The organism is Sphaerospermopsis sp. FACHB-1094 (assembly GCF_014696195.1).
In the GTDB taxonomy this organism is placed as follows: Bacteria; Cyanobacteriota; Cyanobacteriia; order Cyanobacteriales; family Nostocaceae; genus Sphaerospermopsis; species Sphaerospermopsis kisseleviana.
Window position 1 is genome coordinate 1 of record NZ_JACJPT010000022.1, and the last position, 57,671, is coordinate 57,671.

Annotated in this window: 54 protein-coding genes, 1 tRNA gene, 1 other RNA gene and 1 pseudogene (1 of these 57 running past the window's edge); 36 read left to right on the plus strand and 21 right to left on the minus strand. The window is 37.5% G+C overall.

What is annotated here, in order from left to right; all coding sequences use genetic code 11:
- Positions 1-184 precede the first annotated feature (184 nt).
- A non-coding RNA gene (gene ssrS, locus H6F47_RS09435) (6S RNA) lies at positions 185-368 on the plus strand.
- Between the two features lie 130 nt (positions 369-498).
- Here ssrS and rsmH read toward each other — a convergent pair.
- The 4 genes from rsmH to H6F47_RS09455 form a co-directional block, all read right to left on the minus strand.
- A complete protein-coding gene (gene rsmH, locus H6F47_RS09440; protein ID WP_190648845.1) occupies positions 499-1,410 on the minus strand; it encodes a 16S rRNA (cytosine(1402)-N(4))-methyltransferase RsmH in 912 nt (303 codons plus the stop codon).
- 71 nt (positions 1,411-1,481) lie between these two features.
- Complete coding sequence (locus tag H6F47_RS09445) at positions 1,482-1,712, minus strand: hypothetical protein (protein WP_137668893.1); 231 nt, start codon at positions 1,710-1,712, stop codon at positions 1,482-1,484.
- A gap of 246 nt (positions 1,713-1,958) precedes the next feature.
- Complete coding sequence (locus H6F47_RS09450; RefSeq protein ID WP_190648849.1) at positions 1,959-2,264, minus strand: DUF2887 domain-containing protein; 306 nt, start codon at positions 2,262-2,264, stop codon at positions 1,959-1,961.
- A 34-nt stretch (positions 2,265-2,298) separates the two neighbouring features.
- The gene (locus H6F47_RS09455) at positions 2,299-3,258 is read right to left on the minus strand and encodes a type ISP restriction/modification enzyme (RefSeq protein WP_190648852.1); all 960 of its coding nucleotides are present in this window, start codon (positions 3,256-3,258) and stop codon (positions 2,299-2,301) included.
- Positions 3,259-3,639: 381 nt separating this feature from the next.
- On the opposite strand from H6F47_RS09455, the gene H6F47_RS09460 reads away from it, so the two are divergent.
- From H6F47_RS09460 to H6F47_RS09470, 3 genes are all read left to right on the plus strand, one after another.
- Complete coding sequence (locus tag H6F47_RS09460; protein ID WP_137668891.1) at positions 3,640-4,824, plus strand: NAD(P)H-quinone oxidoreductase subunit H; 1,185 nt, start codon at positions 3,640-3,642, stop codon at positions 4,822-4,824.
- Between the two features lie 358 nt (positions 4,825-5,182).
- On the plus strand, positions 5,183-5,737 hold the full coding sequence (locus H6F47_RS09465; RefSeq protein ID WP_190648854.1) for a GAF domain-containing protein: 555 nt from the start codon (positions 5,183-5,185) through the stop codon (positions 5,735-5,737).
- A 24-nt stretch (positions 5,738-5,761) separates the two neighbouring features.
- Positions 5,762-7,015, plus strand: coding sequence for a class I SAM-dependent methyltransferase (locus H6F47_RS09470; RefSeq protein WP_190648858.1), 1,254 nt, complete (start codon positions 5,762-5,764; stop codon positions 7,013-7,015).
- Between the two features lie 265 nt (positions 7,016-7,280).
- Here H6F47_RS09470 and H6F47_RS09475 read toward each other — a convergent pair whose 3' ends face one another.
- Positions 7,281-7,424: a hypothetical protein gene (locus H6F47_RS09475; RefSeq protein ID WP_206755144.1), complete on the minus strand. Its 144-nt coding sequence runs from the start codon at positions 7,422-7,424 to the stop codon at positions 7,281-7,283.
- Between the two features lie 109 nt (positions 7,425-7,533).
- Here H6F47_RS09475 and H6F47_RS09480 point away from each other — a divergent pair, with 109 nt between their 5' ends.
- Positions 7,534-8,412, plus strand: a complete 879-nt coding sequence (locus H6F47_RS09480; protein WP_137668931.1) for an NAD(P)-dependent oxidoreductase — start codon at positions 7,534-7,536, stop codon at positions 8,410-8,412.
- A gap of 102 nt (positions 8,413-8,514) precedes the next feature.
- Here the strand turns inward: H6F47_RS09480 and H6F47_RS09485 are convergent, their stop codons facing one another.
- The gene (locus tag H6F47_RS09485; protein WP_096565217.1) at positions 8,515-9,027 is read right to left on the minus strand and encodes a single-stranded DNA-binding protein; all 513 of its coding nucleotides are present in this window, start codon (positions 9,025-9,027) and stop codon (positions 8,515-8,517) included.
- Between the two features lie 127 nt (positions 9,028-9,154).
- On the opposite strand from H6F47_RS09485, the gene H6F47_RS09490 reads away from it, so the two are divergent.
- Positions 9,155-9,319, plus strand: coding sequence for a pentapeptide repeat-containing protein (locus H6F47_RS09490; RefSeq protein WP_096565219.1), 165 nt, complete (start codon positions 9,155-9,157; stop codon positions 9,317-9,319).
- A gap of 144 nt (positions 9,320-9,463) precedes the next feature.
- Here H6F47_RS09490 and H6F47_RS09495 read toward each other — a convergent pair whose 3' ends face one another.
- Both H6F47_RS09495 and H6F47_RS09500 read right to left on the minus strand, forming a co-directional pair.
- Complete coding sequence (locus H6F47_RS09495; protein ID WP_190648864.1) at positions 9,464-10,804, minus strand: TldD/PmbA family protein; 1,341 nt, start codon at positions 10,802-10,804, stop codon at positions 9,464-9,466.
- Between the two features lie 108 nt (positions 10,805-10,912).
- Positions 10,913-12,385: a TldD/PmbA family protein gene (locus H6F47_RS09500; RefSeq protein ID WP_137668928.1), complete on the minus strand. Its 1,473-nt coding sequence runs from the start codon at positions 12,383-12,385 to the stop codon at positions 10,913-10,915.
- Between the two features lie 522 nt (positions 12,386-12,907).
- Here H6F47_RS09500 and H6F47_RS09505 point away from each other — a divergent pair.
- Positions 12,908-13,108 (plus strand): annotated as a pseudogene (locus H6F47_RS09505) (hypothetical protein); the annotation flags it as partial.
- Between the two features lie 196 nt (positions 13,109-13,304).
- On the opposite strand, the gene cimA reads toward H6F47_RS09505, so the two are convergent.
- Positions 13,305-14,963, minus strand: a complete 1,659-nt coding sequence (gene cimA, locus H6F47_RS09510) for a citramalate synthase (protein WP_190648902.1) — start codon at positions 14,961-14,963, stop codon at positions 13,305-13,307.
- A 137-nt stretch (positions 14,964-15,100) separates the two neighbouring features.
- On the opposite strand from cimA, the gene H6F47_RS09515 reads away from it, so the two are divergent.
- From H6F47_RS09515 to H6F47_RS09530, 4 genes are all read left to right on the plus strand, one after another.
- Positions 15,101-15,439 (plus strand): 2Fe-2S iron-sulfur cluster-binding protein, encoded by a 339-nt coding sequence (locus tag H6F47_RS09515; protein ID WP_190346390.1) that lies wholly within the window; start codon positions 15,101-15,103, stop codon positions 15,437-15,439.
- 17 nt (positions 15,440-15,456) lie between these two features.
- Complete coding sequence (locus H6F47_RS09520; protein WP_096565228.1) at positions 15,457-15,876, plus strand: hypothetical protein; 420 nt, start codon at positions 15,457-15,459, stop codon at positions 15,874-15,876.
- Positions 15,877-16,017: 141 nt separating this feature from the next.
- Complete coding sequence (gene thiO, locus H6F47_RS09525; RefSeq protein WP_190346389.1) at positions 16,018-18,018, plus strand: glycine oxidase ThiO; 2,001 nt, start codon at positions 16,018-16,020, stop codon at positions 18,016-18,018.
- Positions 18,019-18,461: 443 nt separating this feature from the next.
- Positions 18,462-20,423 (plus strand): bifunctional aldolase/short-chain dehydrogenase, encoded by a 1,962-nt coding sequence (locus H6F47_RS09530; protein ID WP_190648866.1) that lies wholly within the window; start codon positions 18,462-18,464, stop codon positions 20,421-20,423.
- A gap of 263 nt (positions 20,424-20,686) precedes the next feature.
- On the opposite strand, the gene H6F47_RS09535 is transcribed toward H6F47_RS09530, so the two are convergent.
- Entirely contained in the window at positions 20,687-22,045 is a 1,359-nt protein-coding gene (locus H6F47_RS09535) for an NAD(P)/FAD-dependent oxidoreductase (RefSeq protein ID WP_137667249.1), read from the minus strand.
- A gap of 268 nt (positions 22,046-22,313) precedes the next feature.
- Between H6F47_RS09535 and ilvC the strand changes: the two genes are divergently transcribed.
- On the plus strand, positions 22,314-23,309 hold the full coding sequence (ilvC, locus tag H6F47_RS09540) for a ketol-acid reductoisomerase (RefSeq protein WP_096565236.1): 996 nt from the start codon (positions 22,314-22,316) through the stop codon (positions 23,307-23,309).
- 179 nt (positions 23,310-23,488) lie between these two features.
- Positions 23,489-24,685: an MFS transporter gene (locus H6F47_RS09545; RefSeq protein WP_137667244.1), complete on the plus strand. Its 1,197-nt coding sequence runs from the start codon at positions 23,489-23,491 to the stop codon at positions 24,683-24,685.
- A gap of 226 nt (positions 24,686-24,911) precedes the next feature.
- Here H6F47_RS09545 and H6F47_RS09550 read toward each other — a convergent pair whose 3' ends face one another.
- A complete protein-coding gene (locus H6F47_RS09550) occupies positions 24,912-26,039 on the minus strand; it encodes an ATP-binding protein (protein ID WP_137667243.1) in 1,128 nt (375 codons plus the stop codon).
- Positions 26,040-26,220: 181 nt separating this feature from the next.
- Between H6F47_RS09550 and H6F47_RS09555 the strand changes: the two genes are divergently transcribed.
- From H6F47_RS09555 to H6F47_RS09585, 7 genes are all read left to right on the plus strand, one after another.
- The gene (locus H6F47_RS09555) at positions 26,221-26,583 is read left to right on the plus strand and encodes a cation:proton antiporter subunit C (RefSeq protein WP_096572539.1); all 363 of its coding nucleotides are present in this window, start codon (positions 26,221-26,223) and stop codon (positions 26,581-26,583) included.
- 56 nt (positions 26,584-26,639) lie between these two features.
- Positions 26,640-28,073 (plus strand): cation:proton antiporter, encoded by a 1,434-nt coding sequence (locus H6F47_RS09560; RefSeq protein WP_137667242.1) that lies wholly within the window; start codon positions 26,640-26,642, stop codon positions 28,071-28,073.
- A complete protein-coding gene (locus H6F47_RS09565) occupies positions 28,070-28,450 on the plus strand; it encodes a Na+/H+ antiporter subunit E (RefSeq protein WP_137667241.1) in 381 nt (126 codons plus the stop codon). Before H6F47_RS09560 ends, H6F47_RS09565 begins: the two co-directional genes overlap by 4 nt.
- Before the next feature lie 2 nt (positions 28,451-28,452).
- Positions 28,453-28,710 (plus strand): hypothetical protein, encoded by a 258-nt coding sequence (locus H6F47_RS09570; RefSeq protein ID WP_137667240.1) that lies wholly within the window; start codon positions 28,453-28,455, stop codon positions 28,708-28,710.
- A gap of 74 nt (positions 28,711-28,784) precedes the next feature.
- Positions 28,785-29,084, plus strand: a complete 300-nt coding sequence (locus tag H6F47_RS09575) for a monovalent cation/H(+) antiporter subunit G (RefSeq protein WP_137667239.1) — start codon at positions 28,785-28,787, stop codon at positions 29,082-29,084.
- The gene (locus tag H6F47_RS09580) at positions 29,077-29,619 is read left to right on the plus strand and encodes a DUF4040 domain-containing protein (RefSeq protein WP_137667238.1); all 543 of its coding nucleotides are present in this window, start codon (positions 29,077-29,079) and stop codon (positions 29,617-29,619) included. The genes H6F47_RS09575 and H6F47_RS09580 overlap by 8 nt, the downstream gene beginning before the upstream one ends.
- A 5-nt stretch (positions 29,620-29,624) precedes the next feature.
- The gene (locus H6F47_RS09585) at positions 29,625-30,308 is read left to right on the plus strand and encodes a Na(+)/H(+) antiporter subunit B (RefSeq protein WP_137667254.1); all 684 of its coding nucleotides are present in this window, start codon (positions 29,625-29,627) and stop codon (positions 30,306-30,308) included.
- Positions 30,309-30,397: 89 nt separating this feature from the next.
- Here H6F47_RS09585 and H6F47_RS09590 read toward each other — a convergent pair whose 3' ends face one another.
- On the minus strand, positions 30,398-31,072 hold the full coding sequence (locus H6F47_RS09590; RefSeq protein ID WP_190346383.1) for a LuxR C-terminal-related transcriptional regulator: 675 nt from the start codon (positions 31,070-31,072) through the stop codon (positions 30,398-30,400).
- Positions 31,073-31,176: 104 nt separating this feature from the next.
- Here H6F47_RS09590 and H6F47_RS09595 point away from each other — a divergent pair, with 104 nt between their 5' ends.
- Positions 31,177-31,821 carry a DUF3386 domain-containing protein gene (locus H6F47_RS09595; RefSeq protein ID WP_137667234.1) on the plus strand — a complete coding sequence of 215 codons (645 nt, stop codon included), beginning with the start codon at positions 31,177-31,179 and terminating at the stop codon, positions 31,819-31,821.
- A 199-nt stretch (positions 31,822-32,020) separates the two neighbouring features.
- Here H6F47_RS09595 and H6F47_RS09600 read toward each other — a convergent pair whose 3' ends face one another.
- From H6F47_RS09600 to H6F47_RS09610, 3 genes are read right to left on the minus strand one after another with little or no spacing between them, the layout of a single operon-like run.
- On the minus strand, positions 32,021-32,413 hold the full coding sequence (locus H6F47_RS09600; RefSeq protein WP_190346461.1) for a GFA family protein: 393 nt from the start codon (positions 32,411-32,413) through the stop codon (positions 32,021-32,023).
- Between the two features lie 48 nt (positions 32,414-32,461).
- Positions 32,462-33,349 (minus strand): alpha/beta hydrolase, encoded by an 888-nt coding sequence (locus H6F47_RS09605; RefSeq protein ID WP_137668902.1) that lies wholly within the window; start codon positions 33,347-33,349, stop codon positions 32,462-32,464.
- Positions 33,350-33,361: 12 nt separating this feature from the next.
- The gene (locus H6F47_RS09610) at positions 33,362-33,868 is read right to left on the minus strand and encodes a pyridoxamine 5'-phosphate oxidase family protein (RefSeq protein ID WP_096572541.1); all 507 of its coding nucleotides are present in this window, start codon (positions 33,866-33,868) and stop codon (positions 33,362-33,364) included.
- A 93-nt stretch (positions 33,869-33,961) separates the two neighbouring features.
- On the opposite strand from H6F47_RS09610, the gene H6F47_RS09615 reads away from it, so the two are divergent.
- The 3 genes from H6F47_RS09615 (at position 33,962) to H6F47_RS09625 (ending at position 36,777) form a co-directional block, all read left to right on the plus strand.
- Positions 33,962-35,473, plus strand: a complete 1,512-nt coding sequence (locus H6F47_RS09615; protein ID WP_190648869.1) for a CIA30 family protein — start codon at positions 33,962-33,964, stop codon at positions 35,471-35,473.
- Between the two features lie 148 nt (positions 35,474-35,621).
- Entirely contained in the window at positions 35,622-35,981 is a 360-nt protein-coding gene (locus H6F47_RS09620; RefSeq protein ID WP_190648872.1) for a hypothetical protein, read from the plus strand.
- Positions 35,982-36,168: 187 nt separating this feature from the next.
- A complete protein-coding gene (locus tag H6F47_RS09625; RefSeq protein ID WP_190648875.1) occupies positions 36,169-36,777 on the plus strand; it encodes a hypothetical protein in 609 nt (202 codons plus the stop codon).
- 141 nt (positions 36,778-36,918) lie between these two features.
- Here H6F47_RS09625 and H6F47_RS09630 read toward each other — a convergent pair.
- Positions 36,919-36,990, minus strand: a tRNA-Thr gene (locus H6F47_RS09630).
- A 37-nt stretch (positions 36,991-37,027) separates the two neighbouring features.
- Here H6F47_RS09630 and H6F47_RS09635 point away from each other — a divergent pair.
- On the plus strand, positions 37,028-37,291 hold the full coding sequence (locus H6F47_RS09635) for a DUF3493 domain-containing protein (protein WP_137668897.1): 264 nt from the start codon (positions 37,028-37,030) through the stop codon (positions 37,289-37,291).
- Positions 37,292-37,606: 315 nt separating this feature from the next.
- Here the strand turns inward: H6F47_RS09635 and H6F47_RS09640 are convergent, their stop codons facing one another.
- From H6F47_RS09640 to coaD, 3 genes are all read right to left on the minus strand, one after another.
- Positions 37,607-39,253, minus strand: a complete 1,647-nt coding sequence (locus tag H6F47_RS09640; RefSeq protein WP_190648878.1) for a DUF1565 domain-containing protein — start codon at positions 39,251-39,253, stop codon at positions 37,607-37,609.
- Between the two features lie 150 nt (positions 39,254-39,403).
- Positions 39,404-40,072: a DivIVA domain-containing protein gene (locus tag H6F47_RS09645; protein WP_190648881.1), complete on the minus strand. Its 669-nt coding sequence runs from the start codon at positions 40,070-40,072 to the stop codon at positions 39,404-39,406.
- A complete protein-coding gene (gene coaD / locus H6F47_RS09650) occupies positions 39,982-40,533 on the minus strand; it encodes a pantetheine-phosphate adenylyltransferase (protein ID WP_137668895.1) in 552 nt (183 codons plus the stop codon). The genes H6F47_RS09645 and coaD overlap by 91 nt, the downstream gene beginning before the upstream one ends.
- A gap of 237 nt (positions 40,534-40,770) precedes the next feature.
- Between coaD and lgt the strand changes: the two genes are divergently transcribed.
- The 5 genes from lgt (at position 40,771) to rlmN (ending at position 50,137) form a co-directional block, all read left to right on the plus strand.
- The gene (lgt, locus tag H6F47_RS09655; RefSeq protein ID WP_190648884.1) at positions 40,771-41,649 is read left to right on the plus strand and encodes a prolipoprotein diacylglyceryl transferase; all 879 of its coding nucleotides are present in this window, start codon (positions 40,771-40,773) and stop codon (positions 41,647-41,649) included.
- Between the two features lie 421 nt (positions 41,650-42,070).
- A complete protein-coding gene (gene cobM / locus H6F47_RS09660; protein WP_137667536.1) occupies positions 42,071-42,880 on the plus strand; it encodes a precorrin-4 C(11)-methyltransferase in 810 nt (269 codons plus the stop codon).
- Positions 42,881-43,027: 147 nt separating this feature from the next.
- A complete protein-coding gene (locus H6F47_RS09665; RefSeq protein WP_096565277.1) occupies positions 43,028-43,381 on the plus strand; it encodes a phenylpyruvate tautomerase MIF-related protein in 354 nt (117 codons plus the stop codon).
- A 184-nt stretch (positions 43,382-43,565) separates the two neighbouring features.
- The gene (locus tag H6F47_RS09670; protein ID WP_190648887.1) at positions 43,566-49,004 is read left to right on the plus strand and encodes an ATP-binding sensor histidine kinase; all 5,439 of its coding nucleotides are present in this window, start codon (positions 43,566-43,568) and stop codon (positions 49,002-49,004) included.
- Between the two features lie 47 nt (positions 49,005-49,051).
- Positions 49,052-50,137, plus strand: a complete 1,086-nt coding sequence (rlmN, locus tag H6F47_RS09675) for a 23S rRNA (adenine(2503)-C(2))-methyltransferase RlmN (protein WP_190648890.1) — start codon at positions 49,052-49,054, stop codon at positions 50,135-50,137.
- An 84-nt stretch (positions 50,138-50,221) separates the two neighbouring features.
- On the opposite strand, the gene H6F47_RS09680 is transcribed toward rlmN, so the two are convergent.
- Positions 50,222-50,401, minus strand: coding sequence for a replication restart DNA helicase PriA (locus H6F47_RS09680; protein ID WP_096565283.1), 180 nt, complete (start codon positions 50,399-50,401; stop codon positions 50,222-50,224).
- Between the two features lie 1,449 nt (positions 50,402-51,850).
- Here H6F47_RS09680 and H6F47_RS09685 point away from each other — a divergent pair.
- The 3 genes from H6F47_RS09685 to H6F47_RS28480 all read left to right on the plus strand — a co-directional run bounded on the left by H6F47_RS09685 (position 51,851) and on the right by H6F47_RS28480 (position 55,292).
- Entirely contained in the window at positions 51,851-53,773 is a 1,923-nt protein-coding gene (locus H6F47_RS09685) for a serine/threonine phosphatase (RefSeq protein WP_190346373.1), read from the plus strand.
- A 129-nt stretch (positions 53,774-53,902) separates the two neighbouring features.
- The gene (locus H6F47_RS09690; protein ID WP_096565287.1) at positions 53,903-55,141 is read left to right on the plus strand and encodes a protein kinase; all 1,239 of its coding nucleotides are present in this window, start codon (positions 53,903-53,905) and stop codon (positions 55,139-55,141) included.
- Positions 55,142-55,166: 25 nt separating this feature from the next.
- Positions 55,167-55,292, plus strand: coding sequence for a hypothetical protein (locus H6F47_RS28480; protein WP_277876949.1), 126 nt, complete (start codon positions 55,167-55,169; stop codon positions 55,290-55,292).
- On the opposite strand, the gene H6F47_RS09695 is transcribed toward H6F47_RS28480, so the two are convergent.
- A complete protein-coding gene (locus H6F47_RS09695) occupies positions 55,234-55,452 on the minus strand; it encodes a DUF4327 family protein (RefSeq protein WP_096565289.1) in 219 nt (72 codons plus the stop codon). The two genes, H6F47_RS28480 and H6F47_RS09695, sit on opposite strands and share 59 nt — an antisense overlap.
- Positions 55,453-55,744: 292 nt before the next feature.
- On the opposite strand from H6F47_RS09695, the gene H6F47_RS09700 reads away from it, so the two are divergent.
- From H6F47_RS09700 to H6F47_RS09710, 3 genes are all read left to right on the plus strand, one after another.
- The gene (locus tag H6F47_RS09700; protein ID WP_137667533.1) at positions 55,745-56,152 is read left to right on the plus strand and encodes a tetratricopeptide repeat protein; all 408 of its coding nucleotides are present in this window, start codon (positions 55,745-55,747) and stop codon (positions 56,150-56,152) included.
- A gap of 192 nt (positions 56,153-56,344) precedes the next feature.
- Positions 56,345-57,148: a Uma2 family endonuclease gene (locus H6F47_RS09705; RefSeq protein ID WP_242027375.1), complete on the plus strand. Its 804-nt coding sequence runs from the start codon at positions 56,345-56,347 to the stop codon at positions 57,146-57,148.
- A gap of 175 nt (positions 57,149-57,323) precedes the next feature.
- Positions 57,324-57,671, plus strand: partial view of a Uma2 family endonuclease gene (locus H6F47_RS09710; RefSeq protein WP_190648895.1) — the 5' portion only. 411 nt of this gene lie beyond the right edge of the window; 348 of the gene's 759 nt are visible here — the first part of the coding sequence; it begins with the start codon at positions 57,324-57,326; the stop codon falls past the right edge of the window.

The following is a 57,671-nucleotide window of genomic DNA, read 5'->3' on the forward strand; positions in this document are numbered from 1 at the left end:
GCGTCTGGCTAAGGCGTGAAAGTCTACTGAGGGATAACTGCTCCCATGCTCCCGTTGAAGTAGAAAGTAAAGTCTAGTTTTGTCTAGGTTTTATATAGCAGTAAAATAACCAACCATAACTGACAACTAAAAAATTTTTTCATTACCCTCTACACAAATCGGTTTTCACAGTTATAATGAATTAGTTACACTACGACGTTGGTGACTGCCCTCAAGTTTTTTGATCTATGTCTTTAACGAAAAGGGAACCAATTCGTTCTTGTGGCAGTAAACCGAGCTTGCACTCGGAAACTTTAAACAAGCAACACCCGTTCCCACCTGGTTTACCCAGGTCATAAACTTAGGTAAAACGGCGTTGTGGTGAACTTCAAAAGTTTTTAAAAACTAAAAACATTTCCGATCCCCAACTTATTCAAGAAGTCGGGGATCTTATTATTTATTATTATCATAACGGGCAAGATGCCCGTACCACAAGATTTTTACCACAAGATTTTTATTTTACTCACCTGCTGGGTTTTTTCTTTCTGCTATTCTCAACTTAGCAGAACGAGAACGCGGGTTATTTTTTATTTCCTCTTCTGTTGCAATAATTGGTTTTTTAGTTAAAACTCTTAATAGCTCTGAGTTTCTTAAACCGTGTTTGACTATTCTATCTTCTAAACTGTGAAAACTGATAATCGCACTTTTACCACCAGTAACCAGCGCGTGAGGTGCTTTTTCTATCAAAGTTTCCAATACTTTTAACTCATCATTAACCGCAATTCTTAAAGATTGAAAAACGCGAGTTGCAGGATGTATTCTTCCATGTCGATATTTAGGAGGAACAGAATAAAAAATTGCATCTGCTAATTCTGTAGTAGTTTGAAAAGGACGCTTTTCGATAATTCTCTTCGCTATTTTCCTAGAAAGTCTTTCTTCACCATATTTAAAAAATATATCCGCTAATTCTTGTTCATCCCATTCATTAATTATATCAGCAGCAGTTAAAGACTGTTGTTGATTCATTCGCATATCTAAATTAGCAGTATTTCTAAAACTAAAACCCCTTTCTGGGTTATCCAAATGATAGGAACTCACACCCAAATCTGCTAAAATGCCATCATAAGTATTTGCAGGAAATTGAAAATTAGCAAAATTGCTATGAATAAAATTCACCCTATTTCCAAACTCTGCTAAATTCTCCTGTGCAGCTTTTAAAGCATCCAAATCTTGATCAACTGCGGTAATTTTTGTGTTTTCAGCACTTTCTAATATTAACCGACTGTGGCCACCACCACCGACAGTTAAATCTAAATAATTTCCACCTGGTTGAATATTTAAACCTGTAATTACTTCCTGACTTAAAACAGGAATATGGGAAAATGTAAATTCATCTAAATCTATGGAGGTTTGTAAATCTGATGTATTCATTAATTTATTAAAGTGATGATTATTATTTGACGTAAAATCATTAATAATTAAACGCAGATAATTTAATTCTCCTAAGAAGCCAGTTTAGTGTTAATAAAACTAAAAATCCTTTCTAATTCTAATAAACCAGCTAACTCTGCTTTTTCATCAGAATTGAGCAAATTTTCTTTATTCTTTTCTAAAAGTTCTTCTAAACGAAGTTGTAATTCTTCAGTAAAAGAAAAAGGACGAAATTGATCTGCAAGATTCAGGTTTATTCCATTGGGTAGCCAAGATGAAGGATTTTTCATTAATTCTTGCATAAATTATGTCCCACCTTGATGTTTTTATTTCGCGTAGGCAGATTTGTTTTGATTGACAATCTCATTCTAACGTAAAACTACCGTATTTATCAATAATTTTATCAACATCTTCCATAATCTTAATAGTCTCCGACATGATAGTTAGTAGGGTGCGTTAGTGATAACGTAACGCACCAACTTGAGTTATAAAAATTTTCTGAATAAACCCATCAAATTGTATCACCACCTGATTTATTCATCCAATGTCTATTTATTATTTTGCTTTGTAATTGCTTGTTTTACCGCCTCGATATCTAACTCAAGTATACGCGCAATTTGTTCTAGATTTAGCCCCTCATTTAACAGTTTAGGAATAGTTTTTAACTTAGTTTCCAACTCTGTTTCTTCTTTTACTTCTTGATAAAATCGGGTTTGTTGCCATTCTGTTAATCCAAACATTGCTTCTAACTCCTGACGACTATAGGATGAGAATTTGTAAACTAACATTCTTTCTACTAATTCTAAAAGATTTCGACCCTTGGCCGCATCTGCTTTATTCACTTGGTTGATCAAAGTTTTTGCTCATATCTTGTTGTTATGTTAACTCTCATTCTAACGGAAAACCCCCATAATTTGCAATAATTTTATCAATATCTCCCATAATCTGAATAGTCTCCGATATAATAGAAATAATATTTTGATAATGAGTCAAATCATCAAAATTTAACTCTCTTCCCTTCCTATCTTTTAACCACTTTTGACAAACTTGATAACCACCTATATAAAAATTCCAGATTTGCGGAGGAACTTGATCAAAATACTGTTCAGAGTTTATCCAAACTTGTTGATGATTTTCATTATATTTAACCTGTTCCACAATATTAGAACCCGCAATAGGATAAGTGGAAATTTCCTTTCCTGTTACTTTCATTAAATGAAATTGTACTAATTTATCACCCTTTGCTACCAACTCCCAAAAAAGCGCAAGATTAGAAGTTAAAGGAAGACGGGGAAAATCAATCTTTAAAAATTCAGCGTAGCGTTGACGGTAAGTAGGAGAATGAAAAACAGCGTAAATATAATTAAAAATATCCTCTGGTCCAAAGGTTTGTTTTTGATTCCCTTTTCCATCAACAATAAATTCTAATCCTAATTTTTGGGAAAATTCTGTAATAAATTCTGGGGATAAATTTGGTTTACGATTCATCCCCATATCTTTTTCAGCTTGAGTTTCTGGATAGATATAAAGAGGGAAAACGAAACCATTATTTGAGGTTTTAGGAGACATACAAATTACTTCAACAATATTTTGAGTTATTTGTATATGTTGAAAAAATTCTCCTTTAGTCATGCGAGATGTGATAAAAGCTCTATTTTCTCCAGATATTAAATGACGCATAACCTGATTACGAGGCATACAATGAAAACCTCTGGATTTTCCCGTATAGTAAGTATATCTAATATCAAAAGGAAACTTCTTCAAAGCAGGACGATAACTATGCTCAGTAGCATTTTGAGATTGATAAACCTGACTAACTTCTTGAATATAAACCTGTAAATAATTCATAACAAAAACTCTTGCTTCTCTCTCTGCGACTCTGCGCCTCTGCGTGAGCCATAAAAATTAATTAGCCCAACGATAAAATAAATATATCTCAAACCCAGCAAAACCACCCAAACCTTAATAAAACTTAGATATAAACAACACCACCCGTCAAAAATTCCCCCCACCCCACAACCAAAGAGAAAATAAAAAAACCAGACTCACAATCCCTTGAATCGCCAGATCCCTATAATAATTGAAGAAGCAAGACAAAATAAAACATCAAGTACAACTCCAAACCTGCTATCCTGACAAGCTGAAAATTAGCAGATGCAGTAAATTGTATCTGGTTAGCATCTTGGCGGTTCAATACAAACTGTTGACAACGGGAGAACACCAAAATCTATGAGCAGAATAGAAACCCGCACTGAACCAATGGTGCTAAACATGGGTCCTCACCACCCTTCAATGCACGGGGTTCTGAGATTAATTATGACCTTAGACGGTGAAGATGTCGTTGACTGTGAACCAGTCATTGGTTATCTACACCGGGGGATGGAAAAAATAGCTGAAAACCGTTCCACCGTTATGTATGTTCCCTATGTTAGCCGTTGGGACTACGCAGCGGGGATGTTTAACGAAGCGGTGACAGTCAATGCACCAGAAAAATTAGCAGGTATTACAGTTCCCAAACGCGCTAGTTACATCCGTGTAATTATGCTGGAACTAAACCGCATCGCTAACCACCTATTATGGTTTGGTCCCTTCCTTGCAGACGTAGGCGCTCAAACTCCCTTCTTCTACCAGTTCCGGGAACGGGAAATGATTTATGACCTGTGGGAAGCGGCTACAGGTTATCGCATGGTAAATAACAACTATTTCCGTGTGGGTGGTGTAGCTGTTGATTTACCCTATGGTTGGGTAGATAAGTGTGAAGAGTTCTGTGACTACTTCCTCCCCAAAGTTGACGAATATGAACGCTTAGTTACCAATAACCCTATTTTCCGCCGTCGTATCGAAGGTATTGGGACTATTACCCGTGAAGAAGCAATTAACTGGGGTCTTTCTGGTCCAATGTTACGCGGTTCTGGGGTGAAGTGGGACTTGCGGAAGGTTGACCATTATGAATGTTACGACGATTTCGACTGGGATGTACAGTGGGAAACCACAGGTGATTGTCTCGCTCGTTACATGGTGCGGATGCGGGAAATGCGGGAATCTGTGAAAATCATCAAACAAGCTATCAAAGGTTTACCCGGTGGTCCCTATGAAAACCTGGAAGCTAAACGAATGATGGCTGGTCCAAAGTCAGAATGGGATGCGTTTGATTATCAGTATGTTGCTAAAAAAGTTGCTCCCACCTTCAAAATTCCCTCTGGTGAAATTTACTCCCGTGTAGAAAGCGGTAAAGGTGAACTGGGAATTTATTTGGTAGGTGATAATAATGTCTTCCCCTGGCGGTGGAAAATTCGCCCCGCAGACTTCAATAACCTGCAAATTCTCCCCTCTTTGTTACGTGGTGTGAAGGTAGCAGATGTTGTGGTTATTCTCGGTAGTATTGACGTAATTATGGGTTCTGTGGATAGATAAGCTTTCCCATTACGTCATAGATAGTTTGATATTTATTTTATATATAGAGGTGTGTTTTATTGCATCTCTATATTTTTTTATCTCTATTTTCTTATCTCTAAATATTAAGAAATTTAAAGTTTTACAAAAAAAAATAACTTAACATTTCAAATAATGAAAAAATGTTTTGTTTCTTAATAAATTTTCATTTTTCAACAAAAATATTTGTTAATTTTAATGTTTTGCAAAAAAATATCTAAGTAGGAGAATTTATGATTATAAAAATTCTTGAATTTGTAAATTAATTATTTTCTCTCAACTTGCTGATAAGCTACTATATAAATCAACACAATTTTTATGTAGTTTTTACCTGAAACCTGTGCAAATTCATTCTCAAGCTCAATTTGAAAGTATTCAAAATCAACATCAGCACCAACAACATATTGAAAAAGGTTTACAAACTCTACTGGATCGTCTGATAAAAAAGATTAATCGAGATAATTTAATCCGCAAAACCATACATCAAATTAGAGAAGCTTTACAGGTTGACCGCGTAGTTATTTATTACTTCTACGAGCAATGGCACGGTCAAGTAACATTTGAATCTTTAATTTCAAAAAAATTATCAATTTTAGGTTCAAAGGGAGCAGATAATTGCTTTAATAATGAATATGCGACCTTGTATTTAAATGGAAGAATAAGAGCGATCGCTGATATTGAATTAGAACCTATTCATCCTTGTCATCAAGATTTTCTGCGTAGTATCCAAGTACGTGCTAACTTAGTTGTACCAATTGTTATCCCTAGAGGTTTATGGGGTTTGCTGGTAGCTCATCAATGCCATAATTCTCGTTTATGGTCAAAAGCAGATATTGAAATTATGCAAAAAGGGGCGCAAACTTTAGCAACAAACTCTAAGATTTTAGAGAGTTAAAGAAAGTTAAATTTTTGATTTTTTATGGATTCTAACCCCGCATTATATCAAACTATAGCCAGTCACATTCTCACCAGTCCCCAAAAACGCATTACCTTTGCTGAGTACATGGACATGGTGTTATATCACCCAGACCAAGGCTATTATTCCAGTAATGCAGTTAACATAGGTTTTCAAGGTGGTGATTTTTTTACCTCATCAAGTTTATGTGATGATTTTGGTGAATTACTGGCTGTTCAATTTTACCAAATGTGGGAAAATTTAGATAGACCAAAATCTTTTGATCTGGTAGAAATGGGAGCAGGAATAGGTGTTTTAGCTTCCCAAATTCTCAATTATCTAAAAATTAATTATTCAGACTTTTTTGATGTCATAGAATATATTATTATTGAGAAATCACCCAGTTTAAGACAGGAACAACAACAAAAATTACAGGAATTTTCTGTGCGCTGGTTAAACTTAGAAGAAATCACACCTAACTCAATCATAGGTTGCTTTTTTTCTAATGAATTAATTGATGCTTTTCCTGTGCATCAGTTCACCATAGCAGAGGGAAAACTGCAAGAAATTTATGTAACTACATCCCAAGACCTAACCCCCCAACCGCCTTCCCTACAAGAGAAGGGGGATAACAATAATTTCCCTCATCTTGTAGGAGAGGGGTTAGGGAAAAAGTCAAATATTGAATTTATCGAAGTTGTTGGGGAAGCATCCACACCGCAGTTAGCAGAATATTTGCAGTTAGTGGGGATTGATATCAGCCAAAATGCTTATGAAGAAGGTTATCGCAGTGAAATTAATTTAGCCGCTTTGGACTGGTTGAGTATAGTGGCTGACTGCTTGCAGCGCGGGTATGTGCTAACAATTGATTATGGCTACCCTGCAAGTCGTTATTATCATCCCAGGCGATCGCAAGGAACTCTACAGTGCTACTACCAACATCGACATCATAATAACCCATACATCAACATCGGAAAACAAGATATCACCGCCCATGTTGACTTTACAGCTTTAGAAAAATGGGGAAAAAGATGCGGTTTAAATCAAGTGGGTTGGACACAACAAGGTTTATTTTTGATGGCTTTAGGTTTAGGAGAAAGAATAGCTGCCCTTTCCTATCAACAACAATCCATATCACAACTACTCAAACGCCGGGAAGCACTACACCAACTCATCTCCCCAGAAGGACTAGGTAACTTTGGGGTTCTCGTGCAAAGCAAAGGATTGACAGAAACAGAAACTAGGCGATCGCTCCAAGGACTAACTATACCAGAGTAGAGGGGATTGGTGATTCAATTTTGGATTTTGGATTTTGGATTTTGGATTGTTTTTCTTAACTCCAATCTAAAATCTAAAATCTAAAATTATCCTGACTCCTGACATTAAAACTATATTTGGTGAATCCTGATATCCGTCTTTCTTGGACTAGGATAACAGTGATTACTTCAAGTTAAAAACCTTGGCAAAGAAACAACTATGAATACTCATGATCTGATTGTCTTAGTAACCCTACTTAGCCCCGGCATCCTACTATCAGTTGTCATTATGGCAACTTTCGCAGCCGGAGGCTAATTTCTGGGGATTGGTGATTGGTGACTGGGGACTGGGGACTGGGGATTGGTGACTGGTGACTGGTGACTGGGGACTGGGGACTGGGGACTGGGAAGATAAATAACCCAATTACCAATTACCAATTACCAATTACCAATTACCAATTACCAATTACCAATTACCAATCACCAATTACCAATCACCAATTCCCTTTTTACTTACGATTTACCAAAGGAACGTGAAACATGAAGGTGGCATTTCTGGGAACTGGATTGATGGGACTACCGATGGCTCAAAGGTTATTAGCTGCCAATATAGAGCTAATTGCCTACAACCGCACCCCAGAAAAATTAGCACCATTACAAGCAGCAGGGGCAGCAATTGCCACAAAACCCCGTGAAGCAATTCGTTCTGCTGACTGTATAATTCTTATGCTATCTAACGCCGCAGCTATTTATCATGTCTTGCTCACAGATACTTCTTGGCATACTTTATCAGGACGCAGCATCATTCAAATGGGGACAACTACTCCCCAAGAAAGCCAAGAAATCAGAAATGCGGTAGTTGCGGCTGGTGGTGAATACATAGAAGCGCCTGTACTCGGTAGTATCCCAGAAGCGGAAACTGGCAAATTAATTGTCATGGTGGGTGGTGAAGAAGAACAATATCAACGCCATGTCAAATTACTATCAAATTTTGGACCCGATCCTGTATACATTGGACCTGTAGGATCAGCAGCATCCCTGACTTTAGCACTCAATCAACTCATTGCTTCCCTCACTACTAGCTTTGCCCTGAGTCTGGCTTTTGTCCAGTTGCAAGGCATTGATGTAGAATTATTTATGCGAGTCCTGCGGGACAGTAAACTTTATGCGCCTATCTTTGATCAAAATCTAAACCGGATGTTAGATGGCAATTATTCCAAAGCCAACTTACCCACCAAACAATTGATCAAAGAAATAGATTTATTTATCTCTGAAGCTAAATCCCTTGGTTTGAATCTCAGCAGTATTGAGGGTGTAAAACACATCTTACAGTCAGCAATGAAAATGTCCTATCCAGAAGATGATTATTCTTCTGTTTTCCCCGCTATTCGAGAATGGGGTGAAGCCAGCGGAGAGTAGGGGACAGGTGACAGGTGACAGGTGACAGGTGACAGGGTTAAGATGAATAACCCAATTACCAATTACCAATTACCAATTACCAATTACCAATCACCAATCACCTTAAAATGGAATGTCGTCTGGATCGGGTTCTGCTTCTGTCGTGGGTTGATAGGATGGAGGTTGAGAACTTACAGGTTGATAGGTAGGCTCTGGGGTGGTTGGTTGGGGTGCGGGATTTGTAAATGTTGTAGTTGGAGTTTGTGCAGGTCTGCTTGATTGATGATTGACAATCTCTAGGGGACGTTGTGCTGCTGGTTGATCCGTTGGTACACCTTTGCTTAAAGCATGAATCCGTTGTACTGTCAACTCAGCACGTTTTTCTTTAAATCCTTCGGGACGCTCAAAAGTATTCATCCCTAAGCGTCCTTCGATGATCACGCGATCGCCTGGATGATAATTTTGATGAATGTCTTTGGCTAAGTTACCCCAACTTACCACTTTTAACGGATGTGAGGGATCATCTGGCCGCAACCCCGCTACATGAACTATCATTTCTGTGATTTCCAAACCGTCGGGTGTGTGTCGCAGTTGGGGAGCATCATAAATTTCTGCCATTAAAATACAACTGTTCATAGTATTTCCTCCTATTAACTCAAACTTTACAATATTCGGGAAATTAATGATCTCAATTTAGCTTAACAGCCAAATTACACATAGCAGAAGTCAGGAGTCAGGAAAACCCTCTTTTAATGGGAGTTTCATGAATGCCTTATGCCAGACTGGGCTAACGATTGAGGCCAGAACAGACTTGAGAGGTGCTAATTTAAGTAAGGCAAATTTGTTCAAAGCAGAAATGAGTAGCACAAATATCATGGGTGCAAATTTGCGTGAAGCTGTAATGCCTGATGGCACAGTTCAATATTAGGTGACTGGTGACTGGTGACTGGTGACTGGGGAAGAAAATTTTAGATTTTAGATTTTAGATTTTAGATTTTAGATTGGAGATCACAAAAACAATCCAAAATCCAAAATCCAAAATCCAAAATAAAAAACTCCTGCCTCCTGAATATTACTCCCCAGTAATAGAAAGTTCACTTACCCAAACTCTAGGACAAACTCCCCCTGGTGTTAATTCCGCTTCCTTCTCTACATAAACAATAGATTTTAACAACTCCAGAAAATCACCTGCTACCGTTGCTGACTCTATACTAATTTTTTCACCTTTATTCACTAACCAACCATCAAAAGGCAAAGAAAACGAACCTTGTAAAGCTTTAACACCTGCATGGAGAGCTTGTAAATCATCAATTAAAATCACATTTTCCGCAGTTTCTAAACTTAATTCTTTTTCTGGTGTACCAGCGCCAAAAACATGATAAAAATTGGGACCAATGCTCACCTTTGCACCAATACTAGCATTACCTGTAGGTTGGGCATTTAACCGTTTTGCAGTTCCCGCACTATGTAAAAAGCTGGTTAACACACCTTTTTCTATTAACTTTACTTGACGGGTTGGTGTACCTTCACCATCAAAACTTTCTGCACCCACATTGGCAGGATGTAAAGCATCATCATAAACTGAAAGTAAAGGTGAAGCAATTTCTTTACCGATATCTTCAGTTGTGGATAAACTTTGATTATCCAGAATATTTTGGGCATTAAATAAATTAGAAAATGCACCCAATAAACTCAAGAAAGCTTCCGCAGAAAAAACCACTTGATATTTACCAGTTTTGATTTTTTCATAATGCAAATGACTGATAGTTTTATCTGCTGTTTCTTTGATACAACCAGCAATATCTAAATCAGCTAAATTCTCCTTAACTCGATATGCTCCTGCACTGCGGGGTTTTTTCCCTTCTTCCTCGGTTTTACTATACAGATAAACTGAAGCCAAAGAATGAGATTCCGTTCTTAAAGCACCATCACTATTAAGATAAAAACGGTCAATATCTCTTTGTGCTAAACCATTATAAGGCACTCCTGTAATGGCAGGATGAGCAGCTAAAAGTTCTTTTTCTGCTACTAATAGTTTTTCAATTAGTTCAGAAACAGGTGCTTGGGGTGCTTTGTCTTTAGGAGTGTATTCAATGGGAATTGTTGCTTGTGGACTAAAATCAGGAACGTTTTCTTTCACTCCAAAAAAACTTGCTTCGTAGGCAGTTTGTAAAGCTAATTCTAATCCTTTGGGATCTACATCTGTGGTACTGGTGACACCCATTGTATTTTCTTCATTCCAAACTCGAACTGTGACACCAGAACGGTTGGAAGCTTTTACTTGTTTGGGTTCTCCTTGGTCAACTTGCACGCTGGTATCGTCTACAGTTGAACCGTAAATGTCAAATTTTTTAATGCCTAGTTTTTGGGCGTTTTCTTGGGCGTATTTAGCGATTTCTTGAATGTTAGACATGATGCAATTTTGGATTTTAGATTTTGGATTTTTGAACGCAGATGAACGCAGATAAACGCAGATGATATGGTTTATCTGTTTTCATCGAAATGACTTTTATTTGTTGTTTTATCTGCCGCCGACGGTGATGGAATCAACTTTAATATGTGGTTGTCCTACTGTGGTGTAAATGCTGCCACTAACAGAACCACAAAAACCAGGTGCTAGTTCTAAATCTTTAGAACATAAGGAAATTTTGTTCATGATTTCTTTTGCTTCACCGATGAGGGTAGCACCTTTTAATGGTTTGGTAATTTTGCCATTTTCTATTAAATAAGCTTCGTCAACGCTAAAGTTAAATTGACCGGTTGCGCCTACACTTCCACCACCCATTTTTTTACAGTAAATACCTTTATCAATGGAAGCAAATAAATCTTCGTTGCTGTATTCGCCGGTATCAATATATGTGTTTCTCATGCGACTTGCAGCAGCAAATGTGTAATTTTGACGGCGACCACTGCCTGTTCTGGGGTGTCCAGTTCTTACTGAACCGGTTCTGTCAGCTAGGAAGTTTTTGAGAACGCCTTTTTCTATTAATAATGTTCTTTGGGCGGGCATTCCTTCGTCATCCATATCAATTGTGCCGAAGGCGTTGTCTGAGCGTCCTTCATCCCAGGCTGTTAAACTTTCATGGGCGATTTTTTCGCCTTTTTTATCTGCAAATGGTGTGGTTTTGCGTTCTATTTGGGTGGTTTCTAATAGGTGTCCGCAAGCTTCATGGAATATTACTCCCCCAAAATGATTGGCCATGATAATGGGGTAATTTCCTGATTCTACGTAATCTGCATATAGCATTTTACCCGCAGATTCGGCAATTTGTTCGGAAGCTTGTTGATAATCCCAGGTTTTCAGGAAGTTGGGGTCACTGGTGTTTCCTGAACGTTCACCGATGGAAGCACGGTTGGCACCATCAGCGCACAGAAGATTAAAGCCGACTGACTGGGTGAGGCGAATATCACGGGCAAATGTGCCATCACTGGCAGCAATTAATACTTCTTGCCAGTCACGGAAGTAAGTAGCGCGGCGAGACTGAACGTGGGTAGCTTTTTTGTTGAGTTGGGTAGTACCATCAAGAAGGATTTCTCCCATTTCGCGGATGGAACTGCATAAGGGGAGCCAGCCATCTTTACCGCGTTTGGTGGCGTAGTCTCTCAATAATTCTAGGTTGATTTCGGGGATGAAAGCAGTTGGTCCTGGCAGTTGTAATCCCAGGATGGAAAGACCTTTTTCTAAGGCTGCTTTTAGTCCAGCAAATGTCAGGTTATTGGTGCTAACGTAACAGTCGGCTTTGCCTCGAAATACTCTCACTCCTGCACCACTGGCTAAACTGGGTGAGATGCTGGTGATGGTATCGTCTTCTGCTAAACAACTAATGTAGTTACGACGTTCTAAGAAAAATTCTACAAAATCTGCACCAGCAGCGCGTCCTAGTCCCAAAAGGGTGGCCAGGGGCGCTTCCCAGGTGTCGTCGAAGCGTTCTGTTGTTGATGAATACTGTAAACTGGGGAGTTGATTGGAAAGAAGTAGGGTATTTGTAAGCATGAATGGCCTCGTCTGCTGGCTTTTTGACTGAAAATATCCTGGTGTGTTTAGTCTAACAAATCCATCAAAGTCACTGTGGGCATTTAGGCTGTAGAGGTTTCCTCACTTTATTATCTTGGTTTTTTTTCTCACGCAGAGGCGCAGAGTCGCAGAGAGGTATAAGTAAGAGGTATAAGTAATTTGTATGGGATTTGGGAAAAAAAAGATTTCTATCAATAAGGGTGGGTGTTTTCTCAAGATTATTGAGAATGATGTCAATAATTTAACGAGTTTTGGTAATTTCAGCTAGGGGGTTGACAGTTGTTCTGAGTTTTGCTATATTTTTATTATATCTAGAAATCTGTCCGCGCCATATATAACAGGTTTTAGATAACAGGTTTTGAAGTGTTGAAGTTAAGATTCGCAGGATTTAAGAATTTGCATACTGGAATTTTCTGTAATTTTCTATAGTTTGATGAGAATTTGGTAAGATGAGAGAATAAATTAGGATTTTGGTTTTTTGATGGTTTGAGGTTAGAAGCGATGACTCAGGAATTGATAGACCTCAGAAATAATATTTTACAAGGACGTTACGCAGAAGCTTTAGAAATTGTAGATGAATTGGCAGGAATGAGTAAACAAGCTATTCTGCGAAATATCCAATCTTATTTAAAAATTTTATTGATTCATTTGATTAAAAATCAAGTGGAACAGAGATTAACTGCATCTTGGGTTGCTTCTATTACGGTAAATTTTTGGCATTGTCAAGTCTTAAAACAAAAAAAATCACAAAAATCCTGAAAATGGGGATTTTGAGATTTCATGCAGTGGGAAAAAGAGCGATCGCCAAATTATAAATCATCAAAATTACTGTAAATTCTGTGAATCCTGTAATCCTGGATATCCTGATTTTGACCATTTGATCACATTTATATCACTGCTAAATTTTCAATGCTTTTTCTGCTTGGAAATGCAGCAACAACCCATATTCCAAACCTTCTACTACAGCTTGATAAGAAGCTTCTAAAATATTAGCAGAAACTCCGATAGTTGTCCAGCGTTGTTGACCATTTCCCGACTCAACCAAAGCGCGTGTTTTTGCAGATGTTCCTCTATTTCCGTTGAGTATTCTTACCTTATAATCAGTCAATTCAAAATCGGCAATTTGTGGATAAAAATTCATCAAAGCTTTGCGTAAAGCAGCATCCAAAGCTGCAACAGGACCATTACCTTCTGCTGCTTCCAGAATATTTTGACCATTCACAGCTACTTTAATTGTAGCTAAAGAATTGGTGCTTTTTTTCCCTTCCACCAAATCACAATTAACATGAAAACCTTGAACTTCAAAAAACTCCTGTCTTAGTCCTAAAGCTGTATACATTAATAGAGCAAAACTAGCTTCCGCAGCTTCAAATTGATAACCTTCACTTTCCAAGTCTTTCATGCGTTGAAGAATGTGTTTAGTTTGGGGATCGTTTTTATCTAATTCTATTCCCAAAGTTCGAGCTTTAGCTAAAACATTGCTTAAACCAGACTGTTCAGAAATGACAATGCGACGACGATTTCCTACCTGTTCAGGTGTAATATGTTCATAAGTTAAAGGATTACGTTCCACCGCAGAAACATGAATCCCTCCTTTGTGAGCAAAAGCTGAACGTCCTACATAGGGTGCATGATCATCAGGTGCGAGATTGACAACTTCACTAACAAAACGACTGGTTTCTGTAAGTTGATGTAGCTGGTGTTCACTGATACAGCTATAACCAAGTTTTAGCTGTAAATTAGGAATCAGAGAACACAGGTTAGCATTACCGCAGCGTTCACCATAACCATTTATAGTCCCTTGTACCATTTTTGCACCTGCCATCACTGCTGCTATAGCATTAGCAACTGCCATTTCCGAATCATTATGAGTATGTATTCCTATGTGGGGGATTGGTGATTGGTGATTGGTGATTGGTGATTGGGTAAGAGTTTTTTCTGTATTTCCTATTTCCCTGACGACAACTGAGACAATTTGAGAAACTTCATGGGGTAAAGTTCCGCCATTGGTATCACATAAAACTAACCATTCCGCCCCTGCTTTTGCTGCTGTTTTGATTGTTTGTAAAGCATAATGAGGATTTTGCTTATAACCATCAAACCAATGTTCAGCATCATAAATTATACGCCGTCCTTGAGAGATTAAATACTCAATCGTGTCGCGGATCATGGCTAAATTTTCATCCAGACTGGTCTTGAGTCCTTCTATAACGTGCAAATCCCAAGATTTTCCAAAAATTGTCACCCAGCGTGTACCAGCCGCCAAAATCGCTTGTAACATGGGTTCATCACTGGCTTGGGTATGAGGACGACGGGTGGAACAGAAGGGAACTATTTCCGCTTGTTTGAGGGGGTTTTCTTGGAGTTGCCAGAAAAACTGGACATCTTTAGGATTCGCCCCTGGCCAACCACCTTCAATAAATGGTATACCTAGTTGATCTAGTCTGTGGGCAATGCGTAATTTATCTTCTATAGACACTGATAAACCTTCCCGTTGAGTACCATCACGGAGAGTAGTGTCATATAACGAAATTTGAGGAGAGGTAGTTTTGCTCATAAGTTGTGATTGGTGATTGGTGATTGGTAATTGGTAATTGGTGATTGGTAATTGGTGATTGGTAATTGGTAAATTTATTTCTGTCACCTGTCACCTGTCACCTGTCACCTGCTGTAATTTAGTTTGGTAATTTAAATATGCCGAAAGTTGTAGCTCAAGGTAAATTAATTGAGTGTGAAAACAAAGCCAATTTAAGAAAAGTGCTGCTAAAAAATGGTGTTGACCTCCATAACGGTGGTTCTCAGGTAATAAACTGTCGGGGTATTGGCAGTTGTGGTACTTGTGCGGTTAAGGTAGAAGGCGAAGTGTCCGCAGCAAATTGGCGTGATCGAACGCGGCGATCGCTTCCTCCCCATTCTCTTACATCTGATTTGCGTTTAGCTTGTCAAACTCAGGTTTTAGGAGATGTGAAAGTTACAAAATTTGATGGTTTTTGGGGTCAAGGTTCTCAGATAGTTTGGACACCAGAAGGTTAAAAAGGAGACAAAACAAGATGGGTAGATGGACTCCCTTAATTTTAATGGCTGGAGGCGTGGCAATTTTACTAGGTACGTTACTTGGTATTAATTTTCCGATGGGTGGACAACAAACTGCTAATGTTCCTCCTGGAAGGAGAGAGTCTAGTGTCTTGCCAGCCAATATTAATGTTAATAGCACTGCCAGTAGGGATGATTCAACCGCTGCTAACAGAAATAACACTGAAACCTCCAACACTAACAGAAATGATTTTTCTGATGATACTCGCCGCACCAGTGTAGCTCAAAGTAATGCCAATACTACGCCTACAGGTTCTGGTGATAGTACACAAGGCTCAAATAATACTGATACTGATACTTCTACTTCTGCAACAGATACTAGCTCAAATTCAGGTACTATCGATCAAGATAAACAACCTATTCGCGCTTTATGGTAATGGGGATTGGTGATTGGTGACTGGGGACTGGGGACTGGGGACTGGGTAAAAACAACTATCAACTATCAACTATCACCAATCACCAATTAATAATCCTGATAGGTTATTAGTTATGTACTAATGACTAATAACTATTGACTGATGACTAGCGACGTTTTAATTATTGGTGGTGGCATTATCGGGTTGGCTTGCGCTGTTGAGTTAAAGTTGCGGGATGCAAATGTTACTGTCGTTTGCCGTGATTTTACTGCCGCAGCCAGCCATGCAGCCGCAGGAATGTTAGCCCCTGATGCGGAAAATATCGCCGATGCTGCTATGCTTGATTTGTGTCGGCGATCGCTCTCTTTATATCCTGACTGGATTAGTAAATTAGAAGAGTTAACAGCCAAAAAAGATTTAAACAATACAGGTTATTGGCCTTGTGGCATCCTCGCCCCAGTATATCAGGAGGCAGGGGAGAAAAAGGAATTTATTCCCAATCACCAATCACCAGCTTATTGGTTAGATAAAGCAGCTATTCATGAATATCAACCGGGGTTAGGCGCTGATGTGGTTGGTGGTTGGTGGTATCCTGAAAATGGCCAGGTTGATAATCAAACTTTGGTGAAGGTGTTGCGGACTGCGGCTGAGTCTTTGGGTGTATCATTCAAAGATGGTGTGACAGTTGAGGCGATCGCCCAGCAACAAGGGCAAGTTATCGGTATCCAAACTAACATAGGTTTTCTTAGGGCTGACCATTATCTTTTAGCTGCTGGTGCTTGGTCTAATCAATTATTACCTTTAACAGTGCATCCCCGCAAAGGTCAAATGTTGCGGTTGCGAGTACCGGAATTTGTGACAGAATTACCTTTAACAAGGGTTTTATTTGGTAAAAATATTTACATTGTTCCCCGTCGTAACCGTTCTATTGTTTTAGGTGCTACCAGTGAAAATGTCGGTTTTACTCCCGATAACACACCAGCAGGTATTCAAAGTTTACTGGAAGCTGCAACCCGTCTTTATCCCCAATTAGCAGATTATCCCATCCAAGAAATGTGGTGGGGTTTTCGTCCTGCTACTTCCGATGAATTACCGATTTTAGGCGAAAGTCATTGTAGCAATTTAACTTTGGCTACTGGTCATTATCGCAATGGAATTTTACTTGCACCAGTCACAGCAAATTTAATTGCAGATGTGATTTTGTCACAAACAACCGATCCGCTTTTAACTCATTTCCATTATTCCCGCTTTCAAAATACACCCGTTCCCACTCAGTCATCTACTACAACATCCATGCTTACCCATCCTGCTAATTTCACTAACGGACATAGTAAAAATTTATCTATTCAACCTGCGGAATTTAACTTACAAGATTCAGGTTTAGTTATTGCTGGCAAAACCTTTCAATCTCGCTTGATGACAGGAACAGGAAAGTATCGCAGTATTGAAGAAATGCAGAAAAGTGTTGCTGCTAGTGGTTGTCAAATTGTTACCGTTGCTGTCAGAAGGGTACAAACTAACGCCCCTGGACATGAAGGTTTGGCAGAAGCTTTAGATTGGGGTAAAATTTGGATGTTGCCTAATACTGCTGGTTGTCAAACTGCGGAAGAAGCGATCCGGGTGGCACGGTTAGGACGGGAAATGGCGAAGTTATTAGGACAGGAAGATAATAATTTTGTCAAGTTAGAAGTTATACCTGATGCTAAATATTTGTTGCCTGATCCCATTGGTACTTTGCACGCGGCGGAACAGTTGGTAAAAGAAGGTTTTGCGGTATTGCCTTATATTAATGCTGATCCCATGTTAGCAAAGCGATTAGAAGAAGTTGGTTGTGCCACTGTGATGCCTTTAGCTGCGCCTATTGGTTCAGGACAAGGGTTGAAAACTACCGCCAATATTCAGATTATTATTGAAAATGCCAAAGTGCCGGTGGTGGTAGATGCGGGTATTGGTGCGCCTTCAGAAGCTGCACAAGCGATGGAATTGGGTGCGGATGCGTTGTTAATTAATAGTGCGATCGCCCTAGCTGAGAATGCACCTACAATGGCTTATGCAATGGGTTTAGCAACTGTAGCCGGTCGCATAGCTTATTTAGCGGGAAGAATGCCAATTAAAAACTATGCTAGTGCGAGTTCACCTTTAACGGGAACTATTACTGCTTAAGTTGGTATTACTCCCTTCCCGGTGTAAGATTAACTATCTTCTTCTCTTCTTCCTTCGTCTCCTTCGTGTCTTCGTGGTTCATTTAATCGGTATTCTTGTGGTAGGAAGGGAGTAGATATTTGGAGATGTAGAGACGTTGCATAAAACGTCTTTACAAAGCTTTCATATCAATCCCAAATGATGGCAGAATATTAGCCATTAGTTTCTAATTTCATCCGAACTTGAATCATTTTAGAGGCGCGATCCAGTAGGGGCGAAGCATTCGGGTGATAACTCATCGCTGAAACCATTGATATTTTGTCAGAATGCTTCGCCCTGATGATTAATGCAATAAATCGATCTTCTAGAATAATTTTTTCTATACAACCTCATCTAAAAATAGTATAATATTAAGTGATTTATTGATATCAAACCCCTGAAAAAATAGCCAACAAAAATCAATTATGAAAAATCTCTGGAATGATCAAGAAGCAGCCCAATATCAAGGAGAATTAGAACTGCGAGTATATACATCTCGTCTCTTAGGAAAAAATCCTGCTTTAGTTTTACATGGAGGAGGAAATACTTCTGTCAAAATCAAAGAAAAAAACCTAGTAGGAGAAATAGAAGAAATCCTTTATGTAAAAGGTAGTGGTTGGGACTTAGCAACCATAGAAAAAGAAGGTTTTGCTCCCGTGAGAATGTCTCATTTATTAAAATTAGCTAAACTACCAGCTTTATCTGATCCTGAGATGGTAAATGAGCTAAAAACTCAAATGACCATTGCTACAGCCCCTTCGCCTTCAGTGGAAACAATTCTCCACGCTATCTTACCCTACAAATATGTAGATCATACCCATGCAGATGCCATTGTCACTATTACCAACACTCCCAACGGTTGCCAAAGAATTAAAGAAATTTATGGTGATAAAGTTGTCATAATTCCCTATATTATGCCAGGGTTTGATTTAGCCAGAATTTGTGGCGAAAAATTCCCACTAGAAGCAGGAGAAAACACCATCGGCATGGTTTTGATGAATCATGGTATTTTCTCCTTTGGAAACACTGCTCAAGAGTCTTATGAAAGAATGATTTCACTGGTAAGTGAAGCCGAAGAATATTTACAGAAAAATCAAGCCTATTCTCCTGCTCCCAGTGGTGTGATTGCAGAAAAATCTTTAGCTCCTACTTTAGCAAAATTACGTCATAGACTATCAACAAAAGCAGGTTTTCCGGTGATTTTATCCAGTCATCGAGAATCTAAATATATTGCTTTTGCTAGACGAGAAGATATTGCTGTTATTTCTCAACAAGGTCCGGCTACACCAGATCATGTAATTCGTACTAAACGCCTGCCTTTAATTGGTCAAGATATCGAAGCTTATAGTCAAGCTTATCAAGACTATTTTAAAACCTATTCCAGTCCTGAACATACCATATTAGATACCATTCCCAGAGTAATCCTTGATCCAGAATTAGGACTATGTACAATTGGCAAGGATATTAAAGCAGCAAATATTGTTGCCGACATCTATGATCATACCATTGATATCATCGAAACTGCCACCAATTTAGACCAATATAAAGCTTTATCAGCCAAAGATATTTTTCAAGTAGAATATTGGGATTTGGAGCAAGCAAAATTAAAAAAATCAGGAAAAGAACCCCCTTTTACTGGAGAAATTGCCTTAGTTACAGGAGCAGCTTCTGGAATTGGTAAAGCCTGTGTAGAATCTCTTCTAAAAAGAGGGGCTGCGGTTGTGGGTTTAGATATTAATTCTCAGATTGAAACCCTTTATAAACGTCCTAATTTTTTAGGAATCACCTGTGATGTAACCGATGAAAATGCAATTACTCAAACTCTAGAAACAGCTATTGGTAAATTTGGCGGTTTAGACATCTTAATTCTGAATGCTGGCATCTTTCCTCGTGGTTGTCATATTAAAGATTTATCAACCCAGGAATGGCGTAAGGTAATGGATATCAATTTGGATGCTAACTTAATTTTAATGAGAGAAAGTCATTCCTATTTAAAATTAGCACCTAAAGGCGGTAGAGTAGTCATAATTGGCTCGAAAAATGTCTATGCACCTGGAGTTGGTGCAGCAGCATATTCGGCTTCTAAAGCTGCGTTAAATCAATTAACAAGAGTTGCTGCTTTAGAATGGAGTCAAGATAAAATTCGCATTAATTCTGTACATCCAAATGCAGTTTTTGATACGGGAATTTGGACAGAAGAAGTATTAAATTCTCGTGCTGCTGCTTATGGTTTAACGGTAGAAGAATATAAAACTAATAATCTGCTGCAAGTTGAAATCACTAGCCATGACGTAGCCGAATTAGCTGCGGAAATGTGTGGTAGTTTATTCATGAAAACAACTGCTGCTAATATTCCCATTGATGGAGGGAATGAAAGAGTGATTTAGTGATTGAGGATTGATATCGGATTACCATAGTAGGAGGAGGAGACAGGAGGTAAAAATGTGGGCTGTATTTGATTTTTGCAGAAAATTAGATATTCTAGTTTGTCTCAAAACTTCCACCCTGTCTTCCATGCCCAAATTTGAAAGTCTAATTATTAGCAAAAGATACGGGCGTATGACAATAAGCCCGCATTCTTTTTTCAGCCAATGGGAGTTTGCATCTATGTTTAAATCAAAATGATGGGTTATTAACCCACTCTACAAAACTACACATTCAATGGTTGTCTAGTATTCACAGGCTGATAATGTCCATTACTTTCCACTGGTACAGGTTTGACCATCTCTTTCCCTGTAATTAATCTTGCGCCACGATTGCGGGTAAAATAATTCCAAACCCATTGAATCATGACTACTAATTTGTTATCAAATTCAATCAGGAAGTAGATGTGAATAAATAACCAGAAAAACCAAGCTAGGAAACCTTTAAGTTTTATAAACCCTAAGTCCACAACGGCGGCGTGTTGCCCAATCATTGCTAAACTGCCTCTATCCACATAGTTAAATTGGGGTAGGTTTTCACCTTTGATGCGTTTTTGTACGAGCTTGGCTACATATTCCCCTTCTTGCATGGCTACTGGCGCAACTCCAGGTAGGGGTTTTCCGTTTTGATGGGCAAAATTCGCTAAGTCTCCCACTACAAAAATATTAGAGTGTCCTTTAATACTGAGGTCTGGTTCAACTATCACACGACCAGCGCGATCGCATTCTGCCCCAGTCTTGTCCATTAACACTTTACCCATTGCGGAAGCTTTGACACCAGCCGCCCACAATACGGTTTTGGAAGCAATAGTTTTTACTTCGTCACCTTGCTTAATTGTAACAATATCATTTTCAATATTAGTTACCAGGGTTTTGGTTTGCACATCTACACCCAAAGCTTCTAAAGATGCTTGCGCTTCTTGGGATAATTCCGGTGCGAAGGGAGGGAGAACTCTGTCTAAACCTTCTAGCAATAAAACTTTAGTTTCTGAGGTGTCAATGTTGCGGAAGTCTTCTTTGAGGGTTTGGGTGGCTAATTCGGCGATCGCCCCCGCTAATTCTACCCCAGTTGGACCACCACCCACAATTACAAAAGTTAACAAAGCCCGACGTTTAGCAGGATCGCTTTCTTTTTCCGCTGCTTCAAACGCCATAAAAATCCGCCGACGCATTTCAATGGCATCTTCTACGGTTTTTAAACCCGGTGCAAACTCTTCCCAGTTATCCTTGCCAAAATAAGAGTGCTTCGCACCTGTAGCGACAATCAAAGTATCATAGGGTACGGTTTCACCACCCACTATCACCTTTTGTTCTATGGTGTCAATATCATTCACCTCACCCAGCAAAACAGTGGTATTTTTGCTCTTGCTGAGAACAGAACGCAAGGGAGAAGAAATATCTGCTGGAGACAAAGCACCAGTAGCTACTTGGTACAACAGAGGTTGAAACAGGTGAAAATTCCGTTTATCTATCAGCGTCACGTTGACATTAGCTTTAGCTAGTGCTTTAGCCGCATATAGTCCACCAAAGCCACCACCAACGATAACTACCTGATGAGGTGGTTTTCTATCATGTAAATCAACCATAAGAATTGTTTCCTTGTATTACTGATGCTGTAACTATTCTTAACATTTTTGTATCAAAGTTGTCACAAATTTTTCTGTCTATTTGGAACTTCTGACAAAAAAGGGAAAGTAGTGGAGGTGACTGGGGACTGGGGACTGGGGACTGGGGACTGGGGACTGGGTAAGATTATTTTCCCAATCACCAATCACCAATCACCAGTCACCAATCTGCGGTACAATCATAAATCTGCCAATTTCTTAACAACCTTTGTGAACAGGAGATGCTTCTATGGCGCGTATGTATTATGATGAAGATGCTAATTTAGACCTTTTAGCGGGAAAAACCGTTGCTATTATTGGTTACGGTTCTCAAGGTCACGCCCACGCGCTAAATTTAAAAGATAGTGGTGTAAATGTAATTGTAGGTCTATATCCTGGCAGTAAGTCAATTGCAAAAGCTGAAGCGGCTGGTTTAACAGTAAAAAACGTTGCTGATGCTGCTAAAGCTGCTGACTTGATCATGATTTTATTACCTGATGAAGTTCAGAAAACTATTTACACAAATGAAATAGCACCTAATTTAGAAGCAGGAAATATCTTAGCGTTTGCACACGGTTTTAATATCCACTTTGGGCAAGTTGTACCCCCTGCGGATGTTGATGTAATCATGGTTGCACCTAAAGGACCTGGCCATTTAGTACGTCGTACTTATGAGCAAGGACAAGGAGTACCAGCGTTATTTGCAGTATATCAAGATGCTACAGGTAAAGCACGCGATCGCGCAATGGCTTATGCTAAAGGTATTGGTGGTACACGCGCAGGTGTTTTAGAAACCACATTCCGCGAAGAAACCGAAACCGACTTATTTGGTGAACAAGCTGTATTGTGTGGTGGTTTAAGTGCTTTAATTAAAGCCGGTTTTGAAACCTTAATTGAAGCAGGTTATCAACCAGAATTAGCATATTTTGAATGTCTGCATGAAGTTAAACTCATCGTTGACTTAGTAGTTGAAGGTGGTTTGGCAACCATGCGCGATAGTATTTCTAATACTGCGGAATATGGTGACTATACCCGTGGTCCCCGCGTTGTTACTGCTCAAACCAAAGCAGAAATGAAGAAGATTTTAAGTGAAATTCAATCTGGACAATTTGCGCGGGAATTTGTATTAGAAAACCAAGCAGGTAAACCCGGTTTCACCGCTATGCGTCGTCAAGAAGCTGAACATCCTATTGAGGAAGTTGGTAAAGATTTACGCGCTATGTTTAGCTGGTTGAAGAAAGCTTAATTCTTGGTAGTTAAAGAGGTAATTGGTGGTTTTTTAATTACCAATAACCTCTGACAACTATTTTTTTATTAAATAAACTACATTATAAAAATCAAATTATAAAAAATTTAAAAGACAATTATTTTTTTGAGTTTTTCTATGTTTAAATAATTGAGGTAATAATTAGCAGTTATCGAAATATGCACCAAAAATCAGCCGCATTAAAGTTTGTGATTTTACTTGGTTTTGTAAGTCTTTGTGCTGATGCAACCTATGAAGGAGCGCGGAGTATTACAGGAGCTTATTTAGAAGTTCTAGGCGCGAATGGAACTATAGTTGGTTTAGTTGCAGGTTTCGGGGAATTAATAGGTTATGGTTTCCGTTTAGTGATTGGTTATCTTAGTGATAAAACAGGTAAATATTGGGGAATTACAACTTTAGGTTTCATTTTAAATACCGCCGTTGTCCCATTTTTAGCCCTAGCTGGAAGATGGGAAGTAGCTGCCGGTTTAATGATGGCTGAACGCACAGGTAAAGCAGTTCGTACGCCTCCAAGAGATGCCTTACTTTCGCATGGTGTAAGTCAAATTGGTAGCGGTTTTGGCTTTGGTTTGCATGAAGCAATGGATCAAACTGGAGCAGTTTTAGGACCCTTAGCTGTAGCCGCAATGGTTTATTTTTTGGGAGAATATCGCCAAGGTTTTAAAGTTTTAGTTATCCCGGCAATTTTAGGATTAATTGTATTATTAATACTCCAGAAATTATATCCTACCCCCAGTGATTTTGAAGAAGAAAAAATACTTGATCAAGGTGATAAATTACCGCGAATATTTTGGATTTACTTGGGTGCTGTAGCCGTTATTGCGGCTGGTTATGCAGATTTTCCTTTGATTGCTTTTCATTTCCAAAAAGGAGAAATAGCCACTGGGCAAACCATTCCTTTATTTTATGCTTGGGCAATGGGAGTTGATGCTGTAGCTGCTCTGATATTTGGATATTTGTTTGATCGTATCGGGATTTCTATGCTGATTGTTGCAGCTTTATTTTCCTCCCTATTTGCACCTTTAGTATTTTTTGGAGATATGCGGTTTGCCCTTTTAGGAATGGCATTTTGGGGTATTGGAATGGGAGCGCAAGAATCAATTCTCAAAGCAGCAATAGCAAAAATTGTCCCTAAAAATAAACGCGCAACAGCTTACGGAATTTTTAGTACAGGCTATGGTTTAGCTTGGTTTTTAGGTAGTGCTTTCATGGGAATTTTGTATGATCACTCTATTACTTTCTTAGTGGTTTTTTCTTCCCTAACTCAACTTTTAGCAATTCCTTTCTTTACCTGGGTACAATTAAAAGCTAACAATTTTTCTGCTCCTTCTCCAGAAGTTCAGGTAGGTGAATAAATAAAGCTGAATTTCTTTCTTGTTTTCTTTTTCTTGTTCCCAGTCTCAGACTGGGAATACAATTTAAGAGTCTCTGACTCTAGTTAAATAAACAAGGTAGAACCTTGTTAAATTCATTCCCATACAGAGTATGGGTACGAGAAAAAATGGGAGCATACTTATTATTTACTCAGTCTCTCTCCTGATACTAGCTGATTACTGATTACTGATAGCTGAATGCTAACAATTAACTCAACCGTTTTCTTAACCACAAAGCTAACAAAGGTAAAGCTAAACGATAACCTTGTTCAGCACTGTAAATTAAACCTTTGTGTTGTAACCCAGTTAAAGCACCTTGCAAACTTCCACCTCTAGAAAGTCCATGTTTTTGGATATATTCTTTACTCTGTGGTTTATCTGTCGGATCAACTGCTAAACATTCTAAAAGATGTATTTGACTTGCAGGTAATAACATCAATAAAGATTCATAAGTTATAGATAAATCTTTGAGCATTCCTTCAATTACTTGCTGTACTTTTTGCTCAGTAATTAAACCTTGATCATGTTCTAAACTTGATAACCTGCGAATTAATACCATCGCATCACCAATGTTTCCCTGCACCGCATCTAAAAATACTTGTAATCCTTGGGAATGGGGATCAAATTTGAGATTTTCTGTATGTAAAATCTCTCGCGCCCACAATGCTAAAACATCTTTAGATAAAGGTGCTAATTCCATTGTTTCTATAGAATAAATACTATCATCTTGATGATGGCTAGTTTCTGCAATTGTCGCCAATAAAACGTAACTTACATGAGGATGGTTTTTAACTTCTTGTCTAAATGTTGATTCCCATAAACCATTGCGATCCCAAGAACGAATATGGGGAAAACTTTGTAAAATCAATACTACTCTCTGGTTTAAATCATTAGCCATTATTTGTAATAATTCAATTAGGCTAGTAAATGCTTGCCAGAGTTGTTTTTGATTTAAAGAATGTAATAATTTAAGTTTACTTTCACTATTAAAAATAAAAAACTCACTCTCTTTTTTTTCCACCCAAGATTTAATTTTCTTTGCTTGCCAATTTTGACTAATTGCTTCTAGTAATAATTGCAAAAATCTTTCACCATCTGTAGCACGAATACAGTCTATTTCTAAGACTACCGCACCCACTTCCTGCGCTGCAACTTTAACTAAAGTTCTTCTACCGCTTCCAGGTACTCCTGTAATTAATAAATCTTCATCTTTTGCAAGTATGTCTATAATACGCTGAAATTCTTTAGAGCGTCCAATTAATTGTAATGAAGTGGATAAATCAAAATTCACGGGTTTGTTTGCGGGTTGTATGTTTGGTGTTATTAAAGAAAACATAAATCATTAGGTGTTGTTATGATTATTATAATAATTATTTAGTGTTCTGCTGTAATTAGCACCTACTTTTAGTGCTATTAATAATGTAACACTTTCAGAAACAAAAATTTCCGATTTCAAACAGCAACTTTTCCCTCAATCCAATAATACACATTTATATATTATTAAATAGGTGATGTCTATGATAGAAGCGTTTGTACTGATAACAATACTATTCGGGTTTTTTGGAATTATTCTCAAGAAAAACCTGGTAATGAAGATAGTTTCAATGGATGTCATGAGTACGGGGGTGATTGCTTTTTATGTATTTATTGCCTCAAAAACGGGTTTATTTACTCCCATTATTTCCAACGTCAAAAAAGCTGGATATGCTGATCCTGTTCCCCAAGCAGTGATATTAACAGCGATAGTAATTGGGTTTTCAATTCAAGCTTTAATGTTAGTAGGTGTAATGAAATTAGCTAAAGACAATCCCACTTTAGAAAGTAGTGAAATCGAGAAAAATAATACACCGCAGATCATCAAATATGAACATAAAAATTAAATTAACTCAAATTAACTCAAATTAAATCTAAATTTAAAACCATGAATAACATAACCATGAATACGATCACAATTGCTTGGGTAGGTATCCCGTTTTTTCTGGGATTTATGATTTTTTTAGTTCCCCAACTTAACAGACATTTGACTTTTTTGGGAACATTAGTTACTGCTGCTTATGGTGTGCAGTTGTTGATAGAAAAGCCAGAAATTAAGCTCAATTTACTTGATAGTTTTGGTGTGACTTTAGAAGCAGATCAGTTAAGTGGTTATTTTATTTTAACTAATGCTTTAGTGACTGCTGCGGTAGCTTTATATTGTTGGCAAAGTGATAAAAATGCTTTTTTCTATGCCCAAACTTTGCTAGTGCATGGTAGTTTAAATGCTGCCTTTATCTGTGCAGATTTTATTAGCTTATATGTAGCTTTAGAAGTTAGTGGTATTGCAGCTTTTTTATTGGTAGCATATCCCCGGAGCGATCGCTCAATTTGGGTAGGTTTACGCTATCTATTTGTCAGCAATATCTCAATGTTATTTTATCTAGTTGGTGCTGTCTTAGTTTATCAAAATAATCTCTCTTTTAGTTTTGCAGGTTTAAAAAATGCCCCACCGGAAGCAGTAGCATTAATCTTTTTAGGAATGTTAGTCAAAGCTGGGATTTTTGTTTCTGGGTTATGGCTACCTTTAACCCATTCTGAATCAGAAACTCCTGTTTCTGCGCTGCTTTCAGGTGTAGTAGTTAAAGCTAGTGTTTTACCTTTATTAAGATGTGCTGCGGTTTCTCCAGAACTTAATAATATCGTCGTTATTTTGGGCGTGGGGACAGCTTTTATGGGTTTATCCTACGCCATCTTTGAAAAAGATACCAAGCGTCTGTTAGCATTTAGCACTATTTCCCAGTTAGGTTGGATACTGGCTGCACCAGCGGTAGGTGGTTTTTATGCCCTAACTCATGGACTGGCAAAATCATCTTTATTTTTGACTGCTGGTTCCTTACCCAGTCGCAATTTTAAAGAACTGGGAAATAAACCTATTAATACTAACATTTGGATTGTTTTAGTTATCGCTAGTTTATCAATTTCTGGTTTTCCTTTGTTGTCAGGTTTTGAAGCTAAGGTGTTAACCATGAAAAATTTAGCATCTTGGCAGTTTATAGCCATGAATATTGCCGCAGTTGGCACAGCAATAGCTTTTTCTAAATTCATCTTTTTATCCCATAATAAAGACGATGAACAAACAGCAAAACCCGGTTTTTGGTTAGCAGTCATATTCTTACTTACTGGTTTAGTTGTGGGCAATATTGCCTATCTGAAAGCTTATAACATTGCCGATATTATCAAAGCAATTATCAGCATTGCTATTGGCTGGTTAGCATATCATCTGATTTTCAAGAAATTAGCAATATATGTACCCCGTGTACTTGAAGAATTTGAACATTTAGTAGGTGTGATGAGTTTAACTATAATCTTCTTGTTTTGGATGGTCTTATCATGATTGGACATTTGATATTAAGATTAACCATTTGGTTTTTATTAACGGCTGATTTTAGTACAACTAACATTATTATTGGGGTAATTATTGCCCTAATTTTACCCAGAGGTTACACATCACGGGCAAAATTAACCGAATGGGTAAAGGTTTTAGGGGAAGTAGTGGTAGCGGTTCTTGTGGCTTTTAAAGAAGCGTTTGAAATTATCATTAATCCCCATCATCATGAGGAAATTATCAGGGAAAAAGTGAAACATAAACATTCTTCATTGTTGGTGTTTATGGATATATTTTTGATTACTTTTACCCCGAAAACTATTGTTTTAAACCATGATGAAGAGGGATTTTACGAAGTTCATCATATTAAACCAGGAAGGAAATAATTATGAATTTAGAAATAGTCTTGTTAGGGATGATAGCAGCTTTATTAATTCCTATTTATGAAGCGTGGAAAACAGAGAATACTTGGCAGTTAATGTTGGCTTTGGGGAGTATTTCTAGTAAAGTATCTATCATGATTTTAGTGATTTCTGTGGCAAGAGATGATTGGATGATCGGGGTAGTAGGAGCGATTATGTTGAGTGTGGGAAATGCTGGATTTATGTTATTAGCACAGATTTTAAGAAGGTTAAATGAAGCATGAATAGTAATTAGTTATCAGCTTTCAGTAATCAGATTTCACGAGTTTTAATAAAAGAGGAAAATGAGGAAAGTTAAATGCAAAATTTTGTGAGTATTATCAGTTATACCTGTATAGGTATAGGGTTATTTTTCTGGTTTTGGGGTACTTCTCATTTAGTTAGCAATAAATCAGTATTATTCAAATTACATGGACTTTCTGTGGCTGATACTTTGGGATCAATGCTGATGATTGTGGGAATTTTAATGAAAATACCTAGTAAATGGCCATTGTTAGTTTTAGGTATTATTTCCTTGGCGATTTGGAATACAATGTTGGGTTATGTAATCGCCTATTGTTCAACTCATGATACAACTATAGAGGCAGAAAATGAATGATTCTTATTTATATATAATTATTGCTTTGTTACCTTTAACTGCGGGTTTATTGATAACTCAAGTTAACCCTTATCATGCGTTAATTTTGCGTGGTGTTTTAGGTGCGATCGCGGCGTTAGTAGATGCGGTTTTAGGTGCAGCAGATGTAGCTTTAACAGAAGCATTAATGGGAACAATGTTATCTGTTGCTTTATATGCGATCGCTGTTCGTTCTTCTTTAGTTTTACGTTTGGGGGTCATTGAAAATGAATCAATCTCAGAAAATCTGATCAGTGATTTTCGTAGCATTTTTAATAAACATTATATGCGGTTGGAACTTGTACCTTACAACAGCTACCAATGTTTACAAACAGCATTACAGGAAAAGGAAGTCCATGCTACCTGTGCGCCAGTATTAGCGAGTGATGAATGTGAGCAAAATTATCAAACAGAAATCCGAGTAAAACGGATTTATCAAATTGTTGAAAGTGAACTGTCATCACCTAACACAGTTATCAATTATGTTGATTTTGCAGCATCTGAGGAGAAACATTAATGAAAATGAAATGGCTTTATATTTTAGCAGGAATAGCATTATTTATCAAAATGTTATTGATGCCTGATATCACATCTAATTTAGGGAATATTTCCCAAGTGATTTCAGATATGTCTATTACAGAAAAAGTAGTGAATGAAAGTGGTGTTGTGAATGCGGTATCAGGAATCATATTTAGAAATCGCCTTTATGATACAATTTTTGAAGTAATTGTCTTTACCATTGCCATTTTAGGATGCAATTATTTATTAGCCAATGAAAATCCATCTTGTACAATTTATCAATTTAAAGATCGATCATCAGTTATTTTAGCTCGGTTAGGGGCGACAATTGCAGCGTTAGTAGGAATAGAATTAGCAATTAGAGGACATTTGAGTCCTGGAGGTGGTTTTGCTGCGGGTGTAGCGGGTGGAACAGCAATAGGTTTAATTGCAATTACTTCATCCTATCAATGGATGCAGGATATCTATAAACGCTATCATGCAGCTATTTGGGAGAAGGTGTCAGTATTGGTTTTTATTGTTTTATCTGTGATCACTTTATCAGGATTAGAGTTACCACACGGGGAGTTAGGAACACTTTTTAGTGGGGGAATTTTGCCGATATTAAATATTATTGTGGCGGTGAAAGTGGCATTAGGTTCTTGGGCGGCGGTGTTGATTTTTATTCGTTATCGGGGTTTGTTGTAATTTGGTGATTGGTGATTGGTGATTGGGTAATAATTACAAATTACGAATTGCGAATTACGAATTACGAATTACGAATTACAAATTACGAATTACGAATTACGAATTACAAAATGCTCTTGCAATTTTGCCACCATTTCTGCCCGTGCAGAAACCCCCAATTTCTTAAACATTCTTTTCAATGCTTGTTTCACAGTATTTTGGGTAATCCAAAGTTTAGCCGCAATTTCTCCATTTGTTAAACCTTGGGCGACTAAAGCCGCAATTTCTAATTCCCTAGCTGTGAGGGGACATTCAACAGCAGGTTTAGCGGTTTTCAACTTAGCCCTAATAGTAGCAATTTTGGCTGATAAATGAATACATAAAGCACTTAAATCAGCCAAGTCATTATTATTAAAAGGAGGACTACCGGGGTCACGGGCAAAATTGATAGTTCCCACTAAGCGACCATCACAAACTATCGGTCCAGTCATCACGTGTTCATGACGGGTGCAAAAATTTTTCCAATCTTCTGGTGATAAAATTAATTGTTCATGGGTGGGTGCATGACGTTCTAAAACATAACTACCCACTGGGTTAGCTTCCAAGCAAACCGCAGGAATTTCTGGAATTTCTATTGATGTTAATAACTCGTTATCGAGAAAAGAAATACCCCAATGTTGCACGCCAAAATGCACGCCGATGGTATCCATCAGAGCTTGTTGTAATTCTTGCTCATTTTCAACATGGGCGATCGCTTCAAAAATGGCGTGGAGTGTTTTAGTCATAAGAGTACCCAGTTGGGGACTATGCGAACTGCAATAATTACCCCTATCCTAATATCATCAACGATAAAAAGCTATTATTCAATCGTAGCCAGAGGACAAGCATCATGACAGTTACTCAAATCTCTGCCCAAGAACTTTTCCGGGCTGCTTATGAAAACCGTTATACTTGGGATCAAAACTTCCCCGGTTACACCGCAGATATCACTTATAAATATGATGGTCAGGAGTTCACTGGCAAAATTCGTATTGACGGAAATCTCAAATGGGAAGTTACAGAAGTAGAAAACGAAGCAGCAAAAAAAGCAATTGATAGCCAAACTTGGGAAATTGCTGTTCACCGTGTGCGTCGCACTTTTGAACAAACCCACGGCGAAAATACTTTTATTTATGGCGAAACTGATGAAACCGGCGCTGTGGAAATTTTTGTAGGCGGAAAATCAGCCGGTGATAAATATAAAGTTCGCAATGATGTAGTTACCCTTGTTCATCGTCATATTCATGGAGTTGTTGTGACTATTAACACTTTCAGCGTTCACGAAACCGGGGCAGGATATCTATCTCACACATACAATTCTGTATATCATGACCCCAAAACTGGAGTTCAAAAAGGTGGTCGGAGCGAGTTCACAGACGAATATGAAAAAGTAGGCAATTACTACGTTCTTTCTCGTCGGGAAATTCGCACTGAAACCGAAGGAAATATCTCAATTCAAGAGTTTATTTTCGGTAATCTTGAATTGTTAGGTTAGGGTTTTTTGAATATTTAGATAAATCACAATTTATCTGATTCATCTCGTTCCCAGTCTCAGACTGGGAATGCTATTATATAGGTTCTACCTATATAAATAGAAGACAGAGTCTTCTTTAATTCATTCCTATACAGAGTATAGAAACAAGTAAACGCAGATAAAGAAGGATAAAGAAGGATAAAGAAGGATAAATTTAAAATCAATTAATCAACTTGTGAATATTATCCTCCCAATTTGCACCATCAAAAGGAACAATTTCAAAATTACCCATCACATCCCCATCTAAACATCGCACATTCACATCAATACAGTCAGGGTGACTACGGGGAATATAAAAAGAATGAATCCCACAAACGTTACAAAATTTATGTTTAGCAACACCCGTATTAAATTGATAAGTTGTTAAAACATCCTCACCTTGGAACAAAGTAAACTTATCTTTCTTCACAATTAAATGTAAAAATCCCTTTTTGCGACAAATTGAACAATTACAATCATCAACTTTGTGTTGATCAACCACTACCTGAAAACGTACTGCACCACAGTGACAACCACCTTCATAAGTGACAGTTTTATTAATATTTGTCCTCATCATTTATCACCCCCAAAAAATTGATTTTTATTTATTTTTTATCTGCGTTTAATCAAGATACTTATATAGCAACCCCACAAAAACCCCAGGAATTTCCAAATGTGGTAAAATCCCAGTATCAGCTATAGCTTGAAAATCCCTAATTGCACCTTTATTTAAACTTGCTAACCTCCTACCCAAATTAATATTAGTAAACTGCGCTTCCTCACCCCAGAAAAACACAGTTGGAACTTGCAACTGTTGAATATACAAACTCAAATCAAAATACAAATCACCCTTTAAAAATGCTAAAGCGGAATATTTAGCATTGGGTTTTTGTGCAGAAGTTAAATATGCTTCTACTATTTCTTGTGTTAATCTTTTCGGGTTAGCAAAGAGAAAACTTTGCAAAAAATTATTCACAGCAACTTCATTTTCTGCACCCAAACCATAAATTAAATTATCCAAAAAAGGTGTATTAATCACCGAAAGCGGCAATCTTCTTCCTGCACCTTGTCCAAAATCATCAAACCCCGAAGGTGAAACTAAATACAATGCTTTAAATATTTCCGGTTGAGAAATAGCAAGACGAATAATAAAAGCAGCAGTTAAAGAAGACGCAACCACCGTCACAGGTTGATGACAAGTTTGGTGAATAAATTCACTAATGGTAGTCAAATAATCTGGAATTTGATAATCTTTAACTGGATGATCTGACTCTCCCCAACCAATTAAATCAGGTGATAAAATACGATATTCATTAGCAAAAGCTGGATAAACTTTAGACCATTCAAAAGCAGATGCACCACCACCAAAATTATGTAAAAATAACAAAGGTGGTAATTTTTCAACTGCTTCTATATTGCAAGGTTCACTCATTTGGGTATAATAAACCATATTACCCAAAGATGTCTTAATGAATTTCTGACCAAAACCAGGAGGTTGAAATTTCAGCATATAATATATAAGTTATGAATTAGGAATATTATCTTTATTTAAATGTACAATTTGATTGAGATTATCACCACTAATATTATAAGCTGCTCCAAAACCAATCACAAAACGTCCTTGGGTGGGAGTGAGTTGAAAAATTCTAAAGTCAGCTAAACCACGTAATACTTCAATAATTTCTCCAAACCGTGCTTGAAATTGATCAACAATTTGATTCCATTGATCAGTTTCTCTTTCAATCAAAGTAGCTGTACAATCAAAATTCAAGCGACGACGGGCAAAAATATTAGGAGTTTTAGCTTCATCTTCAATAAATAAAACACTCACATAAGGATGAGATTGAATATTAGCAGTATGGGTGGATAAACCACTCACATAAATATAAATGTTTTTAAATTCATCCATGACAAAAGGAGTATAACTCGCGTTGGGGATTCCTTTTTCGTTTGCTGTACTAATCATAATACTGGCAAATTCTTGAGGAAATTGCTCATACTCTGCTTGGATTTTTGCCAATTGACTCATAACCCATAAATCCATAATTAGCTGTTAGTATATTATTATAATATAAAATTGCCGCAATTATCAAAAAACACTCCTAAACCATTAGCAATCACTATGACTGAAAACAATCGTCATCAATCTAAGTTATGTAGACTCATTCAAACCCTCACCTATTTTGAGGTATTCCCTGCACTGAACTGGGTACAAAATATATTTGCAAAAAATCGTTCTCAACCAATTCAAAATCAACCAAAAGGGGGTAATCTTATGGGTATAATTTTAGTAGCTGGTGCAACTGGTGGAGTTGGTAAACGAGTCGTACAAAGATTATTAGCGCAAGGTGAAAAAGTGCGTTGTTTAGTCAGAGATATTGATAAAGCGCGGTCAATTCTTGGTAATGAAGTTGACTTAGTGGTGGGAGATATTACCAAACCGGAAACTTTGAATGATTTGGTAATGAGTAATATTCAAGGTGTGGTTTGTTGTACAGCAGTGCGAGTTCAACCAGTGGAAGGAGACACACCTGATAGAGCAAAATATAACCAAGGTGTGAAATTTTATCAACCAGAAATAGTAGGAGAAACACCAGAAAATGTAGAATATAGAGGAGTAAAAAATTTAGTAGAAGCTGCTAGAAGATATTTACCAAACACGGGAGAAAAAACTATCTTTGATTTTACCCAATCATCAGAGGAATTAACAGCACAATTAAAAAATATTTGGGGTGCGTTAGATGATGTAGTTATGGGTGGTGTCAGTTCTAGCAATTTTAGCATTTTAGAAAAAACCGCTTTATTTGCTGGTAATGTTTCTACTGCAAACTCAGGAGGTTTTGCATCTGTAAGAACCAAAAATTTTGCACCCGCAATTAATTTATCAGGTTTTACCGGGGTGAGATTGAGAGTTAAAGGTGATGGACAACGGTATAAAATATTTTTGAGAACTGAAAATACTTGGGATGGAGTGGGTTACAGTTATTCCTTTGATACTGTAGCTAATACATGGATAGATGTTAATATCCCTTTTGTGAATTTAACACCTGTTTTTAGAGCAAAAACTGTTAAAGATTGTCCTAAAATTGATCAAAGTAAAATTTGTTCTTTTCAATTAATGTTGAGCAAATTTGAATATGACGGTGCGTTAAATCCTCAATTTAGTCCTGGTGGTTTTAAATTAGAATTAGAATCAATTAAAGCTTATGGTGGTGCAGGTTTATCACAATTTGTTTTAGTTAGTTCTGCGGGTGTAACTCGTCCGGGAAGACCAGGAATTAATTTAGAGGAAGAACCCCCAGCAGTGAGATTAAATGACCAATTAGGAGGGATTTTAACCTGGAAGTTAAAAGGAGAAGATAGTTTAAGAGAAAGCGGAATACCTTATACAATTATTCGACCTTGTGCCTTAACAGAAGAAGCAGGAGGAAAGGAATTAATATTTGAACAAGGTGATAATATTCGTGGTAAAATTAGTCGTAATGATGTAGCGGAAATTTGTGTTCAATCTTTAAAACAACCAAAAGCGAAGAATATTACCTTTGAAGTCAAAGAGGGAGAAAATAATGTTAACTCTATCAACTGGGAACAATTATTTTCTCAATTGCAGCGTGATGCAGTTAAGATAATCTAACTCTAGATTTATCTGCGTTATTCATTCCTGTCACTGAAAAATATCATAGATACCCAAATTTTAAAACCACATTTTAAAACCACATTTTAAAATACATTGGGTATCTGTGTCTTTCACATTCAAAATCAAAATTAATGCAATATTATAAATGTCAAAAAAATTGTTTTTTACAGCAATATCTGGAATTTTAGCCATTATTCTGTGGAGTAGTATTTTTTCTCATCTTGCAACATCACAACAAGTAGATTTTCGAGTTTATAACTTAGAATCTAACTTGAGACGTTTAGAATTGCGGTTGAACCAAATAGAATTATCATTGCGTCAAAATCCTCAAATTCCATCTTCGAGAATTTCTCAAAATCCAGTCAAACCGCAAATTGATCAACGGAATTTATCACAATCTGAAAGGGATAAAATGTTTGAGAGATTATCAACTTTAGTAGTGGAATTAAAGCAACAGGTTAATGATTTAGAGAAGCGGGTCATAACATTAGAGTATGGGAAGTAGTGAAAATGTCTGAATCCTCAAATCATCAAAATCCCGATACTAACAAAAATCCTGTACATCCTAAAATCCTGGATATCCTGATTCAGACAAAATATATTGACAAACACAACCATAATTAATTATCATTTGAATTGATATAACAACAAATATTTGACTCTCCTATCCGTTTTTATTCATAATTAAAACCATGCCTTACAGTGATTTTACACTTAAAAAAGTTCGCCAAGATTTAGCAATTACCATCCATGAAAGTGGAAGATTTTTCCCAGATGTTCCTCTTGTTGCACCTGATGATTTATTACGTCAAGAACTAGAAGAAGGTTTACCTTTGGTACTCGCAAGAGGTAGCGAAAAAGCCCGTTCTGAATGGATTATTAGCCCTGTATTAACAGCAGTGAGAAGATTATTAAATCGTCAAGTAAGCCTTTTTTCTGGAGAAGATTTTACTGTAGATCCCAACATGGGACTTAATGGTATTTGTGATTTTCTGATTAGTCAATCACCCACCCAATTAGAAATTCAAGCTCCAGTTATTATCATTATAGAAGCAAAAAAAGAAAATTTGAATGGTGGTTTAGGTCAGTGTATTGCAGAAATGGTAGCTGCTCAAAAATTTAATGCTGCTAATAATATAAATATTTCTACTATTTTTGGTTCTGTCACCAGTGGCACAGCTTGGAAATTTTTGAAATTAGAAGGTAATTCAGTCACTATTGATATTACCGAATATCCCTTACCACCAGTTGAGCCAATTTTAGGATTTTTGCTGTGGATGTTAAGTAGTCATGCAAAATAAATTCTCCATCTCTTGATTTATATATGTTTTACATTTATTCAGCATCCCCCAAGTATTAAATAAGCAAGTGTTAAAAATGCCCAGATTTTTTTTCAAATAGGCAAAATCCGGTCAATAAAAATATATAATTTCTAGAACCCAAGCCGATGATGGGATTTGAACCCACGGCCTGCTGATTACGAATCAGCTGCACTACCACTGTGCTACATCGGCATAAACCATCCAAAATTATAGCATAATTCTTAAAAAAATGGTAGACCCAAATCTCAAAAATCGCTTAAAAGCCGAAATGGCCTCACCCTATCGGGGTTTAAGGCAGTTTATTTATCTTGGCGTTGGTGCTTCTGGTTTTATCGGTGCATTTGTATTTTTCTTTCAACTACTTGCAGGTAAAAATCTTGATACCACCTTACCCAACTTTGCCCTACAAATAGGAATAGTTGCCCTGATGGTATTTCTGTGGAGATGGGAACAGCGACGCTCCAAAGAGTCAGGGGTCAGGAGAAGAAATTAGGAAGAAAAATTTTCGGCGAATATAAAAGGACTTTTTCAGCAACCCCTGTGTAGATGTGATTTCTAATCACCCAAGTTGGACTTTTCAAACATCCTCTGAGATATAGGACTCCTATTTGATTATTGAAAAAAACTCCGTACACCAAAATTCTCTAAAAGCCTTTTGCATGAGTGCCTGGTTGGTGAGCGAAGTCGAACTATTGCCTCTTGCCTGCCTACACAGATAAATTCAGAAATCAAACCGGATGACTATAGATCCCTGACTGCTTGGAAAAGTCAAGGATCTGGGTATTGGGTTTGATTGAATTTGTGAAAGTTACTGTGCTGTCACCAAATAAGCAGAAGAAATTGGCTGCGCCCTACCAATAGCCACAAGTGCCTGATATACAAAAGCAGCTATTTCCGCCCTAGTTGCCTGACGATTAGGATCAAGTTTTTGCACTGTCGGATAATTCACCACCAATTGTCTCACAGTAGCAGCGGCCACAGGTCCAATGGCATAATTAGGAATTTGAGCAGCATCCGTGTAAACGCTGACAATATTGTTATTGTTAGCAGTGAAATTCAACCCGTTGGCTAAAGCCACTAAAGCCTGAACTCTAGGAATTTGTTGCTGTGGTTTAAAAGTACCATCAGGATAACCAGCCACAAATGCACTCTTGTAAGCTTCTTGAATTGCATTATAAGCCCAAAAATTGCTTTGCACATCCTTAAACTGAACAGCTTGACGTTTAACAGCAGGTGTCAAAGCTTTAGTGATAATAGTCGCAAATTGGGCGCGAGTGACAGGTTCATTAGGTCTAAAAGTGCCATCGGGAAAACCTGCAATAATATTTTGGGCAGCTAAAGCTTCAATATAAGATTTTGCCCAATAACCTGTGGGAACATCTTTAAATGCTGTAGCACCTGTACTACCACCATTATCAGCAGGAGGAGTAACAGTTGCAGCTACAAAATCTACAGCGCCCACAATTCGCTTTTGATCAATATCATTGCCAACAGCAAGAATGCGGTTAGTTCTAGTGGCATTATTCAAATCGTGACGAGTGTTATTACGAATCAGATTACCCCCAGGACTGTCATTAGTACCAAGGTTGGGAAGAGCATTGATAGTGGCAACAATACCATCCCGCTTATTGTTCTGAATCACATTCCGACGTAGTATGGGTTTGGCAGATTCAGAGATAAACAGGCCATCTTGGTTTTGACGAATTTGGTTGCCTTCTACCAAAGGTGTAGAATTTCCACCAATAGCCAAACCAAAACCAGTATCTTCAAAGGAGTTATTTCTAATTTCACCTTGAGCAGAACGGGCAAAAGAAACCCCATTACCTCCATTTTTGAAAAAGATGTTATTTTCAATTTTGGGATTTCCTGTACCTGTAACAAAAACCCCTTCTCTGACACTGTTGGTAAAAGTATTGTTTTTAATAGTGGGATTGCTTGATTCTACCCAAACAGCAGTACCTCGTTGATTGGCATTAGTCACAGTTAAGCCAGCAATGGTGGTATTATTTTCTGCGAGGATTGTTATATCCTGTCTAGCAAAAGTACGACTGGTGTAAAACCCACCACCTGTAATTATTGTTCCTTGACCTTTGGCAGATTCATTACCCAGAAGCATTACTCCTGGTTTAAGTAATAAAGGGAAAGTTTCTCCTGTGTCTCTGGTATAGTTACCAGGAGCAAGTTGAATCACTGTGTTTGCTTGCGCCTGGGAAAGAGCAAAGGTAATAGTTTTGTAAGGTGTTGCTGCACTCACACCAGCACCGGCACGATCTTGACCAGTTACCGGATTAACATAAATGACTGTAGCACTGGCTGGAATTTGGGCAATCAAAGTTTGAGTAGAACCAGCGTTTACCTGACTGGGTAGCAATGTTGAACTACCAGCAATAACTAACAAAGCAGTCAAACTGCTGCCTAAAGATAAACGAGAAATGTGAAAACCCTTAGATTTCATATTTTTGATATACTTGCTTACGTTACTTTTAAGACAGTCTAAGGTAACAGCGTCGCACTGTAAAACCTATGCAAAAATATACTGGATGATCAACAGTGATTCTGGGTAAAGTTGGAAATCGGATACGATCTATATTGGGTATTGAACAAATTATTTTTTCTTAGGATAGGTCGAATTACGTTGCTTAGGTATTTCTCCTCGCAATTGTAATCTACCATTAGTAATAATTCGTAACATTTCCTGAAGATCCTGTTCGATATTTTCTAGAACATGATCGGCATATTGATCAGCACCATCTTCAATTTCTTGAGCTTGAGCGATCGCATTTTGGCGCATTTCCTCTAACTCTTGCATACAAGCACGTTTTTTGCGTTCAATTTCTGCCAGAGTATCTTGCATCATTGCGTCACACTCTTGCTGCACTTTGCGACGCAGTTGTTCAGTTTCCCTTTCTGCTTGTCTGATAATATCGCTATCAGACAAAATTTGCGCTCTTTTAGCCTGTGCTGCTTCTACCACCTGCTGTCCGTACTCCTCCGCTTCCAGCATGATTTCCTCCTTGTTTTGAAGGAGTTCTGCTGCTGCCTGAAACACTGACGGTAAAGAAACACGCACAAAATCAAGCTGTTCTAGAACCTTATCTTCATCTATCAGCGTGCGTCCAGTCAAAGGAATTTGCAAACCAGCAAGAATCATATCCTCTAAACGGTTAAGTTCTTGGAGAATATCTACACCTCCTTGTCCGTTGGGGTTTTCTTGAGGTGGGACATTTTTTCCGTTGTGGTTGGGTTCAGGTTTGGAGAGTTTTGGTTGTAGCATTGGTATATATCCAGGGCAATGTGTGGGGGAACAAGATGATCGACAGAGCCACCAAACTTTGCAATCTCTTTTACCACACTACTACTTAAAAAACTATACTCGTTTGAGGTGGCCAGAAAAACTGTTTCCATCTGAGTGGAAAGTGTTTTATTAGTGTGAGCCATTTGTAGCTCAATCTCAAAATCGGAAACTGCTCGTAAACCACGTAACAAAACTTGTGCTTGTCGCATTTGGGCATAGTTAACGGTAAGTCCATCAAAACTGTCTACCTCCACATTCGGTAAATGTTTTGTAGCCAGACGAATTTGTTCTATCCGTTGTTGCACCGGAAAAAGTGGTATTTTGTTAGGATTTCGCAATACAGCCACTATTACCTCGTCAAACAGCCGACTACCGCGCTGAATGATATCAAGGTGTCCCAATGTAATAGGGTCAAAGCTCCCCGGATAAATAGCAATCATTTATGTAAATTAAACAGCTTTAGGTAATTATAGCGACATACAGGGAATTGGGAATAGGGAATAGGGAATTGGGAATTGGGAATTGGGAATTGGGAATAGCTGATTAGAAAACATAAAAGTGATTACCCAGTCACCAGTCACCAGTCCCCAGTCACCAGTCCCCAGTCCCCAGTCCAGCTTATGATGTTGAGGTCGAGAAAATAGCAGTAGTCAATCAACTTTTTTAGGTAATTTTGCATGGCACTGGATTTTTCTGCTTTGCTCTTGGGATTTCAATTTACTTCTCCAGGACCAATTATATTTGAACTTGGTCCAGTGATTATTCGCTGGTATGGCTTGTTGATTGCCTCAGCCGTGTTAATTGGCGTTAGTCTTTCGCAATATCTGGCAAAGCGTCGTCATGTTAATCCTGAGTTAATTAGTGATTTGTCGATTTGGCTGGTAATTGGGGCTATTCCCGCAGCTAGGCTATATTATGTTTTATTTCAATGGTCAGAATATTCCCAGCATCCAGAGAGGATTATAGCCATTTGGCAGGGAGGTATTGCCATTCATGGAGCAATTATTGGTGGTGTCATAGCGGCATTAATCTTTGCCAAAGTCAAAAAGATATCTTTTTGGCAATTAGCAGATTTAGTAGCGCCTTCGCTGATTTTAGGGCAAGCGATTGGACGTTGGGGTAATTTCTTCAATTCTGAAGCTTTTGGCAGACCAACGGATTTACCCTGGAAGCTGTATATTCCCTTGGATCATCGTCCCCCCAACTTGGCTAATTTTGAATATTTCCATCCCACTTTTCTCTATGAATCTCTGTGGAATTTATTGGGTTTTGCCCTGCTGCTAACTTTATTTTTTCGCGCTTTATCTGGCAAACCACGCCTAAAGGTAGGCACATTATTTCTCGTTTACTGGGTAGCTTACAGCTTAGGACGATTTTGGATTGAAGGCTTACGCACAGATAGCTTGATGCTAGGTCTACTCAGGATTGCACAAATAGTTAGTTTAACGGGAATTTCTTTAGGTTTAGCTGGTTTAGCTTGGCTTTATTTATTCAAACGCCCTTTACCTGATGTTGTTTCTTCCTCTAAAGGTGATGGGGTGACTGGTGATTGGTGATTAGTGACTGGGGAAATGAAGAGGACAAGGAGCTTTCTAGCAGGGAGCAAGGGGAAAAATACCTCTCCCCTGCACCCCGCCCCCGCCCCCTCACAGGGGTAGGTTTTTTACATTGTCGTGAGGGCAAGACTTGGATGACTTGGAAGGACAGTGGACAAGGGAGGAAAACCGTACAAAATCAGATGCTCTTGGTAACCAAAAAAGTCCGTCAAAATACTGTTGTGCGTATCAAATCTTCCTTGTCTACCTTCCCTCCTTGTCTTCCTGGTCCTGCCCAAAAATAAAAAATGCCCCAGAGTTTTCTCTAGGGCTTAACCAGGGTGCATCTACCATATCTCTCTACTAGGCTAGGGGCGTTGATCCGGAAGGGTAGTCAAGAAATGCCAAAAAAATTTTTTTGGGAATAGTTGTGTAGGTTTCTATGAGTGAATGTACGAATGATATGAGTGATGCAAGTTTGATTCCTCCCTTAGAATCAGCAGTGTATATTGTGGGAGCCGGACCTGGAGATCCAGATTTATTAACGGTTAAGGCGCAAAAACTCCTCTCTAGGGCTGATGTAATTTTATTTGCTGATTCTTTAATTCCAGAACAGATTTTAGATATTTGTCGGCAAGATGCCGAGATTATTAAAACGGCGAATAAGACTTTAGAAGAGATTTTACCGATCATGGTGGAAGCGGTGCGATCGCATAAGTCTGTGGTGCGTCTTCATTCTGGTGATCCTAGTCTCTACAGTGCTATCCATGAGCAAATGCAGCTTTTGACGGAGGCGAATATTCCTTTTGAAGTTATCCCTGGTATTAGTGCTTTTCAAGCTGCGGCCGCTAAACTCAAGATAGAGTTAACAGTGCCTAATTTGGTACAAAGTATTATCCTCACCCGCATCAGTGGACGCACAGAAGTACCAGCCAGAGAGGAATTGGCTAGTTTGGCTGCACATCAAGCTAGTTTGTGTTTATACCTGAGTGCGCGTCATGTTGCCAATGCCCAAGCTCAACTCTTGGAACATTACCCACCACAAACCCAAGTCGCTATTTGCTTTCGTATCGGGTGGCCTGATGAAAAAATCCGGGTTGTTCCTCTTGACAAAATGGCAGAATGTACTCAACAAGAACAATTACTGCGAACTACACTTTATATCATTAGTCCTGCCCTCTTACCAGTAACAAGTCGTTCTCGTTTATACCATCCACAACATAATCATTTGTTTCGTTCATCTCATCACTGAATGCAGAAAACAAAGTAAAATTAGGAGAATCATTGCTACCTTCTCAGGATGGCAATTCTCAAATTTTAATGAAGATTTGAAAATTCATTAAGATTATTCCGGCAATTATTTGGTTTTTTTGTAATTTTAAATTTTGAATTGTTGATTATGCCATTAATCAAAGTCCAAACTTCTGTATCTGCTCCAGAAAAAGCTAAAATTGAGTCCATGCTCAAAGGTTTATCAGCGAAGTTAGCTAAACATACAGGTAAACCTGAATCTTATGTCATGACAGCTTTTGAACCTGAAGTACCCATGACTTTTGCGGGAACTACAGAGCCAGTTTGCTATATTGAAATTAAAAGTGTTGGCACAATGAAACCTGAACAAACTTTAGCTATGAGTCAGGAATTTTGCCAGGAAATTAACTTTTGCTTGGGTGTTCCTACAAATAGAATTTATATAGAATTTGCTGACGCTAAGGGTTTTATGTGGGGTTGGAATAGTACAACCTTTGGTTAATGTTTTTTAAGCATTCAGCTATCAGCTATCAGCTATCAGCTAATAAATTTCAGATTAAATAGACATCTGGGGACAAATAATCTAGAGATGTTCCATGAAGCGTCTCTACAAAAGTTGTCTAAAGCATTTAGTTGATGTCTAAATAAATAAACCTAACTATTCCCTATTTATCAAATAATGAGTTATGAGCAAGAGTAATATCTCTGCTATCACTATTCCTGGTTATCGCATCACAGAAGTCATTCATGTTAGCACTAGAACGACTGTATATCGTGGTGAGCAAGAAAAGACTCAAACTCCAGTCATCATCAAAACTTTAAACGCACAATATCCCCAATTGCACGAATTGATATCCTTAAAAAATCAGTTCACAATTACCCAAGAAATAGAACATCCGAATATTATCAAATCCTATGTTTTAGAAACTTATGGTAATAGTTATGCTCTGATTTTAGAAGATATTGACGGCATATCTCTTCATCAATATGCTAAGTGGCAACCATTAACATTAGATTGGTTTTTCCATATTTCTATTTCCATTGTTGAGGCGTTAGAATATCTATATCAAAATAAAATTATTCATAAAGATATCAAGCCCAAAAATATTATTATTAATCCACAAACAAAGAAAATTAAACTCATAGATTTTAGTATTTCTTGTCTTTTACCTAAAGAAGTTGCTGAAATTAAAAACCTAAATGTATTAGAAGGAACGCTTCCCTATATGTCACCAGAACAAACGGGAAGAATGAATCGCGGGATAGACTACCGGACGGATTTTTATTCTTTGGGTGTGACATTGTATGAATTACTCACAGGACAATTACCTTTTATGAGTAATAATCCTTTAGAGTTGGTGCATTGTCATCTGGCGAAAACTCCTGAACATCCCAGGGAAATTAATCCCCAAATTCCTGAGATTGTAGCAGATATCATTCTGAAATTAATGGCAAAAACACCAGAGGAAAGATATCAAACAGCCAGGGGAATTAGATATGATTTAGAAATCTGTCAACAAATGTTATTAAATCAAGGTGCAATTTCTCATTTTGATTTAGGACAAAGAGATATAGCCGACAGATTTATAATTTCTGATAAAATTTATGGTAGAGAAAATGAGATTATTACTTTATTGGATGCTTTTGAAAGAGTCAGTAATGGCAATAAAGAATTAATCTTAGTAGCTGGTTTTTCTGGTATTGGTAAAACTGCGGTTATTAATGAAATTCATAAACCTATTATCCGTCAAAAAGGTTATTTTATTTCTGGCAAATATGATCAATTTCAACGCAATATTCCTTTGTCGGCTTTAGTAAAAGCATTGCAGAGTTTATTACAGCAACTTTTAACCGAAAGTACCGACAAGTTACAAGAATGGAAAAATCATATTCTATCCGCACTGGGAGAACAAGGACAAGTTATCATTGATGTCATTCCCGAACTAGAAAATATGACTGGTAAGCAACCTGATGTCCCAGAACTTACAGGTAGTGCTGCTCAAAATCGCTTTAATTTTCTCTTTGGTAAATTTATTCAAATATTTGCCACAAAAGAACATCCATTAGTAATTTTTTTAGATGATTTACAATGGGCTGATGCAGCTTCTTTGAAGTTAATAGAATTATTAATTAGTGAAACAGATACTCAATATTTATTGTTAATTGGTGCATATCGAGATAATGAAGTCTATACTGGACATCCTTTAATAATCACCTTAGATAATATTAGCAAAGCAGATGTTATATTTAATCAAATAAACCTACAGCCTTTAGATAAATCACACTTAAATCAACTAATAGTAGATACTTTATATTGTCCAGAATCTGAAACAGAATCCCTCACTGAATTACTGTTAATCAAAACCCAAGGAAACCCATTTTTTACTAATCAATTTATGAAATCCATGTATGAGGATGGGTTGATTAGTTTTAATTTTAATCTTGGTTATTGGCAGTGTGATATTTATGCAGCTAAGGCTTTATATCAAAATGATGATATTGTAGAGTTTTTAGGAACGCAAATCAAAAAATTACCAGTTGATACACAAAACATCTTGAAAATTGCAGCTTGTATAGGTAATCAATTTGATTTATATACTTTATCTATCGTCTGTGAAAAATCACAATTAAAAATAGCTACAAATTTATGGAATGCTTTGAAACAAGGTTTGATTTTACCACAAGATGAAAGTTATAAATTTTATGTAGATAGTGCAGATAGTATAGATGTTATTTCCTTATCTGCTGCGGAATTAAAATTAAATAATTTGGAAAGACTGACAGTTAAATATAAGTTTCTCCATGACAGAGTACAACAAGCTGCTTATTTCTTGATTCCTGATGCGGAGAAACAAGCAACACACCTGAAAATCGGCAAATTAATTTTAAAAAATACTGATTCTGGGGAACTAGAAGAAAGAATATTTGAAATAGTCAACCAGCTTAATATTAGTGTTGAATTAATTACTAATGAATTAGATAAATATGAATTAGCTAAACTCAACTTAATTGCAGGGCAAAAAGCTAAGTTGTCTACAGCTTATGAAGCCGCTGTGATATATTTAAGAATGGGTTTAGAACTGTTAGCAATAGATAGTTGGCAAAATCAGTATGATTTGACTTTAAATCTTTATGTAGAAGCTGTCGAAGCCGAATTTTTAAACATTAATTTTGATCAAGCACAAACCTATATAAAAATAGTCAAAAACCATGCACATAGTTTACTTGATCAAGTGAAAGTATATGAAGCAGAAATGCAAATATATATGGCTCAGGTACAAATCCAATTAGCCATTGAAACAGGTTTAAATATTACCAATTTGTTGGGAGTTAACTTAGAAAAAGAACCACCAGAAAACTTAAATGTTGATGATTTAATCAATTTACCTGTGATGACTGCACCGGATAAAATTGCAGCGATGCGGATTTTAGCTAACATGACTGCTGCTAGTTATTTTGTTGATCCGGCATTATTTCCAGCAATTATTTTTACAATGATACATTTATCGGTTAAATATGGTAATTGTTCAAGTTCTGCTCATGGGTATGTGAATTATGGTGTAATATTATGTGGATTTTTCTTAGATATTGATACTGGATACCGCTATGGTAAATTGGCTTTGAATTTATTGGATAAATTGGATGCCAAAGAAATCAAATGTAGAGTTTTGGTAATGTGGAATGCTAATATTAATTTTTGGAAAAATCATGTTGATAAAACAATAGATAGTTTACTGGAATCTATAAATTGTGGTATAGAAGTGGGAGATTTAGAATATGCTGGTTATGCTTCCGCTATGTACAATATAAATATGATATTAAATGGAGAAAATTTAGCATCTATATTTCAGCATCTCGAAACATATATACATTTAATGTGTAATTTCAAGCAAGAGGGAACTGTTCCTGTTCACCAAGTCTGGAAACAGTTTGTGTTGAATTTTTTAGATAGCAATAATATTAAGAAATCGGATTTTAGTGGTAATTCATTTAATGAATCTGTATTATTACCACTTTTATTAGAGACCAACAGCTCTACAACATTGTTTTCTTTGTATTTAGCAAAAAGTATATTTTTTTATTTTTTTAGAAATACTGAAAAATCCCTTGAAAGTGCGGTTAAAGGACAGGAATATTTAAAGTATGTTGTTGGACAAATTACTGTAAGTTACCATAATTTATACTACTCTTTATCTCTTTTGGCTGAATATCCAAATCAATCTATAAGCGAACAAAAGACAAGTTTAAAAACTGTTTTAGCCAATCAAAAACAAATGCAATTTTGGGCTAATCATGCACCGCAAAACTATCAGCATAAGTATGATTTAGTGGCAGCAGAAATAGAAAGAGTTTTGGGTAATAATTGGCAAGCGATGGAACTTTATGATCAAGCAATTGCTGGAGCAAAGGAAAATAAATATATCCAAGAAGAAGCAATTGCGAATGAATTAGCTGCTCAATTTTATCTGGAATCTGGTAAAATAAAAATTGCTCAAACTTACTTAATAGATGCTTATTATTGTTATGTTAATTGGGGTGCTAAAGCTAAAGTAGAAGATTTAGAAATAACCTATCCTCAGCTACTTATTCCTATTCTCAAGCAAAAAGCAATAGACAGTGAAGAACCTAATTTGATTAGTAAGCTTATATCTGATTCTAGCAATAGCAGTGTATCAGCAATTTTAGATTTAGAAACAGTTACTAAAGCATCTCTAGCCATTTCTTCGGAAATTAAGATAGAAAAATTACTACATACTTTACTGGATGTAATTGTAGAAAATACAGGAGCAAAAAAAGCTGTTTTTATTTTACAGCAAGAAGGCAACTTATTTGTTGTACCACAATATCGAGAAAACCAAAAAGTTGAGTTAAACTTTACACAATTCAGTGAGCATCAAAACTTACCATTAAGCGTTATCAATTATGTTTTGAATACTCAAAAAGACATCTTGATTAATGATGCTACTAATGAAAAAACATTTGCTGTTGATCCTTATATTATTAAATATCAACCTAAATCTATTCTCTGCAATCCTATTTGCAATCAAGGTAAAGTTATCGGCATTATCTATTTAGAAAATGATTTAACAGTAGGTGCATTTACCCCGGAAAGACTGAAAGTATTAAAACTTTTATCTTCCCAAGCAGCTATTTCCTTAGAAAATGCCCAACTCTATGGTAAATTAGAAGAAAAAGTTGCCAATAGAACTCAGGAATTAAATGAAAAAAATCTGCACTTAGAAAAAACACTGCGGGAATTACAATTTACACAACTGCAATTAATTCAAACGGAAAAAATGTCTAGTTTAGGACAATTAGTTGCTGGTATTGCCCATGAAATTAATAATCCTGTAAATTTTATCTATGGTAATATCGATCATGCTCAAAACTATATTGAAGCTTTGATAAATTTGCTCAATCTTTATAAACAAGAGTATCCCCAACCTACATCTTTATTGCAACAAAAGATGGCAGAAATAGATTTAGATTTTTTGATTGTAGACTTACCAAAAATACTCAGTTCAATGTCTGTAGGTGCAGATCGTATCCGCAACATTGTTCTAGGATTACGTAATTTTTCCCGTTTAGATGAATCAGAAATGAAGTTTGTAGATATCCATGAGGGGATTGAAAGTACATTAATGCTGTTGCAACCCCGGTTTAAGGAAAAGTTAGGTTATGCACAAAATATAGTTACTAAAGATTATGGTAAGTTACCTTTAGTTATCTGTTACGCTTCGCAGCTAAATCAGGTGTTTATGAATATTATCAGTAATGCGATTGATGCTTTATATCAACATGAGCAGAGTTTATCAAAAGCGGAAAAAGAATTGTATTTTAGTCAAATTAAAATTAGTACAGCTATCATTAATAATGATTGGGTGAAAATTTCCATTAAAGATAATGCAATGGGAATTAATCCAGAAATTAAACAACGGATATTTGATCCTTTTTTCACAACTAAACCTGTTGGTGAAGGTACAGGTTTAGGTTTATCAATTAGTTATCAAATTATCGTAGACAAACATAGTGGGAGAATAGAGTGCTTGTCTGAACCGGGAATGGGTACAGAATTTATTATTCAAATTCCTATTAATTCGCGTCAGAAAAGCAACACAAGTTGAGAGCATGGGTGTAGGATAGAGATATAGAATCAAATTATGGTTTTTTTATGTCTGCTACACCCCTGGTATCTCTGGTAAATTCCACTAACTCTACAAACTCTACCACTGCAAACTCTGAACTTGTTTCCCCTCTTCTCGGTGCTTCGGTAGCTGAGTTAACCGCTTGGGTTCAAGAACAAGGACAACCTGGATACCGGGGGAAACAACTACATAATTGGATATATGATAAAGGTGTGCGTAATTTAGCAGATGTTTCTGTATTTCCTAAAAGTTGGCGAGAAAAAGTTATGGATATTCCTATAGGTCGTTCATCTCTACATTATCGTTCTGTTGCTGCTGATGATACGGTAAAATATCTGTTGAAATTAGCAGATGGAGAAATTATTGAAACTGTTGGTATTCCCAGTGATAAGCGGTTAACGGTTTGTGTTTCTACTCAAGTTGGTTGTCCAATGGCCTGTGATTTTTGTGCGACGGGGAAAGGAGGTTTTAAACGTAATCTGAGTCGTGCAGAAATTGTGGATCAAGTTTTAACTGTACAGGAAGATTTTCAGCAACGGGTGAGTAATGTGGTGTTTATGGGGATGGGTGAACCGTTGTTGAATACGGAAAATGTAATTTTGGCTTTGAAATCTTTAAATCAAGATGTGGGAATAGGAGCGCGATCGCTCACTGTTTCTACTGTAGGTATTCGCGATCGCATTCGTCAATTAGCCGAACACCATTTTCAAATTACCCTCGCTGTCAGTCTTCATGCACCAAACCAAACATTAAGAGAGCAAATTATTCCCAGTGCTAAACCCTACCCCATCGAAGACTTACTCGCAGAATGTCGAGAATATGTAGAAATAACCGGACGCAGAGTAACTTTTGAATATATCCTTTTAGCGGGAGTAAATGACTTACCAGAACACGCTTTAGAATTATCAAAACGTCTGCGCGGTTTTCAAAGTCATGTGAATTTAATTCCTTACAACCCTATCGAGGAAGTAGATTATAAAAGACCAAACCGCGATAGAATACAAGCTTTTGTTAATGTTCTCCAACAACAAAACATTGCTGTGAGTGTCAGATATTCTCGCGGTTTAGAAGCAGACGCAGCTTGTGGACAACTGAGAAGAAATAAAAGGTAATTGGTAATTCATAATTCATAATTCATAATTCATAATTATAAATTACTACCCAATCACCAATCACCAATCACCAATCACCAATCACTATTTTTTAGCATAAATACCTGGTGCATAAGCCTCAATAACCCTACCAGTGCGAGTGCAGCTAATCATCAGGTAATCACAGGTTGGGCATTGGGTTCTGGTGACTTGACTCTCAGCAATAAAGTGACGTTCAGCTGTACTGCCGCAATTTGGGCAATGAATTTTTTGTAAAACTTGCATTTTAAAACCCCTGGATTAAATAATGTTGGTAAAAATCCGTAACTCTAGCCAGTCAAGATTTATAGCCACAGAGGCGGCTCTTTTTTAACAAATTTAACAATTTAAAAATTTCACGTAAGTAGTCGTGCAAAATAAATTTTATATTTGGGAGAGGGAACAGGGAACTATTAACAGGGAACAGATACAGATAAGGAATACAGAGATTTTTGTTTGTTCCAAAAATGTTAAATTAATTTTGCCCAGGTACTTATCCTTATTCATTATCTTAGTCTTCTTATTTTTATTCGTCACACTTTAGATATATAAATTTACTTTTCCTGTAACTTTTGTTTTCATTCTTAGTGATCCCCGTACTTTAATCTTTGAGACAAGTATATTTATCCTCTTGTTTTCAAATAGGTTGTTTTTGTATTCAACCGCCACAGAAAAAGAAAAACTGTATTTTAAGTCACAAAATATTTTTCTTTAGATTTTGTTAAGCTTTTCGCTGTATAAATTGTATTTCAGATTACATTTATATTCTCGGCTATAGTGGTATTTACTACCTTTATTACCTTTATTAGAGAAAATATCATTACATGACTCAGTGATAATTTAAGCAAAACTTCCAACATGAGATAATACAGTAATCAACTACTTTTGCTAATCTAGAGATTAGTAATGGGTAATGAGAAATGGGTAATTAGTAATAGATATTCTTAATTATTAATTGCCCATTATTTCTTATCATGTAAGACTTTAAGAGTTATCGAATTAGCGAGATTACACCAAAAAATAGCCAACATTACAGCATTTACCAAGTTAGTGAGGTACAGATTTTTTTATCTTAGGGAATTGGGAATTGGCAATTAGGAATTAGGAATTAGGAATTGGTAACAGTAAATAAATTAGGGTGTACCTCATGAGACTGGGAAACGCTATAGAAAAGATACATTACATAAAATCACGACCTATATTAGGGGTTGCTGAGAAAGTCTTTTCGTGTTCGCGCAGCGTGACGTAAGTCATGGGAATAGGAGTCAGGAGGAGAATTAAAGACATTTTTTTATTTCTGGCTGCCCATAAAAGTGCAAGGTTTTTCAGACTCAAGACTCTATAACGAAAGCACCTACCGTCTTTTTTATGAGCCTTTTTGGTTTATTCCGCATCCCCTATATTAGCAAAAACCACGCGGTGATAGGGATAGAGGATTTGACTGTATCCGAGATGTTAGCTAATGGGAAATTATCAAAAGCTATATCAGATATGGGCTTTTATGAATTTAGAAGACAACTAGTACCGCTTCGCGGAAGTCAAAAGTCAAAAGTCAAAAGTCAAAAGTCATACTAGAATATAAAACACAACTATATGGCAGTAAGTTAGTAATTGTGGATAGATTTTATCCCAGTAGAGACGTTATAGATTTAGTAGCTAGAAGCATCTTAGAAGAAAAAGCAAGGAATTTCTACTATGCTCATTTGCCCGCAATGTCAATTTGAAAATCCCAATGACAATAAGTTTTGTCAAAGTTGTGGCACGTCTTTAACTTATAAGACTTGTCCTGAATGTGGGGCAGAAGTCCTTTTAAATAATCAATACTGTCACAAGTGTGGTGCAGAATGTGGCACGATTTGGTGGGCAATGATTACCCAAGAAACATCTGTCGTCTTTTCCGAATTTGGGGAAGAAAAATTAACACCAGATATAGGTAACACAAACACCCGTCTACAATTTGCGGTAGGCTCATTTTTAGATCGGGGACAACGCTATCAATTATTAGAACCTTTACCAGAACCGGAAGTGATAGCGGGTGGTACTGAGTATAAAGTCAAAGTTTTAGATTGCCAACCCTTTCACATTTCACCTATTGAGGCGATGCTGGAACATCAACCACAGGGTTTGATTGTGCCATCGGTGAGTGTAATTGGCATTCCTAGTTTGGCTCAAGCTTATGTGGCATTACAACAGGAAATGTCACCGGGAATACCCATAATTCACGATGCTTGGCAACAAGATAATATGCAGGTGGTACTGATTGAAGACCGTTCCCATTGGCAGTTGTTACTGAAGGCGTGGCAAGATCCAGCCACCCATCCACTACAGATTTTACACTGGTGTTATCAGATGATCCAACTTTGGGAGATACTGAAACCAGTGAATTGTCGTCAAAGTTTGTTGAAGTTATCAAATCTGCGACTAGATGAAGACCAAACACTGGGGTTGCAACGGTTGGATCTGGAAACACCTACTAAAAATTTGCCTACTGATGGCGAGCGGCCTTTAACTATCAAGTCTTTGGGAAGGGTTTGGCGCAATTTATGTCTACAGTCTCAACATACTCATATTGCCTCTCTTGTGGAAATTTTGGATGATTTAGAAGCTGGTAAGATTGCAACTGGGGAAGAATTGCGATCGCATTTGGAGGAAATATCCACAGAACTACAATCACCTTCTAACTCTGGTCTTGCTTCTACAGAGACAAAATATACTTCTGCGCCAACTTTGTTGCAAGATGATAATTGTCAGGATGAGGAAAGAAATGAAGATGCACCGACAATTATCTTGCCAATGCAATTAAGGAGTGTGGAAGATGTAGGACGCACTGATGTCGGTCGTCAACGTGATCACAACGAAGATTATTTTGCCATTGAAACCAAGCAGCAAAAGCTGGATGTACCTGGAAATCGCCATTTGCAAGCTAGGGGTTTGTATATTCTCTGTGATGGTATGGGGGGACACGCTGGAGGTGAGGTGGCCAGTGAGTTGGCTGTAACTACTTTGCGAAAATACTTTCAAGAAAAGTGGGTTGGGGAGGAACTACCAACATCTGAAATGATCGAAGCAGCGGTTTTGTTAGCTAATCAAACGATTTATGATCTCAATCAACAAGGACTGCGTTCTGGTGTGGGGCGCATGGGTACAACTTTGGTGATGTTATTGATGCAAAACACTAAGTTAGCAGTTGCCCATCTGGGAGATAGTCGTCTTTATCGCCTCACACCCAAGGGCGGTCTAGAACAAATGACTGTAGACCATGAAGTGGGTCAACGGGAAATTGCTAAAGGATTATCTCCCAGTGTAGCTTATGCTCGTCCAGATGCCTACCAACTGACTCAAGCTTTGGGTCCACGAGATGCCGATTTTGTCCATCCTGATATCAATTTCTTTGAGATTCATGAAGATTGTTTGCTGTTGTTGGTTTCCGATGGGTTATCAGATAATGATTTATTGGAAACTAATTGGCAGACTCACCTCACACCGTTGCTCAGTTCGAGTACAAATTTGGAATCAGGTCTGAGCGACTTGGTTGATCTAGCAAATGAATACAATGGTCACGACAATATTACGGCTATATTGATTCGGGTTAAGGTTTCTCCGATACAAACAAGCTAACTCATGCTAACTAGCTGTTAACCCTATCGGCAAAGTTGACATAGAATGGAAATGAGGTTGATAGGCCATGTCTTTACAAGTAGTTCTCTTTTCTGATAGATAAATAATTATGAATTATAAATTTTGATTGTGGTAACACTGACCCTGTTAGACACGAAAAATAAAACGCCGCTTAAACAGTGGAGTTTTCAGGGTTCCTCTGTGATTCGCATTGGTCGCGCGGTGGATAATCATGTTGTACTCAATGATAGTTTAGTTTCTCGGTATCATCTGCAACTTCAACAATTGAGTGCTGGCAGCAGCAGTGATGCTTGGCAGGTAATTAGTCAAGGGACAAATGGTACTTTTCTTAATGGTGTTCTGGTAACAAAAAGTACGTTATCCGATAATTCTCTCCTGCAACTAGCACAGGGAGGACCTATACTCAAATTCCAACTTGAGGATATACCGGAACTGACGGTTTCACCTTGGCAACCAATACACCAGGAAATTGAGAAAGTTGCAGTTTCCCATTGCAATCACGAAGGAAATTCCCCAAATAATATATTTTGTGTTCACTGTGGTCAACCGCTAACTGTGATCAAGCGAATTCGCCATTATCAGGTCTTACGCACACTGGGACAGGGTGGTATGGGTACTACTTACCTAGCTTGGGATGCTACAGGTGTAATTACAGGTGTTCCTCAACTGTTGGTGTTAAAGCAGATGAATGCGGATATGGCTAAAATTGCTAAAGCGCAGGAGTTGTTTGAACGAGAAGCGAAAACTCTGAAATGTCTTAATTATCGAGGAATTCCCAAATATTATGATTTTTTTGCCGAAGATAGGAAAAACTACTTGGCAATGGAGTTAATTCACGGACAGGATTTGGAAAAGCGTGTATATACTACTGGTCCTGTGACTCCTCATCAGGCGATCGCTTGGATGATTCAGACTTGCGATATTTTAGATTATCTCCATAACCAAGATCCACCTCTGATTCACCGGGATATTAAACCTGCTAATTTGATGGTAAGAAATGCTAATAATCAAATTGTGGTGTTGGATTTTGGTGCTGTGAAGGAAATTGGCACTGCACCAGGGACGAGGATCGGCGCTGAAGGTTATTGCGCTCCTGAGCAGGAACGAGGACAACCATTGACACAATCGGATTTGTATGCTATCGGTCCAACGCTGATTTTTTTACTGACTGGGCAAAATCCTGTAAATTTTATCCGCCACAGGGGACGTGGTGTTTGTTTTGATGTGAAAAATGTGCCGACAATTACTCCTCAACTCCGCGAAATTATTGAACGGGTGACGGAAGCTTTACCACGCGATCGCTTTCAAAGTGCTAAGGAGTTGGCTAAGGCTTTGATGGCTTGTTAGTGATTGGGTAATGGGTAATGGGTAATTGGTAATTGGTAATTACGTGAAATTCTTTTCCCAGTCACCAGTCCCCAGTCACCAGTCCCCAGTCCCTAATCTTCGTCCCAAGTTTCTACTGCTAATAGATCACCAATGGGATCTTGCATACTAAAGCCAAAGTCCAGGAGTTCTTGTTTCCAGTGTTGCCATTCATTGCCGTAGAGGAAGGCAATTTTCCAGATGCTATCGCTGGGCTTGATAATACTGGATTCTACGAGTGATTGCACATTGCGCTGCAATTTCACCATAGGGTGAATCACTTGCTGAGTCATAACCTCGATGTGGTTCAAATTTTATTTGTGTGAATACTTAGTTAAAACTGCTTTCCAGTTGGCATTTTTTACTGGTGCGCGAGTCCTATAGTTTGGCGAAGCTAGTCTTAACTTCTAGAGTATATCATAAATGATTCTGGGAAATTGCTAAAAATTTGGTTTTGTACGGTAATTACGACTAAAGGCAGGAGGCACAGGAGGCTGTGATATTTTCTTGGGGTTTGTGGGTAATCTCATAAATAGGAGAGGAAGATTGCTGTTTTTCTGTGTTTACCGCAGCAAGTATTGATACATGGCTAGTTCTGGTAGTGATTACTTAGAAAAACGTCGTCAGCAAATTGCAAGAAAGCAAAGAATTGTTACATATATTTCTTTATTGGGCTTCGGTGGTTCTATATTGTTTGGGGGGTTTAGTACGATTCAACGGGCTTGGCAACAACCGCAGCAATCGGTGGTTGAATCTGCTGAGACTGGGTTAGAGAAACAAATTAAGGGTTATGAGTTGGTTTTGCAGCGTGAACCTAATAATCAAGTTGCTTTGGAGAAGTTGTCAGTGATGAAGTTACAGATGGGGGATAATCAGGGAGCGATCGCTCTGATGGAACGTTTGGTGAAGTTGCATCCTGATCGGGAGGATTACCAGACTGTGTTGGCGGATGTGAAAAATAGAGCAGAGGGAAATAATCAAGCGGCTAAATAAGTGAGCTATTACGCATTTAAATTTTATGAACTAAACAAGTTTAACTCTTGTGAGGTGGGCATCCCTGCCCGCCCTAATATTTGCCCTAATATTGAATTGTTTACAATAAACTCAGGTGAATGCCATGCCATAACCTATCCTAGCTAACACAAACCTACACAATGGGAAATTATGGACACTGTGAAACTTGATATGAAACTTGATCTGCCAACTGATCTACCCACCCAATTACCAGACCATACTCAATTACCCTGTGAAGATGGAACTTTTGTGAAAAATTTTCAAGAACATCCTCAAAGTATTTTATTAACAGAATCTATTTGGTCAAGATTACAGGAAATTCATCCAGATAAACAATTTTGTATAGGTCAAGATAGCGGTATTTATTGGCGTATTACTGAGCCACCACAAAAAGGAGCAGAAGCACCAGATTGGTTTTATGTTCCTGATGTACCGCCAACTTTAAATGGACAAATGCGCCGTTCTTATGTGTTATGGCAAGAATTTGTCGCTCCTTTAATTGTGATTGAATTTGTCTCAGGTAATGGTGCTGAAGAAAGGGATGAAACGCCATATTTAGGTAAATTTTGGGTGTATGAAAAAGCGATTAGAGTACCTTTTTATGGAATTTATGAAGTGCAGAAAGCATCATTGGAATTATATCATTTAGTTGAGGGAAAGTATTATTTAATGTCACCTAATGAAAGGGGTCGTTATCTAATTCAAAAAATGGGTGTAGAGTTGGGTATTTGGCAAGGAACATATAAAAATGTAGAGTTACCTTGGTTAAGATGGTGGGATTTAGATGGTAATTTATTGTTAACAGGAGAAGAACAAGCTGAACAGGAAAAACAACGGGCTGAACAGGAAAAACAACGGGCTGAACAGGAAAAAAAACGGGCTGAACAAGAAAAACAACGGGCTGAACAAGAAAAACAACGGGCGGATAAATTAGCGGCTAAATTGCGACAATTGGGAATAGAATTAGATGAGTAAATAGACTGCTAGAACACCGATGCATTAATCGTAAGGGCGTATAGCATTCGGACAGAATATGAACTGGTTTCAGCAATAGGTTATCACCCGAATGCTTCGCCCCTACAAGGTAAGTCCCTAAACCTTTGGCGGATATGATTAATCAATAACAGATAAAATAGGAGTGAATAAAATTATGCTCCCATTCACCACAGAAGAAACAATTTCCAACTCAGAAGAACAACTGATTAATTTTCCCAACCAACATGATCTCCCCTGTGATGACGATGACGTTATGGAAACTCTGCGACATAAATACCAAATGGATTTACTTTTGGAAACCATCTACCCTTGGTTAGAAAAACGTCAAGATGGTTTTGCCGCAGGGAATATGTTTGTTTATTTTAGTCCCTACCAAGTGAAAAAATATGATTATAAAGGTCCTGATTTTTTCTGTGTTTTAGATGTATCACAACAGGAAAGAAAAAGCTGGGTAGTTTGGGAAGAAGGAAAAACCCCTGATGTGGTGATAGAGTTATTATCA

Excerpts from the sequence above, each read along its gene's own strand:
- rsmH (WP_190648845.1), bottom strand. The coding sequence starts at position 1,410 with ATGAATACATCAGATTTACAAACCTCCATAGATTTAGATGAATTTACA.
- H6F47_RS09445 (WP_137668893.1), bottom strand. The coding sequence starts at position 1,712 with ATGCAAGAATTAATGAAAAATCCTTCATCTTGGCTACCCAATGGAATA.
- H6F47_RS09455 (WP_190648852.1), bottom strand. The coding sequence starts at position 3,258 with ATGAATTATTTACAGGTTTATATTCAAGAAGTTAGTCAGGTTTATCAA.
- H6F47_RS09460 (WP_137668891.1), top strand. The coding sequence starts at position 3,640 with ATGAGCAGAATAGAAACCCGCACTGAACCAATGGTGCTAAACATGGGT.
- H6F47_RS09470 (WP_190648858.1), top strand. The coding sequence starts at position 5,762 with ATGGATTCTAACCCCGCATTATATCAAACTATAGCCAGTCACATTCTC.
- H6F47_RS09480 (WP_137668931.1), top strand. The coding sequence starts at position 7,534 with ATGAAGGTGGCATTTCTGGGAACTGGATTGATGGGACTACCGATGGCT.
- H6F47_RS09485 (WP_096565217.1), bottom strand. The coding sequence starts at position 9,027 with ATGAACAGTTGTATTTTAATGGCAGAAATTTATGATGCTCCCCAACTG.
- H6F47_RS09490 (WP_096565219.1), top strand. The coding sequence starts at position 9,155 with ATGAATGCCTTATGCCAGACTGGGCTAACGATTGAGGCCAGAACAGAC.
- H6F47_RS09495 (WP_190648864.1), bottom strand. The coding sequence starts at position 10,804 with ATGTCTAACATTCAAGAAATCGCTAAATACGCCCAAGAAAACGCCCAA.
- H6F47_RS09500 (WP_137668928.1), bottom strand. The coding sequence starts at position 12,385 with ATGCTTACAAATACCCTACTTCTTTCCAATCAACTCCCCAGTTTACAG.
- cimA (WP_190648902.1), bottom strand. The coding sequence starts at position 14,963 with ATGAGCAAAACTACCTCTCCTCAAATTTCGTTATATGACACTACTCTC.
- H6F47_RS09515 (WP_190346390.1), top strand. The coding sequence starts at position 15,101 with ATGCCGAAAGTTGTAGCTCAAGGTAAATTAATTGAGTGTGAAAACAAA.
- H6F47_RS09520 (WP_096565228.1), top strand. The coding sequence starts at position 15,457 with ATGGGTAGATGGACTCCCTTAATTTTAATGGCTGGAGGCGTGGCAATT.
- thiO (WP_190346389.1), top strand. The coding sequence starts at position 16,018 with ATGACTAGCGACGTTTTAATTATTGGTGGTGGCATTATCGGGTTGGCT.
- H6F47_RS09530 (WP_190648866.1), top strand. The coding sequence starts at position 18,462 with ATGAAAAATCTCTGGAATGATCAAGAAGCAGCCCAATATCAAGGAGAA.
- H6F47_RS09535 (WP_137667249.1), bottom strand. The coding sequence starts at position 22,045 with ATGGTTGATTTACATGATAGAAAACCACCTCATCAGGTAGTTATCGTT.
- ilvC (WP_096565236.1), top strand. The coding sequence starts at position 22,314 with ATGGCGCGTATGTATTATGATGAAGATGCTAATTTAGACCTTTTAGCG.
- H6F47_RS09545 (WP_137667244.1), top strand. The coding sequence starts at position 23,489 with ATGCACCAAAAATCAGCCGCATTAAAGTTTGTGATTTTACTTGGTTTT.
- H6F47_RS09550 (WP_137667243.1), bottom strand. The coding sequence starts at position 26,039 with ATGTTTTCTTTAATAACACCAAACATACAACCCGCAAACAAACCCGTG.
- H6F47_RS09555 (WP_096572539.1), top strand. The coding sequence starts at position 26,221 with ATGATAGAAGCGTTTGTACTGATAACAATACTATTCGGGTTTTTTGGA.
- H6F47_RS09560 (WP_137667242.1), top strand. The coding sequence starts at position 26,640 with ATGAATACGATCACAATTGCTTGGGTAGGTATCCCGTTTTTTCTGGGA.
- H6F47_RS09565 (WP_137667241.1), top strand. The coding sequence starts at position 28,070 with ATGATTGGACATTTGATATTAAGATTAACCATTTGGTTTTTATTAACG.
- H6F47_RS09570 (WP_137667240.1), top strand. The coding sequence starts at position 28,453 with ATGAATTTAGAAATAGTCTTGTTAGGGATGATAGCAGCTTTATTAATT.
- H6F47_RS09575 (WP_137667239.1), top strand. The coding sequence starts at position 28,785 with ATGCAAAATTTTGTGAGTATTATCAGTTATACCTGTATAGGTATAGGG.
- H6F47_RS09580 (WP_137667238.1), top strand. The coding sequence starts at position 29,077 with ATGAATGATTCTTATTTATATATAATTATTGCTTTGTTACCTTTAACT.
- H6F47_RS09585 (WP_137667254.1), top strand. The coding sequence starts at position 29,625 with ATGAAATGGCTTTATATTTTAGCAGGAATAGCATTATTTATCAAAATG.
- H6F47_RS09590 (WP_190346383.1), bottom strand. The coding sequence starts at position 31,072 with ATGACTAAAACACTCCACGCCATTTTTGAAGCGATCGCCCATGTTGAA.
- H6F47_RS09595 (WP_137667234.1), top strand. The coding sequence starts at position 31,177 with ATGACAGTTACTCAAATCTCTGCCCAAGAACTTTTCCGGGCTGCTTAT.
- H6F47_RS09600 (WP_190346461.1), bottom strand. The coding sequence starts at position 32,413 with ATGAGGACAAATATTAATAAAACTGTCACTTATGAAGGTGGTTGTCAC.
- H6F47_RS09605 (WP_137668902.1), bottom strand. The coding sequence starts at position 33,349 with ATGCTGAAATTTCAACCTCCTGGTTTTGGTCAGAAATTCATTAAGACA.
- H6F47_RS09610 (WP_096572541.1), bottom strand. The coding sequence starts at position 33,868 with ATGAGTCAATTGGCAAAAATCCAAGCAGAGTATGAGCAATTTCCTCAA.
- H6F47_RS09615 (WP_190648869.1), top strand. The coding sequence starts at position 33,962 with ATGACTGAAAACAATCGTCATCAATCTAAGTTATGTAGACTCATTCAA.
- H6F47_RS09620 (WP_190648872.1), top strand. The coding sequence starts at position 35,622 with ATGTCAAAAAAATTGTTTTTTACAGCAATATCTGGAATTTTAGCCATT.
- H6F47_RS09625 (WP_190648875.1), top strand. The coding sequence starts at position 36,169 with ATGCCTTACAGTGATTTTACACTTAAAAAAGTTCGCCAAGATTTAGCA.
- H6F47_RS09635 (WP_137668897.1), top strand. The coding sequence starts at position 37,028 with ATGGTAGACCCAAATCTCAAAAATCGCTTAAAAGCCGAAATGGCCTCA.
- H6F47_RS09640 (WP_190648878.1), bottom strand. The coding sequence starts at position 39,253 with ATGAAATCTAAGGGTTTTCACATTTCTCGTTTATCTTTAGGCAGCAGT.
- H6F47_RS09645 (WP_190648881.1), bottom strand. The coding sequence starts at position 40,072 with ATGCTACAACCAAAACTCTCCAAACCTGAACCCAACCACAACGGAAAA.
- coaD (WP_137668895.1), bottom strand. The coding sequence starts at position 40,533 with ATGATTGCTATTTATCCGGGGAGCTTTGACCCTATTACATTGGGACAC.
- lgt (WP_190648884.1), top strand. The coding sequence starts at position 40,771 with ATGGCACTGGATTTTTCTGCTTTGCTCTTGGGATTTCAATTTACTTCT.
- cobM (WP_137667536.1), top strand. The coding sequence starts at position 42,071 with ATGAGTGAATGTACGAATGATATGAGTGATGCAAGTTTGATTCCTCCC.
- H6F47_RS09665 (WP_096565277.1), top strand. The coding sequence starts at position 43,028 with ATGCCATTAATCAAAGTCCAAACTTCTGTATCTGCTCCAGAAAAAGCT.
- H6F47_RS09670 (WP_190648887.1), top strand. The coding sequence starts at position 43,566 with ATGAGCAAGAGTAATATCTCTGCTATCACTATTCCTGGTTATCGCATC.
- rlmN (WP_190648890.1), top strand. The coding sequence starts at position 49,052 with ATGTCTGCTACACCCCTGGTATCTCTGGTAAATTCCACTAACTCTACA.
- H6F47_RS09680 (WP_096565283.1), bottom strand. The coding sequence starts at position 50,401 with ATGCAAGTTTTACAAAAAATTCATTGCCCAAATTGCGGCAGTACAGCT.
- H6F47_RS09685 (WP_190346373.1), top strand. The coding sequence starts at position 51,851 with ATGCTCATTTGCCCGCAATGTCAATTTGAAAATCCCAATGACAATAAG.
- H6F47_RS09695 (WP_096565289.1), bottom strand. The coding sequence starts at position 55,452 with ATGACTCAGCAAGTGATTCACCCTATGGTGAAATTGCAGCGCAATGTG.
- H6F47_RS09700 (WP_137667533.1), top strand. The coding sequence starts at position 55,745 with ATGGCTAGTTCTGGTAGTGATTACTTAGAAAAACGTCGTCAGCAAATT.
- H6F47_RS09705 (WP_242027375.1), top strand. The coding sequence starts at position 56,345 with ATGAAACTTGATCTGCCAACTGATCTACCCACCCAATTACCAGACCAT.